This window comes from Amycolatopsis sp. NPDC003861 (genome assembly GCF_053605405.1).
The window spans coordinates 1-42,186 of the sequence record NZ_JBSGJD010000055.1 but is presented as its reverse complement, the minus strand read 5'-3'; the positions used below and the strand labels follow the sequence as shown (position 1 = coordinate 42,186).

39 protein-coding genes are annotated in these 42,186 nt (G+C 71.5%); 19 read left to right on the top strand and 20 right to left on the bottom strand.

Going from position 1 to position 42,186, the window contains the following annotated elements; genetic code table 11:
- Nucleotides 1–129 precede the first annotated feature (129 nt).
- The 6 genes from ACWEVN_RS16575 to ACWEVN_RS16550 are packed head-to-tail and all read right to left on the bottom strand — an operon-like array spanning nt 130 to nt 6,670.
- A complete protein-coding gene (locus ACWEVN_RS16575) occupies nt 130–978 on the bottom strand; it encodes an aldo/keto reductase (protein ID WP_452051815.1) in 849 nt (282 codons plus the stop codon).
- Entirely contained in the window at nt 978–1,997 is a 1,020-nt protein-coding gene (locus ACWEVN_RS16570) for an ABC transporter permease (protein WP_452051814.1), read from the bottom strand. Before ACWEVN_RS16570 ends, ACWEVN_RS16575 begins: the two co-directional genes overlap by 1 nt.
- Complete coding sequence (locus tag ACWEVN_RS16565; RefSeq protein WP_449682417.1) at nt 1,990–3,489, bottom strand: sugar ABC transporter ATP-binding protein; 1,500 nt, start codon at nt 3,487–3,489, stop codon at nt 1,990–1,992. The genes ACWEVN_RS16570 and ACWEVN_RS16565 overlap by 8 nt, the downstream gene beginning before the upstream one ends.
- Nucleotides 3,490–3,513: 24 nt before the next feature.
- Nucleotides 3,514–4,581 carry a sugar ABC transporter substrate-binding protein gene (locus ACWEVN_RS16560; protein ID WP_452051813.1) on the bottom strand — a complete coding sequence of 356 codons (1,068 nt, stop codon included), beginning with the start codon at nt 4,579–4,581 and terminating at the stop codon, nt 3,514–3,516.
- The gene (locus tag ACWEVN_RS16555) at nt 4,578–5,351 is read right to left on the bottom strand and encodes an SDR family NAD(P)-dependent oxidoreductase (RefSeq protein ID WP_452051812.1); all 774 of its coding nucleotides are present in this window, start codon (nt 5,349–5,351) and stop codon (nt 4,578–4,580) included. Before ACWEVN_RS16555 ends, ACWEVN_RS16560 begins: the two co-directional genes overlap by 4 nt.
- Entirely contained in the window at nt 5,348–6,670 is a 1,323-nt protein-coding gene (locus ACWEVN_RS16550; protein WP_452051811.1) for an enolase C-terminal domain-like protein, read from the bottom strand. The genes ACWEVN_RS16555 and ACWEVN_RS16550 overlap by 4 nt, the downstream gene beginning before the upstream one ends.
- A 183-nt stretch (nt 6,671–6,853) precedes the next feature.
- On the opposite strand from ACWEVN_RS16550, the gene ACWEVN_RS16545 reads away from it, so the two are divergent.
- Genes ACWEVN_RS16545 through ACWEVN_RS16515 form a run of 7 tightly spaced genes read left to right on the top strand, consistent with a single transcriptional unit; the run spans nt 6,854 to nt 12,839 of the window.
- Nucleotides 6,854–7,705: a fumarylacetoacetate hydrolase family protein gene (locus tag ACWEVN_RS16545; RefSeq protein WP_452051810.1), complete on the top strand. Its 852-nt coding sequence runs from the start codon at nt 6,854–6,856 to the stop codon at nt 7,703–7,705.
- Complete coding sequence (locus tag ACWEVN_RS16540; protein WP_452051809.1) at nt 7,702–8,544, top strand: amidohydrolase family protein; 843 nt, start codon at nt 7,702–7,704, stop codon at nt 8,542–8,544. Before ACWEVN_RS16545 ends, ACWEVN_RS16540 begins: the two co-directional genes overlap by 4 nt.
- Complete coding sequence (gene larA / locus ACWEVN_RS16535) at nt 8,541–9,809, top strand: nickel-dependent lactate racemase (RefSeq protein ID WP_452051808.1); 1,269 nt, start codon at nt 8,541–8,543, stop codon at nt 9,807–9,809. Before ACWEVN_RS16540 ends, larA begins: the two co-directional genes overlap by 4 nt.
- On the top strand, nt 9,806–10,477 hold the full coding sequence (larB, locus tag ACWEVN_RS16530) for a nickel pincer cofactor biosynthesis protein LarB (protein ID WP_452051807.1): 672 nt from the start codon (nt 9,806–9,808) through the stop codon (nt 10,475–10,477). Before larA ends, larB begins: the two co-directional genes overlap by 4 nt.
- Nucleotides 10,474–11,607 (top strand): nickel pincer cofactor biosynthesis protein LarC, encoded by a 1,134-nt coding sequence (gene larC, locus ACWEVN_RS16525; RefSeq protein WP_452051806.1) that lies wholly within the window; start codon nt 10,474–10,476, stop codon nt 11,605–11,607. The genes larB and larC overlap by 4 nt, the downstream gene beginning before the upstream one ends.
- Entirely contained in the window at nt 11,607–12,410 is an 804-nt protein-coding gene (gene larE / locus ACWEVN_RS16520; protein WP_452051805.1) for an ATP-dependent sacrificial sulfur transferase LarE, read from the top strand. The genes larC and larE overlap by 1 nt, the downstream gene beginning before the upstream one ends.
- Before the next feature lie 3 nt (nt 12,411–12,413).
- Nucleotides 12,414–12,839, top strand: coding sequence for an RbsD/FucU family protein (locus ACWEVN_RS16515; protein WP_449682407.1), 426 nt, complete (start codon nt 12,414–12,416; stop codon nt 12,837–12,839).
- Between the two features lie 7 nt (nt 12,840–12,846).
- Here the strand turns inward: ACWEVN_RS16515 and ACWEVN_RS16510 are convergent, their stop codons facing one another.
- Nucleotides 12,847–13,821 carry a helix-turn-helix transcriptional regulator gene (locus ACWEVN_RS16510; protein WP_449682471.1) on the bottom strand — a complete coding sequence of 325 codons (975 nt, stop codon included), beginning with the start codon at nt 13,819–13,821 and terminating at the stop codon, nt 12,847–12,849.
- A gap of 91 nt (nt 13,822–13,912) precedes the next feature.
- Here ACWEVN_RS16510 and ACWEVN_RS16505 point away from each other — a divergent pair, with 91 nt between their 5' ends.
- On the top strand, nt 13,913–14,374 hold the full coding sequence (locus tag ACWEVN_RS16505) for a VOC family protein (RefSeq protein ID WP_452051804.1): 462 nt from the start codon (nt 13,913–13,915) through the stop codon (nt 14,372–14,374).
- A 34-nt stretch (nt 14,375–14,408) separates the two neighbouring features.
- Here ACWEVN_RS16505 and ACWEVN_RS16500 read toward each other — a convergent pair whose 3' ends face one another.
- Entirely contained in the window at nt 14,409–15,350 is a 942-nt protein-coding gene (locus tag ACWEVN_RS16500; protein WP_452051803.1) for a GlxA family transcriptional regulator, read from the bottom strand.
- A 40-nt stretch (nt 15,351–15,390) separates the two neighbouring features.
- Nucleotides 15,391–16,374, bottom strand: a complete 984-nt coding sequence (locus tag ACWEVN_RS16495) for a YbhB/YbcL family Raf kinase inhibitor-like protein (protein ID WP_452051802.1) — start codon at nt 16,372–16,374, stop codon at nt 15,391–15,393.
- Nucleotides 16,375–16,492: 118 nt separating this feature from the next.
- Here ACWEVN_RS16495 and ACWEVN_RS16490 point away from each other — a divergent pair, with 118 nt between their 5' ends.
- Nucleotides 16,493–17,131: a GntR family transcriptional regulator gene (locus tag ACWEVN_RS16490; RefSeq protein WP_452051816.1), complete on the top strand. Its 639-nt coding sequence runs from the start codon at nt 16,493–16,495 to the stop codon at nt 17,129–17,131.
- A gap of 9 nt (nt 17,132–17,140) precedes the next feature.
- Here ACWEVN_RS16490 and ACWEVN_RS16485 read toward each other — a convergent pair whose 3' ends face one another.
- The gene (locus tag ACWEVN_RS16485) at nt 17,141–18,037 is read right to left on the bottom strand and encodes an aldo/keto reductase (RefSeq protein WP_452051801.1); all 897 of its coding nucleotides are present in this window, start codon (nt 18,035–18,037) and stop codon (nt 17,141–17,143) included.
- A gap of 85 nt (nt 18,038–18,122) precedes the next feature.
- Here ACWEVN_RS16485 and ACWEVN_RS16480 point away from each other — a divergent pair, with 85 nt between their 5' ends.
- On the top strand, nt 18,123–18,692 hold the full coding sequence (locus ACWEVN_RS16480) for a TetR/AcrR family transcriptional regulator (protein WP_449682402.1): 570 nt from the start codon (nt 18,123–18,125) through the stop codon (nt 18,690–18,692).
- Between the two features lie 275 nt (nt 18,693–18,967).
- Here the strand turns inward: ACWEVN_RS16480 and ACWEVN_RS16475 are convergent, their stop codons facing one another.
- Together ACWEVN_RS16475 and ACWEVN_RS16470 are read right to left on the bottom strand one after the other, a co-directional pair.
- A complete protein-coding gene (locus ACWEVN_RS16475; protein WP_452051800.1) occupies nt 18,968–19,690 on the bottom strand; it encodes a pentapeptide repeat-containing protein in 723 nt (240 codons plus the stop codon).
- A gap of 619 nt (nt 19,691–20,309) precedes the next feature.
- Nucleotides 20,310–21,002, bottom strand: a complete 693-nt coding sequence (locus tag ACWEVN_RS16470; RefSeq protein WP_449682400.1) for a glycoside hydrolase family 12 protein — start codon at nt 21,000–21,002, stop codon at nt 20,310–20,312.
- Between the two features lie 374 nt (nt 21,003–21,376).
- Between ACWEVN_RS16470 and ACWEVN_RS16465 the strand changes: the two genes are divergently transcribed.
- Nucleotides 21,377–21,745: a VOC family protein gene (locus tag ACWEVN_RS16465; RefSeq protein ID WP_452051799.1), complete on the top strand. Its 369-nt coding sequence runs from the start codon at nt 21,377–21,379 to the stop codon at nt 21,743–21,745.
- 15 nt (nt 21,746–21,760) lie between these two features.
- On the opposite strand, the gene ACWEVN_RS16460 is transcribed toward ACWEVN_RS16465, so the two are convergent.
- From ACWEVN_RS16460 to ACWEVN_RS16445, 4 genes are read right to left on the bottom strand one after another with little or no spacing between them, the layout of a single operon-like run.
- Nucleotides 21,761–23,461 carry an amylo-alpha-1,6-glucosidase gene (locus ACWEVN_RS16460; protein WP_452051798.1) on the bottom strand — a complete coding sequence of 567 codons (1,701 nt, stop codon included), beginning with the start codon at nt 23,459–23,461 and terminating at the stop codon, nt 21,761–21,763.
- A gap of 25 nt (nt 23,462–23,486) precedes the next feature.
- Nucleotides 23,487–24,296: a carbohydrate ABC transporter permease gene (locus ACWEVN_RS16455; RefSeq protein WP_452051797.1), complete on the bottom strand. Its 810-nt coding sequence runs from the start codon at nt 24,294–24,296 to the stop codon at nt 23,487–23,489.
- Nucleotides 24,293–25,240: a carbohydrate ABC transporter permease gene (locus ACWEVN_RS16450; RefSeq protein ID WP_452051796.1), complete on the bottom strand. Its 948-nt coding sequence runs from the start codon at nt 25,238–25,240 to the stop codon at nt 24,293–24,295. The genes ACWEVN_RS16455 and ACWEVN_RS16450 overlap by 4 nt, the downstream gene beginning before the upstream one ends.
- Nucleotides 25,241–25,248: 8 nt before the next feature.
- Nucleotides 25,249–26,478 carry a sugar ABC transporter substrate-binding protein gene (locus ACWEVN_RS16445; RefSeq protein WP_452051795.1) on the bottom strand — a complete coding sequence of 410 codons (1,230 nt, stop codon included), beginning with the start codon at nt 26,476–26,478 and terminating at the stop codon, nt 25,249–25,251.
- Nucleotides 26,479–26,636: 158 nt separating this feature from the next.
- Here ACWEVN_RS16445 and ACWEVN_RS16440 point away from each other — a divergent pair, with 158 nt between their 5' ends.
- A complete protein-coding gene (locus ACWEVN_RS16440) occupies nt 26,637–27,650 on the top strand; it encodes a LacI family DNA-binding transcriptional regulator (RefSeq protein ID WP_452051794.1) in 1,014 nt (337 codons plus the stop codon).
- Nucleotides 27,651–27,962: 312 nt separating this feature from the next.
- On the opposite strand, the gene ACWEVN_RS16435 is transcribed toward ACWEVN_RS16440, so the two are convergent.
- Nucleotides 27,963–29,201: a GDSL-type esterase/lipase family protein gene (locus ACWEVN_RS16435; protein WP_452051793.1), complete on the bottom strand. Its 1,239-nt coding sequence runs from the start codon at nt 29,199–29,201 to the stop codon at nt 27,963–27,965.
- Nucleotides 29,202–29,364: 163 nt separating this feature from the next.
- Nucleotides 29,365–30,912: an alpha-L-arabinofuranosidase B gene (locus ACWEVN_RS16430; RefSeq protein WP_452051792.1), complete on the bottom strand. Its 1,548-nt coding sequence runs from the start codon at nt 30,910–30,912 to the stop codon at nt 29,365–29,367.
- Nucleotides 30,913–31,183: 271 nt separating this feature from the next.
- Between ACWEVN_RS16430 and ACWEVN_RS16425 the strand changes: the two genes are divergently transcribed.
- Complete coding sequence (locus ACWEVN_RS16425; RefSeq protein WP_452051791.1) at nt 31,184–31,765, top strand: hypothetical protein; 582 nt, start codon at nt 31,184–31,186, stop codon at nt 31,763–31,765.
- A gap of 4 nt (nt 31,766–31,769) precedes the next feature.
- On the opposite strand, the gene ACWEVN_RS16420 is transcribed toward ACWEVN_RS16425, so the two are convergent.
- On the bottom strand, nt 31,770–32,174 hold the full coding sequence (locus ACWEVN_RS16420; RefSeq protein ID WP_452051790.1) for a winged helix-turn-helix transcriptional regulator: 405 nt from the start codon (nt 32,172–32,174) through the stop codon (nt 31,770–31,772).
- A 120-nt stretch (nt 32,175–32,294) separates the two neighbouring features.
- Between ACWEVN_RS16420 and ACWEVN_RS16415 the strand changes: the two genes are divergently transcribed.
- Nucleotides 32,295–33,146 (top strand): SDR family oxidoreductase, encoded by an 852-nt coding sequence (locus tag ACWEVN_RS16415; RefSeq protein WP_452051789.1) that lies wholly within the window; start codon nt 32,295–32,297, stop codon nt 33,144–33,146.
- Nucleotides 33,147–33,186: 40 nt separating this feature from the next.
- Here ACWEVN_RS16415 and ACWEVN_RS16410 read toward each other — a convergent pair whose 3' ends face one another.
- A complete protein-coding gene (locus ACWEVN_RS16410) occupies nt 33,187–33,408 on the bottom strand; it encodes a hypothetical protein (RefSeq protein ID WP_449682387.1) in 222 nt (73 codons plus the stop codon).
- A gap of 166 nt (nt 33,409–33,574) precedes the next feature.
- On the opposite strand from ACWEVN_RS16410, the gene ACWEVN_RS16405 reads away from it, so the two are divergent.
- The 5 genes from ACWEVN_RS16405 to glgX (ACWEVN_RS16385) all read left to right on the top strand — a co-directional run.
- Nucleotides 33,575–34,441 carry a manganese catalase family protein gene (locus ACWEVN_RS16405; RefSeq protein WP_452051788.1) on the top strand — a complete coding sequence of 289 codons (867 nt, stop codon included), beginning with the start codon at nt 33,575–33,577 and terminating at the stop codon, nt 34,439–34,441.
- Nucleotides 34,442–34,568: 127 nt separating this feature from the next.
- On the top strand, nt 34,569–36,704 hold the full coding sequence (gene glgX, locus ACWEVN_RS16400) for a glycogen debranching protein GlgX (protein ID WP_452051787.1): 2,136 nt from the start codon (nt 34,569–34,571) through the stop codon (nt 36,702–36,704).
- A complete protein-coding gene (gene treY, locus ACWEVN_RS16395; protein WP_452051786.1) occupies nt 36,701–38,977 on the top strand; it encodes a malto-oligosyltrehalose synthase in 2,277 nt (758 codons plus the stop codon). Before glgX (ACWEVN_RS16400) ends, treY begins: the two co-directional genes overlap by 4 nt.
- The gene (gene treZ / locus ACWEVN_RS16390; RefSeq protein ID WP_449685440.1) at nt 38,974–40,698 is read left to right on the top strand and encodes a malto-oligosyltrehalose trehalohydrolase; all 1,725 of its coding nucleotides are present in this window, start codon (nt 38,974–38,976) and stop codon (nt 40,696–40,698) included. The genes treY and treZ overlap by 4 nt, the downstream gene beginning before the upstream one ends.
- Before the next feature lie 51 nt (nt 40,699–40,749).
- The coding region (gene glgX, locus ACWEVN_RS16385; RefSeq protein WP_452051785.1) for a glycogen debranching protein GlgX at nt 40,750–42,186 on the top strand (1,437 nt) is incomplete at its 3' end.

Genomic DNA, 42,186 nt, shown 5'->3' with positions numbered 1-42,186 from the left:
GCCGGACCGGCCAGCGCGGGCGGGACGGCGGCCGCGGCGAGCCCGGCGGCCGCGAGGGCACCGAACTGCCGGCGCGACAACGGATTCTGGGCAGGGGGCGTCATGGCACTCTCCAGGGGTGACGGGGAGTTAACAGGAAACCAATCGGGACAACAGCTCCGGCGGGACCTCGCGGCGGAAGGCGGCGAGGTTCGCCCGCACCTGGCCGGCGCTCGTGGCGCCGACCAGGACGGAGGTGACGGCCGGGTGCGCGGCGGCGAACGCGAGCGCGCACGCGGCCAGGTCGTACCCCGCCGACGCGGCGACGTCGCGCATGCGCTGCGCGCGGGCCAGCAGGTCGGCCGGCGCCGGGGCGTAGTCGAACCAGGCACCCGGCCGGGGGTCGATGAGCAGACCGGAGTTGAACACCCCGCCGAGCACGACGTCCACCCCGCGTTCGCCGCAGAGGTCGAGCAGGCGCTCACCACCGCGGTCGAGCAAGGTGTACCGGCCGGCGAGCAGGACGACGTCGACGTCGAGCCGTTCGACGAACCGGGCGGGCATCTGCCACTGGTTCATCCCGACGCCGATCGCGGAGACCACGCCTTCGTCGCGCAGCCGGCACAGCTCCGGCCACGCCTCGGTCGCGGCCTGCTCCTCGTGGTCGTCGGGGTCGTGCAGGTAGACGACGTCGACGCGGTCGCGGCCCAGGCGGTCGAGACTGCCCTCGATCCCCCGGCGGACGGCGTCCGCGGAGAAGTCGAAGCGGCAGCCACCGTCGGTGAGCGTCCGGCCCACCTTCGTCGACACCACGAACGGGCCCGCGGGAAGCGCCCGGCCGAGCCGGCGCTCGGCCAGCCCGAAGCCGTAGTACGGCGCGGTGTCGAAGGAACGCACCCCGGCGCCGGCCGCCGCGGTGACGATCTCCGCGGCGGCTTCGGCGCCGACCTCCCCGAAGACGTTGCCCAGGCCCGCGGTGCCCAGGCCGAGGTCCGCCATCAGGTCTGCCGCTTGCCGCTGGTGATGCGGGACATCACCAGCGCGATGAGGATGATCGCGCCGTTGAGCGCACCGATCCACTGGGCGGGCACGCCGGCCAGGGTCAGCACGTTCTGGATCATGTACAGCAGCAGGATGCCGGTGAACGCGCCGAAGAGCGTGCCGCGGCCGCCGTTCAGGCTCACGCCGCCGATCACCGCGGCGGCGAACACCGTGAAGATGTAGCCGTTGCCCTGCGCCGCGGCCACCGACGCCAGCCGGCCCGAGAGCAGCAGCCCGCCGAGCGCGGCCAGCACGCTGGCGCCGATCAGCACGATCCACACGATCCGGTCGGTCCGGATGCCCGCGGCCTTCGCCGCGTCCTCGTTCCCGCCGATCGCGTAGAGGCTGCGGCCGAACCGGGTGTAGCCGAGCAGGACGATCCCGCCCGCGAACAGCAGGACGCAGATCCAGATCGACGCCGGGATCCCGGCCCACAACGTCGTCCCGAGGTAGAGCATCGAGTCGGACATGCCGAAGAACGTCTGGCCGCCGGAGATCCCGGTGAGCAGGCCGCGCAGCACGATCAGCATGCCGAGGGTGACGACGAACCCGCTCAGCCCGAACCGGACGATCAGCAGGGCGTTGAGGGCGCCGACCACGACCCCGGCGAGGAGCACGATGGGGACCCCGGTCCAGGACGGCAGCAGCCCGAGCGAATGGCCGCCGGTGATCGTCAGCCAGGCCGCCACGCCGGGCGCGAGCCCGAACGTCGATTCCAGCGAGAGGTCCATCTTGCCGACGACCAGGACCATCGTCTGGGCGAGCACCAGCAGGGCGATCTCGGACATCGTCTGCAGGATGTTGATCACGTTGTCGTACTGGAGGAACACCGGGTTCACCAGCTGGCCGACGACGGCGATCGCGATGATCCCGGGCACCAGCGCGAAGTCGCGCAGGCGGGCCAGGGCGATGCGCCGGGGCGCGGCGGCCGGTCCGGTCCGCGGCGGGGCGCCCACCGCGGCGGGGCTTTCAGGCATCGAGGTCGACTCCTTCCATGGCGGCCACGACCTCGCGGTCCTGCCAGCCTGCGGGCATTTCGGTGGTGAGCCGGCCGTGCACCACGACCAGCAGCCGGTCGCACAGGCGCAGGTCGTCGAGTTCGTCCGAGGCGATCAGCACCGCGGTGCCCGCCGCGGCGGCCTCCGCGACCTTGCCCAGGAGGAACTCCTTCGACCGGACGTCGACCCCGGCGGTGGGTGTGATCAGCACCAGCAGCCGGGGGTCGCCCGCGAGGGCGCGGGCCATCACGACCTTCTGCTGGTTGCCGCCGGACAGCGCGGACACCGGCAGCTCGGGGCCCGGCGTCTTCACCGCCAGCCGGTCGATCATCTTCCCGGCGAGCCGGTCACGCAGGCCCGACCGGACGAAGATGCCGGGACCGAGCCGGTCCATGACGCTCATCGTCGTGTTGTCCGCAATGGACATCTCCGGCACGAAACCCTGGTGGTGCCGGTCTTCCGGGACGAATCCGACCCCGGCGGCCAGCGCGGACGGGACGTCGCCGGGCCGCGGCCGCCGGTCGGTGACGAAGACCGTGCCGGACGTGGGTTTGCGCAGCCCGGCCAGTGCCTCGGCCAGCTCGGTCTTGCCGCTGCCCCCCGACCCGGCCAGCCCGACGATCTCGCCCGGGGCGACGTCGAACGACACGTCCTCGAAGAACGGGGCGAGGCTCAGGTCGTCCACGCGGAGGACGGGTTCGTCGCCGTGCCGGACCGAGGACGCGCGTTCCTGCACCGTGACCGCGTTCTCGCCGGTCATCGCCGCGACGAGGTCGGCCTTCGGCAGCTCGGCGACCGGCGCGGTGAGGACGTGCCGGGCGTCCCGGTACACCGTCACCGTGTCGCAGATTTCGTACACCTCCTGCAGGTGGTGGCTGATGAACAGGAAGGTGACGCCTTGCCGCTGCAGCTCGGCGACGTGCCCGAACAGCCGGGTGATGGCGGCCCCGTCGAGCTGCGCGGTCGGCTCGTCGAGGATGACGAACCGGGCGCCGAACGACAGGGCCCGCGCGATCTCCACGAACTGCCGCTGCTCCACGCTCAGCTCCCGGGCCGGCCGGTGCACGTCGACGTCCACCGACCAGCGTTCCAGCAGCTCGGCGGCCGAGCGGCGCAGCGCGGCCCAGCGGACGAACCCGCCGCGGGTCTCCTGCCGGTTGAGGAACAGGTTCTCCGCCACCGACAGCTCGGGGATGATCGTCGACCGCTGGTACACGCAGGCCACCCGGGACCGCCAGGCGTCCCGGTCGGCCAGGGCCGGGGCCGGCTCCCCGTCCAGCCGCACGGTGCCGGCGTCCGGCTCGGTCAGTCCGGTGAGGACGGACACCAGGGTCGACTTGCCGGCTCCGTTGCGGCCGACCAGGGCGTGCGTCTGTCCGGGTAGGACGGTCAGGTCGGCGTGGTCGAGCGCCACGGTGGCGCCGTAGCGCTTGACCACCCCGTGCGCCTCGACGACCGGCACGGTGCTCATGTTCGCTTCCTCTCGCCAACCGGATCAGCTCTTGCTGTTGCCCCACAGGGACTGGTCGTCGACCTTGACGCTGCTCACCGGGCCGAAGGTGGCACCGTCCGCGGTGACCAGCGGCGCGGCCAGCTGGTCCTCCATCAGGCCCTCGCGGACCTGGATGATGGTGCTGTCGTGGTCGGTCTTGCCCGCGGCCGGCGTCTTCCCGTCGATGGCGTCCTTGACGTACTGCAGGGCGTACTTGGCGAACAGGTCCGCGGGCTGGGACACGGTCGCGTCCATTTCGCCGGCCCGGATCTTGGCGAGCTCCTCGGGGATACCGTCGTTGGACACGATGAACACGTGCTTCGGGTCGCTCGCCGGGACCGCCAGGCCACGCTGCTTCAGCAGCTGCAGCGTGCCGGACAGGGCGAAGCTGGACTGCATGTAGACGCCCTTGATGTCCGGGTTCGCGGTCAGCCGGGTCTGCAGCTTCTGGGCGGCGGTGTTGGCGTCCCAGTTGGTCGCCTCGCCGAACACCGTGATGCCCGGGAAGTTCTTCTTCATGCAGTCGTTGAAGGCTTCGGTGCGGTCGCGGCCGTTGATCGAGGCGAGGTCGCCCTGCAGCATCACGACCTTGCCCTGGCCGCCGAGCTTGGTGCCGAGGAACTGGCAGGCCTTCTCGCCGTACGCGCGGTTGTCGGCCCGCACGACCATGTAGACGTTGCCCTGGTCGGGCCGGGTGTCGACGGAGACGACCGGGATCTTCTTGGTCGCGAGCTGCTGCAGGGTCGGGATGATCGCCGCGGTGTCCTGCGGGGCCATCACCACGCCCTTGACGCCCTGGCTGATCATCGTCTGCACGTTGGCCGTCAGGTTGGCGACGTCGTTCTGCGAGTTGGTGGTCTTGAGGTCGAGCCCGAACTGCCCGGCGAACTGGGGCACGTACTTGATGTAGGCGTTCCAGAAGTCGGTGTCCGAGCGGGGGTAGTCGACCCCGACGACGGTCTTGCCGCCCGAAGCGGCGGTCGTGCCGCCGCCGCTGCAGCCGGCCAGTGCGGCCGCGGTCAGGACGCCGGCGGTGACGACGACGGCGGCGCGCAGGTGCGGGAACTTCATGACCTCTCCTCGTTGACAGGTTTCGGGCGGAGACGGAGGCCGGACATCCCGCCGTCCACGGCGAGATCGGTGCCGGTGGTGGCGCCGGACTGCGGGCCGGCCAGGTAGCAGATCGCCGCGGCGACCTCGTCGGCGGTGACGAGCCGGCCGGTGGGCTGGCGCGCGGCGAGCGCCGCCAGCTCGGCCTCGGGATCGTCGGCTTGCGAGAGCAGCCGGTCGATCCACGGGGTGTGCGCGGTGCCGGGGTTGACGCAGCACACGCGGATGCCTTCGGCCAGGTGGTCGGCGGCCATCGCGCGGGTGAGCGCGAGGACCGCGCCTTTCGTGGCGCTGTAGAGCGCTCGTTGCGGCAGCCCGGCGGTGGCCGCGATCGAACAGGTGTTCACGATCGCCGCCGCGGCCGACTCCCGCAGGTGCGGCAGCGCCGCGCGGGTCACTCGCACCATGCCCACGACGTTGACGTCGAAGACGCGGTGCCACTCGGCGTCGTCGTTGTCGGAAACCGTGCCCTGCGCGCCGATCCCGGCGTTGTTGACCAGGACGTCCAGGCCGCCGAGGTGCTCGACCGCGGCGGCGATCGCGGCCCGGACCGAGCCGTCGTCCGAGACGTCGGCCCGCACCCCGGTCAACGGTTCCCCGACCCGGTCGTTCAGGTCGAGGCAGACGACCCGGGCGCCGCGCCCGGCCAGCATCCGCGCGGTGGCGAGCCCGATCCCGGACGCGCCGCCGGTCACAACCGCCCGGACGCCGTCGAACTCCCCGCCGCTCACGCGACCACCACCGCGTCCCGCTGCCAGACCGGGCCGTCGGGGAACCGGTACCGCGCCACGGATTCCGCGTGCAGCCGCGCGCCGAGGCCCGGTTCGCGCGGGGCCAGGTAGCGGCCGCGCTCGATCCGCACCGGGTCGACGAAGTGCTCGTGCAGGTGGTCCACGTACTCGATGACCCGGTCCTGCTGGGTCCCGCTCACCGCGACGAAGTCGAACATCGACAGGTGCTGGACCATTTCGCACAGCCCGACCCCGCCGGCGTGCGGGCACACCGGGACACCGAACTTCGCGGCCAGCAACAGGATCGCGATGTTCTCGGTGACCCCGGCGACCCGGCTGGCGTCGAGCTGGAGGACGTCGATCGCTTCCGCCTGCAGCAGCTGCTTGAACATCACCGCGTTGTGCGTGTGCTCGCCGGTGGCCACCTTGATCGGCGCGACGGCCCGGCGGATGGCCGCGTGGCCGAGCACGTCGTCGGGCGAGGTCGGCTCCTCGATCCAGTACGGGTCGAACTCGGCGAGCGGGCGCAGCCATTCGATGGCCTGCCCGACGCCCCAGGCCTGGTTGGCGTCGATGGCGATCCGGACGTCCGGGCCGACGACGTCCCGCGCGAGCCGCAGCCGGCGGACGTCTTCGTCGAGGTCGGCCCCGACCTTGAGCTTGATCTGGGTGAAGCCGTCCTCGACCGCCTCCTTGGACAGCGCCGCCAGCTTCTCCGGCGAGTACCCGAGCCAGCCGGGAGTCGTGGTGTAGGCGGGAAAACCGGACTCCAGGAGTTCGGCCTGGCGGGCCGCGCGGCCGGGTTCGGCGCGGCGGAGGATGTCGAGGGCTTCGTCGCGGGTCAGGGCGTCCTGCAGGTACCGGAAGTCGACGAGACCGACCAGCTCTTCCGGGGGCATCTCGGCGAGCAGGCGCCAGACCGGCTTGCCTTCGCGGCGGGCGCGCAGATCCCAGGCCGCGTTGACGATCGCGGCGGCGGCCATGTGGATCGCGCCCTTGTCCGGGCCCAGCCACCGCAGCTGGCTGTCCCCGGTGAGCCGGCGGGAGAACGCGCCGAGGTCGGCGAGCGCGTCGGCCACCGGCATCCCGATGACCAGGGGCACGAGCGCCCGGACCGCGGCGACCTCGACGTCGTTGCCGCGGCCGACGGTGAAGGCGAGCCCGTAGCCCTCGTCGCCGTCGCTCGTGCGGATGGTCACGTACGCCGCCGAATAGTCGGGTTCCGGGTTCATCGCGTCGGACCCGTCGAGGCTCAGCGAAGTCGGGAAGCGCACGTCCACGGCGTCGATGGCGCTGATCACTTCGGCCAACGGGGCCACCTCTCCTTCGGGGCAGACAACATATGTATGGCTACGCGTCGGCACGCGGAATGTCCAGAGTCGATCCGTAACACGGCAATAACTTGGACTCTGAGTAGTTACTGACTACTTTCCGCACTTTTACATATGATGACTGGCTGAAGCTTTGAACAAGACATCATATGTCTGCTACCGTCCCCGGCCATGCGCTTCCAACGCCTCGGCGACCCCGGCCGCGAGATCCCCGTCGTCCTCGACGCAACCGGTGCGGCGCGGGACCTGCGTGCGCTGACCCCGGACGTCGACGGCGCCTTCTTCGCCGCCGACGGCGTCGCCCGGGCCCGGATGGCGATGCGCGAAGGCACGCTGCCGCTCCTGGATTCGGCGGGCCTGCGCGTCGGCGCCCCGGTGGCCCGGCCCGGCCTGCTCGTCTGCATCGGGCTGAACTACTCCGACCACGCCGCGGAAACCGGGGCCGAACCACCCGCGGAGCCGGTGGTGTTCCTCAAGGCCACCAACACGATCGTCGGCCCGGACGACACCGTGCTCATCCCGCGCACCAGCACGCGCACCGACTACGAGGTCGAACTCGCCGTCGTGCTCGGCGGGCGCGCGCGGTACCTGTCGTCGCCGGAGGAAGCCGACGCGGTCATCGCCGGGTACGCCGTCTCGAACGACGTCAGCGAACGCGAGTTCCAGCACGAACGCGGCGGCCAGTGGACCAAGGGCAAGTCCTGCGAGACGTTCAACCCGCTCGGCCCGTGGCTGGTCACCCCGGACGAGGCCGGCGACCCGCAGGACCTCGCCCTGCGGCTGGGCGTCAACGGGCAGCCGCGCCAGGACGGCACCACGAAGAACATGCTCTTCGACGTCCGCCACCTCGTCTGGTACCTCAGCCAGTTCATGGTGCTCGAACCGGGCGACGTCGTGAACACCGGCACGCCGGCCGGAGTCGCCTTCGGCGCCAACGACTTCCCCTATCTGTCCGAAGGGGACGAAGTGACCGTGGAGATCGACGGCCTCGGCCGCCAGCACCACCGGATCGGCCGGGCGTGACCGGCCGGCGCGTCGACGCGCACCACCACCTGTGGCAGACCTCCGTCCGCCGGCACGCGTGGCTGGACGGCGACGGCACCGCGGCCCTCCGCCGCGACTTCACCCCGGCGGACCTGCGCGCGGCCGCCGCGGGGATCGACGCGACCGTGCTCGTCCAAGTCCTGCCGGATCTCGAGGAGTCGGTCGAGTTCCTCGCGATCGCGGCCGCGGAGCCGCTCATCGCCGGCGTGGTCGGCTGGCTCGACCTCACCGATTCGCCCGCTCGGGACCTCGAACGGCTGCGGTCGGCCCCGGGCGGCGAGCTGCTGACCGGTATCCGCCACCTCGTCCAGGCCGAGCCCGACCCGCGCTGGCTCGAACGCGACGACGTCCTGGCCGGGCTGGCGGCGGTGCGGGACGCCGGGCTGGCGTACGACCTGCTCGTGCTGCCCCACCAGCTCCCGGCGGCCACTGCGGCGGTCCGGGCCCTGCCGGATCTCACCTTCGTCCTGGACCACCTCGCGAAACCACCGATCGCGAGCGGGGAACTGGAACCCTGGGCGAGCGAGCTGGCCACCCTGGCCCGGGAACCCAACGTCGTCGCCAAGCTATCCGGTCTGGTGACCGAAGCCGGCCGGCCGTGGCGCGTCGAGGATCTGCGGCCGTACACGGACACCGCCCTCACCGCGTTCGGCCCCGACCGGCTGATGCTCGGGTCCGACTGGCCGGTGTGCCTGCTCGCGGGCACGTACGCGGAAGTCATGGACGCCGCCGAAAGCCTCTTGGACGGCCTGACGCCGGCCGAGCAGGACGCCGTCCGCGGCGGGACCGCGACCCGCGTGTACGGGCTGGCGTCATGAGAGTCCGGCTCGCCTACGGGGAAACCGGCCTCGACCTGACCATCGACCCGGCGGTCACCACCGTGGTGACGCCGGTGCACCACCCGGTCACCGAGCCCGCGGACGTGCTGCTGCGCCGCGCGTTGCGCGAACCGGTCGCCGGGCCGCCGTTGCGGGAGCGGGTGCGGCCGGGGCAGACGGTCGCGATCTCGGCGTGCGACGGCACCCGGCCGCAGCCGCGCGAACTGATGATCCCCGCCATCCTCGCCGAACTCGACGGCGTCGTCCGCCTCGAGGACGTCGTCATCCTGGTCGCCACCGGCACCCACCGCGGCAACACCGACACCGAGCTGCGCGCGATGTTCGGCGACGAAGTCGTCGACACCGTCCGGATCGTCAACCACGACGCCCGCGACCGCGCGAGCCTCACCTGGCTCGGGCGTCACGGCGACGACGTCCCGGTGTGGCTGAACAGCGAGTGGGCCGCCGCCGACGTGAAGATCACCACCGGGTTCGTCGAACCGCACTTCTTCGCCGGCTTTTCGGGCGGCCCCAAGCTCGTCGCGCCGGGACTGGCGGCCCTGGAGACCGTGCTGGTGCTGCACGACGCCCGCCGGATCGGGCACGCCAACGCCACCTGGGGCATCACCGAAGGCAACCCCGTGCACGACGACGTCCGCGCGATCGCCGCGGCCACCGGCGTCACCTTCGCCTTCGACGTCATCCTCAACCGCGACAAGGCGGTCATCGGCGCCTTCGGCGGCGACCTCCTCGAAATGCACGCGGCCGCGACCCGCGCCGCCCGCGACGTCGCCATGCGGCCGGTGCCGGCGCCGTTCGACGTCGTGGTGACCACCAACTCCGGCTATCCCCTCGACCAGAACCTCTACCAGGCCGTCAAAGGGATGTCGGCGGCCCACCGGATCACCCGGCCGGGCGGGACGATCGTCTGCGCCGCGGAGTGCCGGGACGGCTTCCCCGACCACGGCTCCTACCGGGAAGTCCTCGCTTCGGCGAGTTCCCCGGCCGCGCTGCTCGCGGAGATCGCGGCCCGCCCGGTGACCGTGCCCGACCAGTGGCAGGTGCAGATCCAGGCGAAGATCCAGGACGACTGCCGGGTCGTGGTGCACACCGGTTTCCTGACCGAGGCCGACCTCGCGACGGCCCACCTGACCCGGACCACCGACATCGCGGCCACCGTGGCCGAGGCGCTCGACCGGGCCGGGCCGGGCGCGCGGGCCTGCGTCCTCCCCGAAGGTCCCCTGACCATCCCGTATCTGGCATGAGTGCCGCCGACCTCGGGTTCGCGCGCGTCGACCTCGACCGCGAACGGCGGCAAGGACTTCCGGAAGTCGTGTACGGGCCGGGGAAAACCCCGGCGCAGATCGCGGCCATCGTGCGGACGCTGCTCGCGCACAACACGGGTCCGGTGCTGGTCACCCGCGTCGAAGCCGAGCCGGCCGGTGCGGTGCTCGCCGAAGTCCCCGGCGGCCGCTACTCCCCCGGCGCACGGCTCCTGGTGTGGCGCCCAGCCGCGGCCACCGCGTTCACCGTCGCGGTGGCCGCGGCCGGGACGTCGGACGGCCCGGTCGCCGAGGAAGCCGCGGAAGTCGCCGCGGCCATCGGCCTCACGGTGCGGACGGTCACCGACGTCGGGGTCGCCGGCATCCACCGCCTGCTCGCCGAGCGCGACCGGCTGCGCGAGGCGGACGCGGTGATCGTCGTCGCGGGCATGGAGGGCGCGCTGGCATCGGCGGTCGGCGGGCTGGTCGCCGGCCCGGTGATCGCCGTTCCGACCTCCACCGGGTACGGCGCCGGCCTCGACGGCGTCACGGCGTTGCTGGCCATGCACGCCTCCTGCGCGGCGGGCATCACCGTCGTCAACATCGACTCCGGGTTCGGCGCGGCGATGGCCGCCTTCCGGCTCGCCCAGGTGCTGCGGAGGCCCCGGTGACGATCTGCGTCATCGCTCCGTTCACCGGCCTGGCCGGGGACATGCTGCTGGCCGCCCTGGTCGACGCCGGCGCCCCGCTCGAGCGCATCCGGTCCGCCGTCGCCTCCAGCGGGCTGACCGGGTGGGACTTGCGCGTCCAGTCCCTGCTCACCCACGGCATGATGGCGGCCCGCGCGCTCGTCGACGTCACCGACGAGGCCACGAGCCGTTCGGCGGCCGAGCTGATCGCCATGGCCGGGCGGGTCGAGCCCGCGCCGGTCGCGGACCGGGCGGTCGCCGCGGTGCGGGCGATCGCCGAGGTCGAAGGCCGGCTGCACGGGGAAGATCCCGGGCGCGTCCACCTCCACGAACTCGGCGGGCACGACACGCTGGTCGACGTCATCGGCGTCTGCGCCGCACTGGACGCCCTGGAAGTGTCCACTGTGTACTGTGGCGCGCTGCCCCTCGGCACCGGCACCGTCCGCACCGCGCACGGGATCCTCCCCTGCCCCGCCCCCGCGACCGCGGCGCTGCTGGAGGGCGCGCGGACGGTCGGGAGCGACCTCGACGGCGAGACGGTCACCCCCACCGCGGCCGCGCTGCTGAAGGCCGTCGAGGCCCGCTTCGAGCCACCGCCGGAGTCCCGGCTGCTGGCCACCGGCTACGGCGCCGGCACCCGGTCACTGCCGGACCGGCCGAACATCGCGGTCGTGCACCTCGGCGAGCCGGTCGGCGCCGGGCCCCGCACGCTGGTGGTGCTGGAGACGAACCTCGACGACGTCACCGGCGAAGTGCTCGGGCACGTCGTCGGCGAGCTGCTGGCGGCCGGCGCGCTCGACGCGTGGATCAGCCCGGTGACCATGAAGAAGGGCCGGCCCGCCCACGTCCTGCACGTGCTCGCCGAGCCGGACCACGCCCCTCGGCTCGCGGACCTGATGCTCGCCGAGACCGGCAGCCTCGGCGTCCGCGAATACCCGGTCCGCCGCACCGCGCTGGCCCGGGAAACCGAAACGGTCGACGTCCTCGGCATACCGGTGCGCCGCAAGCGCGGGCCACACGGCGCGAAGCCCGAGCACGACGACGTCGTGGCCGCCGCCCGCGAACTCGGGCTCCCGGCCCGGGTCGTCGCGACGATCGCCGCGGGACGCTGATGGACGGCACGCGGCTCGTCAGCCACCTGGCCGGGCTCGGCCGGCTCGCGGTCGCCTTCTCCGGCGGCGCCGACTCGGCGCTGGTCCTCGCGGCCGCCGTCCGCGCCCTCGGCCCGGCGGACGTCCTTGCCGTGACGGCGAACTCGGCCAGCCTGGCCGCGGTGGAACTGGCCGCCGCGCGGCGGATCGCGGCCGAGCTCGGGGTCCGGCACCTCACCCCGCCGACCGCCGAACTGGCCGAGCCCGGCTACGCGGCCAACGGGCGACGGCGCTGCTACTTCTGCAAGACCACCGTGCTCACCACGATCGCCGAAGTGGCGTCCGCTCACGGGTTTCCGGCGCTGGTCACCGGCACCAACGCCGACGACGCGGCCGACCCGTTCCGCCCCGGCATCCGCGCGGGCGACGAACTCGGCGTGCACACCCCGCTGCGCACCCTCGGTCTGTCCAAAGAGGACGTCCGGGCGATCGCCCGGCACTGGGGACTGGCCTGGGCGGACAAACCGGCGGCCCCCTGCCTGGCGAGCCGGGTCCGGTACGGCATCCCGATCACCACGGCCACGCTGGCCCGGGTGGAGCAGGCGGAATCGGCGGTGCGTGCGGCCCTGTCCCGGCGTGGCCTGCACTCCCACGACGTCCGGGTCCGCGACCTCGGCGGCACCGCCCGGATCGAACTCGACCCCGCCGTGGCCACCCGGCTCCACGACGACCCGCGGCTGCTCGAGGCCGTGCGGGCGCTGGGGTTCGCCGAGGCCACCGTCGCCCCCTTCCGCTCCGGCGGGCTCAACCACGAACGGGACTGACCGATGCTGCGCTACCCGCTGATCCACCCCCCGCTGCTGCGCGCCGTCGCGGCGACCGGCCACGGTTCCCGCATCCTCATCGCCGACGCCAACTACGCGCACGCGACCAACGTCTCACCCGGCGCCGAGCTGATCCACCTGAACCTGCGGCCCGGGCTGGTCACGGTCGACGACGTCCTCGAGCCGCTGCTGACCGCGATCCCGGTCGAATCGGTGACGGCGATGCTCCCGGACGGCGGCGACGCACCCGCGTGCTGGCGGGGCTACGAACGGCTGCTCGGCCCGGAACTGCCGATGCGGCCGGTGGAAAGGTTCGAGTTCTACCGCACGTGCCGCGAGCCCGAGGTGGCCCTGTGCATCGCCACCGGCGACGACCGCCTCTACGCGAATCTCCTGCTGACCGTGGGTTTCCTGCCCCCGGCGGGGTGAGCCGCGGTCAGCCGGGGTCCGCCGCGCGGGTGGCCCGGCCGGCCAGGTCGGCGAAGGCCGCCCGCAGTTCCGGCGGCCCCACCACCTCGATCTCGCAGTCGAACCGCAGCAGGCCGGCGGCGAGCGCCGCCCACGACCAGGATCCGGTGACGAGCCGGGTCTTCCCGGGCGCGGCTTCCTCGGCCACACCGTCGCCGGCGAACGGCGCCACGCCGGCCACCGGCCGGTCGAGGACCACCTCGCCCCGGCACGGCCAGGCGTCGGTGCCGGAGCCCTTGAACCGGGCGGAAAGGAACCGCGCGACGTCGCCGCCGGGCACCTCCCGCGGGACGAACCGCGGCCCGTTCGGCACCCGCAGCGTCATCCGGTCGACGCGGTAGGTCCGCCAGTCCGCCCGGACGGCGTCCCACCCGAGCAGGTACCACCGTCCACTTCGGACGACGAGGTGGTGCGGCTGCACCCGCCGCGGCGTGCCGTCCGGCGGCCGCGACGGTGTCTCGTAGTCGAACCGGATCTCCTCGGTGGCCCGGATCGCCGAGCTCAGCGCGAGCAGGACGGCCGTGTCCACCTGGACGGTGCCGCCGCCGGCCGCGGCGATCTCCAGCACGTCGACGCGCTGCCGCAGCCGGGACGGCATCACCTGCCGCACCGTCGCCAGCGCCCGCGCGGCGGCTTCCTCGATGCCCGCCCCGGTTTGGACGGCGATCCGCAGCGCCACGGCGAGGGCGACCGCCTGCTCTTCGTCGAACAGCAGCGGCGGCATCCGGCTGCCGGCTTCGAGCCGGTAGCCACCCTCGGGCCCCTTGACCGCCTGGACGGGATAGCCGAGTTCGCGCAGCCGGTCGACGTCCCGGCGCACGGTCCGTTCGCTGACGCCCAGCCGGCCGGCGAGCAGCGCGCCCGGCCAGTCCCGGCGGGCCTGCAGCAGGGACAGCAGCGAGAGCAGGCGACCCGAGGTCGCCGTCGAGGAAGCGACCGGCACGACTTTCATGGTGCCACGAGAGGCGGACGTTCCCTGACCGCTACTGCTGACAGCGTGGCTCTCGACGGATCACCCACGAAAAGGACCAATCATGTCGCTCAGCGCTGTCGCCCACCTCAACTTCACCGGCCAGGCTCGCGAAGCCCTGGAGTTCTACCGGTCGGTCTTCGGCGGCCAGGCCACGATCGTCACCTACGGCGACTTCGGGATGCCCGCCGAGCTGCCCGACGCGGCCAAGGTGGTGTTCGGCCAGGTCACCGCGGACACCGGCTTCAGCGTGATGGCCTACGACGTCCCAGGCACCGACGGCCCGGCGCCGGCCGCACCCGCCACCCACCGCTCGAACGGCACCACGATCACGAAGGAGAAGTTCTTCCTGTCCGTCCGCGGGACGACGGTGGACGAGGTCTCGCCGGTGTGGAAGGGCCTCGCTGAAGGAGCCACGGTGATCGAGGAGTTCGGCCCGGTCCCGTGGGCGCCGGCGTTCGGGATGCTGACCGACCGCTTCGGCGTCACCTGGATCATCGACGTCGCGGCCGAGTACCCGGCCTGATCCCGGCGGGGTGCGGCCGGCCGCACCCCGCCGGTCACCGCGACCGGAACGTCTTCCGGTACGCGCTCGGGCTGACCCGCACCGTCTGCGCGAACTGCACCCGGAAGTTGCTCGGCGAGGGGAACCCCACCTGCCCGGCGATCCGGTCGATCGTGTGGTCGGTCAGCTCCAGCAGCTCCTGGGCGTGCCGGATCCGCACCCCGGTCAGCCACTGGATCGGGCTCTGCCCGGTCTGCGCGTGGAAGTGCCGGGTCAGCGTGCGCGTGCTCATGCCCGCCGCGTCGGCGATGTCGGCCAGCGTGAGCGGGCGGTGGGCGTTCTCCTCGATCCAGCCGAGGGCCTTCTCCAGCGTCGCGGTCCGGGACGTCGGGCGGTTGCGCAGGATGTACTGCCCCTGTCCGCCCGTGCGCTGCAGCGGCGCGACCGCCAGCCGGGCGGCGTCGGCGGCGACCGCGGCGCCGTAGTCGCGCTCGACGATGTGCAGGCACATGTCCAGGCCGGCCGACGCGCCCGCGGACGTCAGGATCTGGCCGTTGTCGACGTAGAGCGCGTCCGGGTCGACCTCGACGGCCGGGTACCGGCGGGCCAGCTCGTCGGTGGCGAGCCAGTGCGTGGTCGCCCGCCGGCCGTCGAGCAGGCCGGCCTCGGCGAGGGTGAACGCGCCGACGCAGATCGAGGCGACCCGCGTGCCGCGCGCCACCGCGGCCCGCAGGAACTCCGCCACACCGTCCGGGACCGGCCGGTCCGGGTCGTTCCGCCCGGGGACGACCACGAGGTCGGCGTGCGCCACCTCGTCGAGCCCGGTCTCGACGGTGAGCCGCAGCGGGCCGGCCCCGACCACCGGGTCCGGCCCGGCGACGACGAGCCGGTAACCGCCCCGGCCGTCCGGCAGCCGGACCCGCCCGAGCGTCTCGATCGGGGTGGCCAGATCGAACGCGATCACGTCGTCGAGGGCCAGCACCGCCACGGTGTACATGTCCCCAACGTACGCCGGGTGGCGTGATCCAGTCGTTCGGCTAGCTTCCGGCCATGCGCCGGCGGACGGTGCGTTCGAGGATGCCGAGGGTGGCCTTGAGAGCGGACGCGGGAACCACCGGGAAGGTGAGCCGCCGCTTCCACTCCTCGCCGATCTCCGACCAGTCGTAGTAGGACGTGACGCGGGTACCGCCCTCGGCCGGCTCCAGCCGGTAGCCGTAGAGGTGGCGGACGTGCGTCCCGGTCCGGCCTTCGACGGTCCAGGCGATCTCCTCGCCCGGGACGAGCTTGGTGATGACCACCTCGACGTCGTACTTGCCGAGGGGCACATCCCCGAGCGCGTCCCGGTCCATGTGCACCAGGAACCGGTCGCCCGCCTGCCGCACCGGTTCCCCCTCGGCGGCCATGAGCATGCCCGACGCGTCGATGTCCACGTGCCCTTGCGGGTCGGTCAGGACCGCGAAGACGGCGCCGGCGGGCGCCGGGACGAACCGGGAAACCTCGAGGCGTTCGGCGCCGGGGGTTTCCGCCGTGGCGGTCAGGACCGCACGGCCGAGGACGTGCCCGGCCATGGTGAAGCCGAGCACGGCCGGGGTGGCGTCGGCCGCGACACCGATCGAGGCGACGTCGAGGGCGTGCACCACGAAGAAATAGCGGTGCGGGCCGTGGCCGGCCGGCGGGGCCGCGCCGACGAAGCGGGCTTCGCGCGTGTCGCCCGGGAGCTGGAAAGCACCTTCCGGGAGACCCGAACCCGCCGCGTCGCCGGCGCCTTCGGGCAGCTCGGTGACCGTGGCGGGGATGTCGGCGACCGCCCAGTGCCAGAACCCCGAGCCGGTCGGTGCGTCGGGGTCGTAGACGGTGACGGCGTAGCTCTTCGTGCCCGCCGGAGCACCGCTCCAGGACAGCTGCGGCGAAACGTCCGGCCCGGACCGGTGCTCGGGCGGTAAGGCGGCGCCGTCGGCGATCGTGGTGCTGGTGACGGTGAAGGAAGCCACTGCGGGCAGGCGGGCGAACGGGTCGTTCATCGGATCACTTGTCTCTCGGTGGGAACGTGGGCACCATCGACCATAGCACCAATAATCGATTATCTGGCCGATCGTCTATGCTGACCGGGTGACCGAGACGGCCCCACCGGGGCGGCAGATGCTGTCCGAGCAGGTCCACGCGCACCTGCGGGACGCGATCATGCGCGGGCGGTACTCCCCCGGCGAAGCCCTCAAACCGCAGGACCTGGCCCAGGACCGCGGCGTGAGCCTGGCCGTCGTGCGCGAGGCGCTCGTGCGGCTGGTCGGCGAAGGCCTCGCCGACCGCCTGCCCAACCGCGGCTTCGCGGTCCCGGCGGTTTCCGACCGCCGCTGGCAGGAAGTCGCCGAGGCCCGCCGGACGGTCGAACCGCTCGTGCTGCGCCTGTCCCTCGAGCGCGGCGACCTCGCCTGGGAAGCCCGGGTCCGGGCCACGCACCACCGGCTGGCCCGCACCTCCCCCGGCGAAGGCCGCCACTACAGCGCCGAATGGGCCGAGGCCCACCGGATCTTCCACCGCACCCTGCTGGAGGGCTGCGGCAACCCGGTGCTCCTGGAGACGTTCGACCGGATGTGGACGGCGAGCGAGCTGGCCCGCCGCTGGTCGGCCCACCACACCCCGGGCCGCGACCACCTGGCCGAGCACGCCCTGCTGGAACAGGCGGCGCTGGCCCGCGACATCGACGCCGCGACCGAGGCCCTCACCCGGCACCTCACCTTGACCGCGACGGCCTTGAGGGGCGCCCCGGCGCGGGAGTGAGACCGGCTCTCAAAGGAGACTGGCGTCCATCGGGCGGACCGGGATCGCGTCGAGCGCGGCCAGTGTCTCGGCGTCGAGGGTGACGTCCGCGGCGGCGAGGTTGGCTTCGAGGTGCGTCGCGCTCGCGGTGCCCGGGATGAGGTGGACGTTCGGGGCGCGGTGCAGCAGCCACGCCAGGCCGACCTGCGCCGGCGTGCGGCCCAGGGCCTGCGCGGCCGCCTGCACCGCGGGCTCGTCGGTCACCTTCGGCAGGCCGGGGAACGCGCCGCCCAGCGGGAAGAACGGCACCCAGGCGATGTTCTCCGCGACGCACAGCTCGAGCATGTCCTCGTCCTCGCGGCCGACCAGGCTGTAGGCGTTCTGCACGCAGGCGATCCCCGCCGGGAGCGCGCGGCGCAGGACGTCCGAGGTCACCGCGCTGAGCCCGAGCGCGCCGATCTTGCCCTCGTCGCGCAGGGCCGTCAGCACGGCGAGCTGGTCGTCGAGGTCGACGAGCTGCTCGCCCTCGGCGACCAGGCCGGGCCGCCGGTCGCCGCGGCGCAGGTTGACCAGCGGGATCCGGTCGAGCCCGAGCGCGCGGAGGTTGTCCTCGACGCTCGCGCGCAGCTCTTCCGGGCGTTGCGCGAGGCGGAGCGGGATCGGGCCGCCGGGGTCCGGGTCGGCGCCGACCTTGGTGGCGATCAGCACGTCGTCACCGGATCCGAGGGCCTCACGGAGGACGTCGTTGACGAAGCCGCTGCCGTAGAACTGGGCCGTGTCGACGTGGTCGACGCCGAGGTCGATGGCGTGGCGCAGCAGGGCGACGGCCGCCGCGCGGTCGTCGTGCAGGCGCTCGAGCTGCATCGCCCCGTAGCCGACGCGGCAGACGGTGCAGCCGGCGAGCGCGCCGCGTTCGGGAGATGGCATGGGTGTCCCCGTCCTTGTGCGATGATGACTAAGCGGAGGAACCTCCGCTAAAGCCGACCGTAGCACAACCGGAGGTGCCTCCGCTTTGCCTTCGCCCGACCCTGCCCGGCCCGTGCGTTCCGACGCGCGCCGCAACCGGGACAAGCTCGTCGCGGTCGCCCGGGCCGCCTTCGCCACCGGGCCCGTCGCCCTCGAAGCCGTCGCCCGGGAGGCCGGCGTCGGGATCGGGACGCTCTACCGGCACTTCCCGACACGCGAGGCGCTCGTCGAAGCCGTTTATGCCGCGGAACTCGACGACGTCACGGGAAGTGCACCGGCGTTGCTCGAAGCGTTCTCACCCGAGCACGCGCTTCGGGCGTGGATGGACCGGTATGCGGCGTTCGTGGCCACCAAACGGGGAATGGGAGATGCGTTCCGGGCCAGTGTCGCGTCGGGGCGGATTGCGACGCCGGCGACCCGGCAGCGGATCACCGCCGCGATCGGCTCCATCCTCGACGCCGGAGCGAAGGAGGGCACACTTCGCGCCGACGCCGATCCGGAGGATGTGACGGTGCTGCTGCTCGGGGCCTTCTTGTCCACAGTGGACGACTCCGACCCGGAGCGGACCGGGCGGCTGCTCGACCTGATCGTCGACGCGCTGCGGGCGGACCGGTGACCAGCTGCAGTGTCCGTCACGTGGATCAGGGCGGCCGACTGCAAGATCCGCCAGATCCTCCGCCTTCAACAGGAACTGCTCCACCTCGAGCACCAGAGTGCCAATCCCGAACACACCCACAGGTCCCCCGGCACACTGCCCAGGCTCCCCGCCATCCGCCCGGACGCGAACAGCCCGACTGCACCGATGAAGTTCCGCACCGCATCAAGCACGCTACCGGCGTGCGAATAAGTTCCCCCACGGCAGCGGCGTTCCAGCTCCGACTCGGCGACACCCTAGCCGATCATTTTTCTCATACTTTCAATCGTCATAGATTTTCCGTCAAGGAAAACCAAGTCGCCGCGCATTCCAGAGCCAAGCTTGCCCAGCGCAAAACTACTCCTGGTAAATCGAGCTCCGTTCACTACGGCCCCGTCCAGCAGCGTATTTTGGAGATACGCACTCGACAGATCGGAACCTGTTAAGATCACTTCTCGGAAGTCAGCGATATTTTGTGCCTCAAAGAGGCCATCACGATCCTTATCGCGCTTGGCAACAGACGGATCTACTTCGCCTCGACGGTTACTTACGCTCGCGAATGACCAGCCTCCACTGAAGTCGATCCCACGAAGGCAGGTATTGCGAAGATCGATTGGATACTGCATCTTCTCAGGCGGCTCACCACGCCGTGCGAGAACCGTTATTGCGGCCTGAATATCGGTGGCCGGCGCCTCGTGCTGCTCACAGCCCGAAACGGGCGCCCGCTCGCGAACATATGCAGATAATACCTGTACGATCGTTGCAAAGTCACGCGGGGAATCCAACACTAATCTCTCGAGTCCGTAGATTCCACCCAGCCTGGTCGGCGCTTCCTTAGCCCCCAGTTGCTCCATCGCGTTCTTGAACCTGTCGGCAACCTGACCTTGTTCCGCCAGCCCCAACTGAGATCGCGTGGCGTCGAGAGATTCAGCAGTGAAAAACAATGCAATTGCTGCAACAAGGCCTGGCAACGCTATCACAAAGCGGTCCCAACTCAGTTTCGAGCGAGCCTTGTCAGCGAACGGTTTTCGCCTCGGCGGCGCCAGTCTAATACTGGCACGACGACCGCTTCGTCCGGATCGACGCACTCTTCCAGTTGCCATGCAAGCCCTCATGAGTAGCTAGAGAATGACCTATCACTTTATGCTGGTACCATACACTACGCCTTTGAGTAAGCCACAGCGGAGATGCGCAAGGGACACCACCCGACGAGCTAGCACACAGAAGAATACACACCGCACACCAAAACCACTCTGCCAGTATTTCGACATATCAATAGCAGGGTTCATCTGCAATAAACGCGAACCGTAGCACCTGGTCCACATTGCCGCACATAAGCGCCCCGCAGGGGATGCCATGCAAATCCACTTCTTGTCGGCAAACTCTGCGTCTTCGCCACGATACCTTCAACATTGACCAAAACGTCGACAATTAGAGAACCAGACCAGACTTTTCGAATGAAGCAGTCCCTCAAAACGGTCGACTGCGCCGCGACGAACGATTCACAGCCAACCACGACACCGGCTGACACCGGGCCGGGCCTCGCGGCCCGGACCCGACACCAGCCGGGATCGACGGAGAAGTCGACGCGCTGCGGCCTCAGGAGGCCGACACGGAATAGCTGTTGGACGCAAAGTTCAAGCCACCCGAGGCCGAGGTGATCTCGAAGCCGAACTGCACCTCGCCCAGGGTCACGTCCCCGAACCAGCCGCGGGCCTTGATCCAGTTCAGCACCGCCAGCACGTCCACCGTTCCGGCGTTCGTGTTCGACGTGCGCAGGAACGAGAACACCGCGTTCGAACCGTTCGATCCCTTGTAGACGTCCCACGTGTGGCCGCCGACGCTCACCGTCGTCTGCTTGGTTCCGATCGGGCCGACGGCGCCCTGCTTGTTGACCCACAACATGATTTCGTACGCGTTGTTGTTCGCCCAGATGTCATACGCGGTCTCGTACGCCCCGCTGCCCGGGCGGCTCACGTTGAAACTGCTGGACACCTGGCGCAGCGAACCGAGCGTCCGGCCGACGTTCTTCGCCGAGTGGGGGTACGACTTGACCCCGCCCGTGTTCGGGTGGTCGGCCCACACCCCCCAGTTGCTGTAGGAGTTCGCCCAGATCGTCTGCGGGCCGGCGCCACCGCCCCAGACGTCGTTGCGGACGGTGTAGCCGCCGTTGGACCAGGTCGCCCACTTGTCCGAAGACGACCAAGTGGCCGCTTCGGCCACGCCGGCGGTGGTGGCCACGACGGCGGCCGCGGTGAATGAGACGAGCAGGGAACGCACCACGTTGTGCATCGATTCGTCCTTTCCCGGTTGACTCTTTGTCGAATCGTTTCGACGACTATTCGCCGCTGCTGCGGCGTGAACGGGAGTGGGACGACTATCGCAGGCGAGTTGCGTACCGGTCAAGATACGGTGGGTGATTCACCGGCATTCGACCAGCATCGATCAAATCACCGGCGACAATACTTCGATGATTTCGACCTGTGCCGATGTTTCGATTCTGTCGAATCGCGGCCCGTTTTCGCACGCCACCAGGAGTCCGCCACGAACACGCCATTGTCGATGCGGTTCGACAAGGTGCACCCGCCCGGCTTGACGCGTGTCAGGTTCCTGACATACCGTGGTCCATGTCAGGAACCTGACACGCAGAGAAGGAGCAGCAACCCATGCCCGTCACCGGCCCCGACTTCGTCTCGCTCCAGGCGCGCGACCTCGCCGCTTCGCAGGCGTTCTACGAGCAGTACCTCGGCCTCGTCCGCTCGCCGGCCGGGCCCCCGCACGCCGTCGTCTTCGAGACGAAGCCGATCGCGTTCGCCCTCCGGGACGTCGTGCCCGGCACCGACCTCGACTCCGCGGCGCGACCCGGCATCGGTGCCGCGATCTGGCTGCACGCCACCGATGTCCAGGCCATCCACGACGCGCTCGCCGCCGACGGGCACCCGATCGTCTCCGCGCCGATCGACGGCCCCTTCGGCCGGACGTTCACCTTCGCCGACCCCGACGGCTACCACGTCACGCTGCACGACCGCACCTGACGTGCGGTGCGCCGCCTACCGCCGCGAACGCTCTTCGGCGTCGCCGGCGAGCACCAGGTAGGCGGCGGCCGTCCACGTGTAGGCGCGGTCGCGCAGGCCGTCTCCGGTCAGCGCGTCGAAGTTCTCGGCGAACCCGGACTTCTCGCACACCGCGCGGAACCGGGCGCTGACGCGGTCGGCGAGCTCCGTGGCGCCGGCGCGGCGGAGGCCGTCCTCGATCAGCACGGTGACCGGCGCCCACACCGGGCCGCGCCAGTAGCCGTCGGCCTCGTAGAACGGGGATTCCGGCCGCTCGGTCGCCAGCCCGATGTCGGTCAGGTGCGGCTCCAGGCCGGCCACGACCCGGTCGCGGACGTCCGGCGGCAGGTGTTCGCCGAGCACGATCGGCATCAGCTCCAGCAGGCTGGCTCCGGCGTGCGCCTCCCCGGTCGCGGCCACCCGGCTGACGAACTTCGTGCCGTCCCACAGCTCGCCCAGCAGGGCCGCCAGCATGCCGTCCGCTTCCGCCTCCCACCGCGCGGCCGCGCCCGGCTCCCCCTGCTCGGTGGCCAGCACGGCCAGTTCCTTCAGCTGCAGCACCAGGAACGCGGCGAGGTCGGGCGTCTGCACGAGCCGCCGCCGCGCGAACGGCGTCGCGTTGTCCCACCCGCTGTCGTTGCCGTGCTCGTAGTGGGCGAACGGCCCGCCGGGCACGCGGCGGTGCTCGAGCCAGAACGTCGTCCACGCCGCCAGCTGCCGGTAGGTGCGCCCCGGCTCGGGCAGGCCACCGGGCAGGCGGCGGCGCAGGCGGCCGAGCGCCCAGCCGTGGATCGGCGGCTTGACGAAGTTGCGCAGCACCTCGGCGTGGGTGATCGAGTCGGGGAGCGCGCCCCGGTCGTCCTGGTGGTCGAACACGACCTGGACCTGGTGCCAGGCCAGCTCGGGCCGCCCGCCGGCCAGCGCGAGCGCGGTGAAGCAGTGGTCCCAGCTCCACACCTTGTCCATCCAGTGCTTCGACATCAGCACGGCCGGACGGCCGACGAACCCGGCGGGCGCCACGATGGCCGACCAGAGCACGTAACAGGCGAGCTCGGCCGCCGGCGTGTGCTCGCCGCGCCACGGTGCCACGGCGTCGGCGAACGCGGCGAACTCCGCCCGGGTGGCGGCGACCACGTCGTCGAACGCGGTCACCGCCGAGTACGGTTCGCGGGCGCCGGGAACTTCCTCGATCGCCACCTCCCAGGTGTCGCCGCTCACGACGACGGCCCGCTCGGCCGTCCCGAGCGCTTCGGCGCCGACGTGGCGCGTGTGTCCGGAAAGGACGGTGACGCGGTAGCGGTGGCCGGTTTCGTAGGAGGTGAAGACGGCCGAGCCGTCGACCGGGTCGGCGAAGAAGTACGTGCCGGTGAACGGGGTCAGCGTGAGCTCCGCCGCGCGGATCCTCAGGTCGAGGCCGCGCCCCGCGATCCGGAGCACGTCCGGCCCCGCGAAGGCCGCGGTGATCCGCCGGTCGCCGGTCCCCCAGGTGAGCTCGGACGGCGTGGCGGCGGCCGGGACGTCCGCCCGCTGCCCGCCGCTTTCGGGGACCAGCGCCAGGACGGCGTGCATGCCGTGGCGGTGGGACACCAGGTGCAGGTCGCCGGCGTAGGTGGCCTGGGCCACCACCGGGGAGACGTCGAACCACGATCCCGGGTGGCTGAACGGGATCTCCCGCAGCGAAAATTCGCCCGTGGGCACAGAAGCGTCCTTTCCGAGAGGGGGTTCAGTCCTTGACGGCGCCCGCGGTGACGCCGGCGGCGACGAACCGCTGCGCCAGCACGAGGAGCACGGCGGCGGGTACCGAGGCGACCACCGCCGTCGCCATGATGGAGTTCCACTCCTGGTTGTTGTTGCCGATGTAGCGGTAGATGCCCAGGGTCAGCGGCCGCAGCGAGCCGCCACCGTCGAGCGTCGCCGCGAAGACGAAGTCCGACCAGGCCCACAGGAACGAGAACAACCCCGCTGTCACCACGCCGTTGCGGCTCGCGGGCAGCACCACCGACCAGAACGTGCGCAGCGCGCCCGCGCCGTCGATGGTGGCCGCCTGGACGAGCTCGTCCGGCACCGAAGCCATGAACGAGGTCAGGATGAGCACGGCGAACGGCACCGCGATCGTCGAGTCGGCGAGGACCAGGCCCCAGGCGGTGTTGGTGATGCCGAGGGAGACGTAGATGCCGTAGAAGCCCAGCGCCATGATGATGCCGGGGATCATCTGCGCGACCAGCAGCACGAACCCGAGCGCCCGGCCCCCGCGCGGGCACAGTTTGGCCAGCGCGTAGGCCGAAGGCGCGGCCAGGGCCAGCGTCAGCGCCACGGTGCCCAGCGCGACGAACAGGCTGGTGGCGAAGTACGGGAGCTGCTCGCGCAGCACCCGTTCGTAGCCTTCGAACGTCGGCGCGGCGGGGAACCAGTCGGGCGGCGACTTGCGCATCCGCCCGGCCGGGGTCAGCGACACGTTGACCATCCAGTAGACGGGGAACAGCATCACGGCGGTGAGGACCAGCCCCACCGCGGTGCGCCAGCGGCGGATCACGCTACCCCCTGCCTGCGCTGGGCGCGGATGTAGAGCAGCCCGGCGACCAGGGCCAGCAGGATGAGCACGTTGCCCACGGCCGCGCTGGGCCCGAAGCGCGGCAGCAGGCTGCCGAAGCCGAGCTGGTAGGACCAGGTGGCCAGGGTGGTCGACGCCCCGCCGGGGCCGCCCTTGGTCATGATCCAGATGACGTCGAACACCTTCAGCGTGTAGACCAGCCCCAGCAGCAGGGTGATCGCCGAAACCGGCCGCAGCAACGGGAAGGTGACGTGCCGGAACCGCTGCCACGCGCCGGCGCCGTCGAGCGATGCCGCCTCGTACACCTCGGCCGGGATGTTCTGCAGGCCGCTGTGCAGCACCACGAGGTTGAACGGCACGCCGATCCAGATGTTGGCGATGATCACCGACACCAGCGCCCAGGACGGCGACGTCAGCCAGTCGATCCGGCCGGCGCCGAACCAGCCCAGCACCGCGTTGACCACGCCGGATTCGCTGTTGAGCAGCCACGCCCACGTCGAGCCCGAGACGATCAGCGGGAGCAGCCAGGGCACGAGGAACAGCGCGCGCAGCGTCGGGCCCAGCCGGAAGTGGCGGGCGAAGAACACCGCCATCGCCAGGCCGATGCCGTACTGGAAGAGCAGCGACGCGGCGGTGAAGACGAACGTGTCGAGCAACGCCGTGCGGAAGGTCGGATCGGTGAAGACGCCCGCGTAGTTGTCGAACCAGACCAGCGGCGCCCCGCCGTGCACGAAGGTGCGGACGGTGTAGTCGCGCAGGCTGAGATCGATGTTCGTGACCAGCGGATAGCCGTAGCACAGGACGAGGTAGGCGACGAGCGGCGTGAGGAACGCCCACGCGAGCAGCTGCGGCCGGCGGCGCCGCCGGGCTCGTCCGGGTGCTCGCGCGGCCGGACGGGCGGTGGCCGTCTGACGGGTGTCCAGCACGGGCGGGCCTACTTCGCCGACGCGGCGGTCGCCTGCGCGGCCGCCAGGGCGACGTCCGGGGCCTTCGCACCGGTCAGCGCGGCCTGCACGGCACCCCAGAGCGGTTCGGAGATCCGCGGGTACCGGGTGCCGAGGTTGTCGCCGGTGCGGCCCTTCGCCACCTTGACCGCGTCGACCCACACCTTCAGCTCCGGCTGGGCGGCGACCTGCTTCTCCTGCACCGACGGCACGGCGGAGACGTAGGTCAGCGCGGTGTCGGAGTCGAGCACGTTGGCCGGGCTGGTCAGGCAGGACGCGATCTTGCCCGCGGTCTTCTCGGCGTCCGGGCTGCTCTGGGCGGGCACGGTGACGAACTCGCCGCCGGTGGGCGCCGGAGCCGCTCCCCCGGTGCGCGCCGGGATCGGGAGGACGCCGTACTCGAAGCCGGCCTTCTTCGCGTTCTGCAGCTGCCAGGTGCCGTTCTCGGCGAAGGCGTACTCGCCGGTCGCGAACTCCTGCCAGCTGGTGGTCTGCGTGTTGCCGACCACCGAGTTGGGGGCGTACTTCTTGTCCAGCCACGACTTCCACTGCGCGAGCGCGGCGACGGCGTCGGCCGAGGCGAGGTCGGTCAGGTTGGCGCCCGAGCCCCAGAACCACGGCAGGAACTGGAAACTGCCCTCTTCGGTGCCGATGGCGGAGAACGTGATGCCCTTCTTGCCCGCGGCCTGCACCTTGGTGAGCGCCGCGTCGAGACTCGCCCAGTCCCGCACCGACGCCGGGTCGACGCCGGCCGCGGTCAGCACGGCCTTGTTGTAGTAGAGGGCAAGGGTGTTGGCCCCGATCGGGACGCCGTAGACCTGGCCCTTGACGTCGCCGGCGGCGAGCAGGTTCGGGGCGACCTGCGCGGTGTCGAGCCCGGTGTCCGCAGTGGACTTGAGCACCCCGCCCTCGGCCAGCGTCGAGACGACCGGGTTGTCGACCACGAGGACGTTCGGCGCGGTGTTCTGCTGGGCGGCGAGCAGCACCTTGTTGGTGAGGTCGGTCGTGTCGAACGCCTGCCGCGCGATCTTGACCCCGGCGTCGGCACCGCACTTGTCGACGACCTTCGCCCACGCGGAGCTCGCGTCGAACTGCGGGTAAGGGTCCCAGACGGTGAAGGTGCCCCCGGCCGAACCGGGCGCCGGGCCGGAGGAGCAGGCGGCCAGTGTCGTCGCGGCGACGGCCACCGACAGCAGCCGGATGAGGGGGTGACGCTTCATGGGAGGTCCTTCCTGTCGGCACCGGCGACGACGGCTTCGCCGCCATCGAACCGGTTCGACGCAGGCGGCGGGCGTCACCGTAAACCGCCAGAGCGCTCCTGCGCAATACTGCTTGTACTACGATCGAACCGGTTCTGGGCACCGGGGTCAGGAGCAGCATGAACATCGGGGAGATCGCGCGGCGCGCGGGGGTTTCGCGCAGCACCGTGTCGTACGCGCTCAGCGGCAAGCGACCGGTGTCGGCGGCCACCGTGCAGCGCATCAACGACGTCATCGCCGAGCTCGACTACCGGCCCAACGCCAGCGCCCGCGCCCTGGCCGAGGGCCGCACGCGCACCCTGGGCCTGGTGGTGCCACCGGCCAGCCGCCGGTTGACCGACGTCCAGCTGGGCTTCGTCGGCAGCGTGGTCGACGCGGCGGCCGCCCACGACCTCGACGTCCTGCTCTCCCCCAGCGGCGGCGACCACGACCGGTCGTTCGAGCGCATCGTCAACGGCCGGCGCGTCGACGGCGTGATCCTGATGGAGATCCTCCTGGAGGACCCCCGGGTCGAGCGGCTGAGCCAGGCGAGCCTGCCGTTCGTGACGATCGGCCACGTCGAGCACCCGGGGGCGTCCTGGTGGGTCGACGTCGACTACGGCGCGCTGATCACGCGCTGCGTCCACCACCTGGCGGATCTCGGCCACGAAGAGGTGGTGCTGATCAACCGGTCGGCCGAACTCGTCGCGGCGGGCTACGGCCCGGCCCTGCGCTCGACGACCGGCTTCCTCGACGCGACGGCGGCCCGCGGCCTGACGGCCCGGACGGTGTGCTGCGCCGACGAAGCGGCGGCGGGCCTGGCCTGCTTCGAGCAGATCCGCACCCAGTGGCCTTCGGTGACGGCGGCGGTGACGATCAACGAAGCGGCCCTGCCGGGCGTCCAGCGCGCGTTGCACCGGGCCGGACTCGAGGTGCCGCGCGACTTCTCGCTGACGGGCGTGATCGCGGAGCGCCTGGCGGAAGACTTCCACCCGCCCCTGACGGCGGCGGACGTCCCCGCGGTGGAGCTCGGCCGGCTGGCGGTGGACCTGCTCCTGGCCCAGATCGCGGACGCGGGCGCGGAACCGCGGCACGCGCTGCTGGAGCCGCCGATCTCGCTGCGGTCGAGCACGGGGGCCCGGCGCCGCCACTGACCGGGCAGCCCTCCGGGTCGAACCGGTTCGACAGGCTCACCGCCGGAGATCGCGCCGCTCAGGGGCGTCACTACGCGGTGCCGGAACGCCGGCCGGGCGGGGACTTCGGACCCCGCCGGCCGGCCTGCTGCGGGGCGGGACGGCGCTCCTCGGCCCGGGCCCGGCGGGCGCCGATGACGGTACGATCAGGTGGTCGATGGGCGACATCGAAGCCTCCCCACGAGAGTCGGGCGAGCCCCCTCCGGCGTGCCAGGTGCCCGCGGTGCGTGCGCCCGAAACCCGGTGGGAGCGCCCCACCGGGTCCCGGATCGCTCAGCGCGCGAACACCTTGAGGTCGATCGAATCCCCGAGCCGCCGGTCGCCGGCCGCGTTCGGGTGGTAGCAGTCGGTGCGCCAGTCCGCGCGGATCACCGTCGGGTCCGCCGGGTCGCGCAGCACGGCGTCGAAGTCGAGCACCGCGTCGAACGTCCCGGACGTGCGGATCCACGCGTTGACCGCGAGCCGTGCCTGTTCCTTCGGGCTGCCGGCCGCGTTGCACATCGGCAGGACCGTCGCGCCGACGATCCGGCGGCCGGTCGCGTGCACCCGCTGGACGATGGTGCGCATGGCGTCGATGACCTGCGCAGCCGGCGCCGGTGCCGCGTTGTCGCCGCCGCCGAGGTCGTTCGTGCCCTCCAGGAGCAGGACGTACCGCACGCCGGGCAGCGACAGCACGTCCCGGTCGAGGCGGACCGGCGCGGGCGGGCCGCAGCACTGGCCGGTGGGGTCGTACGGGTTCGGCTGCACGCTGACGGTGTTGCCACTGATCCCCGCGTTGGCCACCGACAGCCGCCGCGACGGCGGCAGCGTCCCGATGCGCTCGGCGAGCACGTCGGTCCAGCGCGGACCGCCGCCGAACGCGTTGTAGCCGTCGGTGATCGAGTCGCCGAGCGTGACGATCGTGCCGCGAACGGGCGACGCGGCGCTGATCGCGTCGGCCCACCACAGGACGCCGGGCGCGAAGGGCCCGTACGCGCTCCCGGATTCGTCCGCACCGGCGTCCCCAGGCCCGGCCGAGGTGAACGATCCGGGCGTGTAGGTCTCCGGCGGCGGGAAGGTGTGGTCGTTGATCGGGGCACCCGGCGCGTAGATGCTGACCGCGACGTGGTCGCCGCGCCGGACCGAAAGCGGCAGCGGGTCGGTCCACACGCTCTTGCCCGGCGGGATCGTCACCGCGTGCCGGAAGCCGAACGTGGCCCGCCGGTTCGATCCCGGCACGAGCGCGGGTGAGTTCGTCGACGGCTGCTTGCCGACCCACACCGACCGCACGGTCATCGCGGTGCTGCCGAACGGGTTGCTCAGCCGCACCCGCAGCGCCGCCCCGGTGGCGGTCACCGTGAGCACGTTGCGGACGGTGACGTCGGGGGCGGTGCCGTGCACCCCTTGGAGGGCGGACTCGGTGAGCGTCACCCAGCCCGGTGGGGCCCCGCCGGACGGCAAGGCGTCCGCGGTCGCCGGGGTCAGCAGCGACGCGGAAACGGCCAGGACCACAGCGGTTCGGCGGAAACGCATCCGGGAAGTCCTTTCTCCGGGGTACCGGTGGAGCAGGCGGCGAGCACGGCCTGGTGCCCGGCCCGTGGATGCTCCCGTGGCCGGCCGGGACTCCGGTACCGCCGCCGGAGTAGAGGCTGTCACGTGCCCCGCCCGCGGGCAGGGCACGTGACGGCGCTGGGGATCAGGACGCCCACGGTGAGCTGACGAGCCAGCTCACGTCATCGCTGTAGGCGTTGGCGTTGTCGAAGGTGTTCGACCCGCCGTTGGCGGCGATGTAGACGATGTTGTCGTAGTGGCGCACGTACCGGTCGGGGAAGTTGAGCGATCTCAGCGAGGCACCCTGGCCGTTGCGGCCGGCCTCCGGGCAGAAGGTCGCGTCCTGGGCGAACAGCGAGCTGCCGTCGTTGGCCTGCAGGTACAGCCGGTAGTTCTGGTGCCGCAGGTACTGCCCCGCCACGTTCTTCGACTCGAACGACACGCACGAGCTGCTGCCGAGCCCGGCGCGGACGGTCCAGGACGCGTTGCCCTTCTCCGTGGCCGAGCTGCCGCTGCCGATCACCACGCTGTCCACAGTGGACCCGGTGTGGTGGATGTAGCGGTCGGTGTAGCCGGGGGTGGTGGCGCGCAGCGAGACGGACGTGCCCGGGGTCAGGCCGGTGCCCGCGGAAGTCGTGGCGTAGCCGGCCGCGGTGATGTTGGCCTGCACCGCGTTTTCCGTGGCGTCCGAGGGATAACCGGACGTCATCACGCCTTCGTAGAAGGTGCCGCGGGCGCCGACGCTGTTGTCGCCGCCGATGCCCAGGATGATGGCGCCTTCCTTCTTCATCGGGTTGTAGCCCGAGACGTTCGGGCGCACGCCGTCGTAGAAGGTGGACACGCCGCCGGACTGGGCGTTGCCGCCGCGGATGGCCCACTTGTTCGGGCCGCCCTTGACGATGGCGGTCAGGAACCGGTGGCTGATGCTGGGGTCGCCCGCGTTGTAGTGCTGGTTGACGCCGGAGAACAGGCCGTTTTCGAGGTCGGCCATGATCCACGGGCCGTTCCCGGCGCCGTAGCCCCAGATCTTGTTGTTGCCGAAGTAGATGGCTTCCATCGTGCCGTTGCCGTTGTCGCGGCTGTTGCGCTCGGCGTTGCCGTAGTCGAAGCAGCAACCGCCGTTGTAGTGCGTGCCGTCGAAGATCGCGTACATGCCCTCGGGCTGATCGCCGGTCGCGATGCCGTTGGTGTTGTTGTTGCGGTAGCCCGTTCCGGGCGCCACGTAGACGCCGTAGGCCTTGTGGCCGCCGACGCTGATCGGCGCCGCGGTGGCGTTGGCGAGGTTGTCGTAGCCGCCCGCGGCCGGCCCCTGGAACCCGCCGGGCGGCGCCTGCGTGAGGCGGTTGTTCCGGCCGGACTGGTCGTAGATGACCGTGATCAGGCAGGTGGTCCCGGCGCAGAACGAATCCTGCGTCGCGGCGTTGGCGACACCACCCGCGGCCAAGGGGGCGATGTCGCGCGTGGCGTTGTCGGAAGCGCGCCGGACTTGGTACAGCGGCCCGGTGTAGGCGCCGTACAAGGCCCGGGTCGTGGAATGCGCGGCGACGCAAGGAGTTCCGCCGGCCGCGTAGATGTCGCACGGACCTTGGGTGGCCGCCTGGGATGTGCCGCCGGCGGCGAGCAGCCCGGCGACGAGCGTGCCGGCGGCGAGCAGGGCCTTCGCGATGGGGACATATCTCGGCTGTCGTGCCATGGTGATCTCCCGCTGGGGTACGGAAATCGTCGAATCGACAGGTGCGCGGGCCGGCGACGGTGCCAACCTCCTCCTCGATCACCGACACGCAGGAACGGCACAAGCGGAGCGATTGTGAGCGCTAACATAACCCTCGGGCCGACGGAGTGCAATGGCCGGTTTTCCCGCCGCGGCCGGACCCGGGCACCCGGAATCCCTTGGACCCCTTGCCGTCCGGGCGGTAAGAGTTCGGTAATCGCCGGACGGCCACGAGGGCCGATACCGTCGGGCGATGCTTCGCTCACGCTGGACGCGCGCCGCCGGCTACGCCGCGCCCGCACTGGTACTGGCCGGCTTCGGCCTGGCGCACCCACTCGTGCTCGGCCCGGCGAGCGCACCGTGGTGGACCACCCTCCACATCGTCCTCCTGCCGGTGTTCCCGTTGCTCGCGGTGGCCCAGTGGCTGCTGCTCTCGCCGGCCCCCGCGACACTTCGCCGCCCGGGCCGGCTAGCGGCCTTCGGGTTCGCGGCGTTCTACGGCGGACTCGACGCCGTGGCGGGCATCGCGGCAGGGACCGTGGTCCACACCCAGCACGCCGTCACGCCCGTCACCGGAGCGGTGTTCGGCATCGGTGACACACTCGGCCAGGTCGGCGCATTGTGCTTTCTCGCGGCCAATGTCGCCGTGGTCGCGAGCGTCGCGCGGGAAGCGTCGTGGCGTGCCGCACCGGGCGCCGTGGTGCTGCTCGCGGCCAGCGTTTCTTTCTTCGACAGCCACATCTTCTGGCCCCGCGGCGTGCTGACGATGCTCGGCATCGCGACGGGCATGTTCCTGCTGGGCGCGCTCGCGAATCCCGTGCCCGCGGCCCGCTAGCCCGTCACGCGCTCGCGGCTTTCGCGGCGTCGTAGCGGGCCTGCGCCGCCACGACGTCGGGCACGCCGGCCTCGAGGACTTCGATCAGCCCCAGGAGCCGCCGCGCGACCTCCTGTCCCGAGGGCGTGAGGCTGTACTCGACGTGCGGCGGGATCGTCGGGCGCGCTTCCCGGTGCACGAAGCCGTCGCGCTCCAGCGCCTGCAGTGTCTGGGCGAGCATCTTCTCGCTGACGCCCTGCACCCGGCGGCGCAGGGCGTTGAACCGGAACACGCCGTCGTTCAGCGCGACCAGGGCGAGCACGCCCCACCGGCCGGTGACGTGCTCCAGCACGGCGCGGGACGCGCACGCGGCACTGAACACGTCGGCGACCAGCGCTTCGTGCTCGGCGTCAGCTCGTTGTCCGTCCACGCCTCGATACTATCCGAGAGTTTGCACGATGGATGTGACTGCACTAACAATGAGTTGGCACTTTCTAAAAGTTAGTACATCCTTCGGGACACTAGGTACTTGAACCTTCAAGGAGTCCTCATGATCGTCGTCACCGGCGCCACCGGCCACCTCGGCAAGCTCGTCGTCGAAGGCCTGCTCGAGCAGCTCCCCGCCGACCGGGTCGTCGCCGCGGTGCGCACCCCGGAGAAGGCCGCGGACCTGTCCGAACGCGGGGTCGAGGTCCGTCGCGCGGACTACACCGACCCGGACAGCCTGGTCACCGCGCTCAAGGGCGCCGACAAGGTGCTGCTGGTTTCGAGCAGCGAGGTCGGTCAGCGGGTCGCGCAGCACGCGGCGGTCATCGAGGCGGCCAAGCAGGCCGGGGTCCGCCACCTCGTCTACACCAGCGCGCCGCGGGCGACGACGTCGAAGCTGGTGCTGGCCCCGGAGCACAAGGCGACCGAGGAGCTGATCGAGGCCTCCGGCCTGACCGCGACGATCCTGCGCAACAACTGGTACAACGAGAACTTCGCCGACACGATCAAGCAGGCCGTCCAGACGGGCAGCTTCGCCGGCAGCGCGGGCGACGGCCGGGTCGCCAGCGCCACCCGCGCCGACTACGCAGCGGCCGCGGTCGCCGTGCTGACCGGCGAAGGCCACGAAGGCAAGATCTACGAGCTCGCCGGGGACGTCGCCTGGACCTACGCCGACCTCGCGGGCGAGATCGCCAAGGCGACCGGCCGCGAAGTCACCTACGCCGGCCTGCCGGCCGAGCAGCACGCCGAGGTGCTCACCCAGGCGGGCCTGCCCGAGCCGGTCGTCGGCCTCCTCGTGACGCTGGACGCCGACACGAAGGCCGGCCTGCTCGCCGAGACCACGGACGACCTCCGCGCCCTGATCGGCCGGCCCAGCACGCCGATCGGCGCGACCGTGGCCGAGCTCGCCGGCTGAACCGTGGCGGGGAGCCTCCTCGCGGGGCTCCCCACCGGAGTCAGCCCGGCCGGCCGGGCTTCCGCTGCGAAACGCTGTTCTCCCGCAACGGCGGCTGCCACACACGGGGTTCCGGGGACGCGGCGTCGTCACCCGGCTGGTCGAGCGGGTCGGTCCCGTTCTGCCAGCGAGCCCAGTGAGCCGCGCACATCCTCCGCCAGAGGGCCGGCTCTTCGCACTGGTACCGCCGGCAGGCCGGCACCCGCTCCTGGTGATCGCTCACGTATCGCTCCACTCGCCATCGAACGTTCCGCGTTCAACTACCACAGCGACGGTGGCGTTGTCGATCCTCCGCCGTCCGGCCCGAGTCGCCGAGGATCCGGTTGGTTAACCCTCCGCTAACCGGGAAAGCCCCTTCCGACCGCCACCCGGACGACGGAGGGAATGTCGTGTTCCGTCACACGAAGCTGCTTCAGTTCGAAGCCAAGCCCGAAAAGCCCGACCCCGTGTACGCCCACAAGCTCCAGGAACTCATCGGCGGCGCCTACGGCGAAATGACCGTCACCATGCAGTACCTGTTCCAGGGCTGGAACTGCCGCATCGAAGGCAAATACAAAGACCTGATCATGGACACCGCGACCGAAGAAATCGGCCACGTCGAAATGCTCGCCACCATGGTCGCCCGCCTCCTCGAAGGCGCCCCCGCCACCGCCACCGCCGAAGCCGTCAAAGACCCGGTGATGGCCGCGATGATCGGCGGCATGGACGTCCAGCAGGCCATCGTCGCCGGCGGCGGCGCCCTGCCGGCCGACAGCAACGGCTACCCCTGGAACGGCAAGTACATCGTCGCCTCCGGCAACCTGCTCGCCGACTTCCAGGCCAACGCCGCCGCCGAAGCCCAAGGCCGCCTCCAGACCGCACGGCTCTACAACATGACCGACGACCCCGGCGTCAAGGCCATGCTCAAGTTCAACCTCGCCCGCGACACCGTCCACCAGAAGCAATGGCTGGCCGCCATCGAAGAACTCAAGGCCGACGGCCTTGAAGGCGACATCGCCCCCAACGCCCTCTTCGACGAAGAAGACCAGACCCACAACCACACCATCTGGCACCTCTCCGACGGCCCCGACGGCGCCAAGGGCACCAGCTGGACCACCGACGCAAGCATCGAATACCTCATGGACCCCGAACCCCTCGGCGGCCCGGGTACCGCCCCGAAGCCCGACCCCGCCCTCTACGGCACCTACTCGCCGCTGCAGGACGCGAAGGGCACCGCCAAGGGCAAGGCCAAGGAAGTCAAGAACAAGCTCACCTGACGCCGTGGCCGGGGTCGCTGCCGGCGGCCCCGGCCGGGCGTCCGGGTGAGGAGGCGCGCGTCACGGATTCGGCCGCCGTCCGGCCGGGTATCCGGACGGAGTTCCCTCGCGCCCCTGTGGAGGCCCAGTGCAGCCTTGGCCCGGTTCCCCCTACCCGCTCGGCGCCGACTACGACGGTGTCGGCACCAACTTCGCGCTCTTCTCCGAGGTCGCCGACCGCGTCGACCTCTGCCTGTTCGCCCCGGACGGAACCGAGACCCGGATCCGGCTGCCGGAGGTCGACGGCTTCGTCCACCACGGCTACCTGACCGGCATCGGCCCCGGCCAGGAGTACGGCTTCCGCGTCCACGGGCCGCACGACCCCGCCCGCGGGCTGCGGTGCAACCCCGCCAAGCTGCTGCTCGACCCGTACGCCAAGGCCGTCACCGGCCGGGTGGACTGGGACGAATCCGTGTTCGGCTACCGGTTCGGCCGGCCCGAGGAGCGCAACGACGACGACTCGGCGGCGCACACCGTCCGCGCGGTCGTCGTCAACCCGTACTTCGACTGGGCCAACGACCGGCCGCCGAAGGTGCCGTACAACGAGACCGTCGTCTACGAAGCCCACGTCCGCGGGCTGACGAAGCTCCACCCGGACATCCCGGAGGAGCTGCGGGGGACGTACTCCGGGCTGGCGCACCCGGTGATGATCGAGTACCTCAAGACCCTCGGCGTCACCGCCGTCGAGCTGATGCCGGTCCACCAGTTCCTGCACGACCACGCCCTCACCGAGCGCGGCCTGGCCAACTACTGGGGCTACAACACGATCGCCTACTTCGCGCCGCACAACGAGTACGCCGCCTCGATCATGCCGGCGACCCCCGGCAGCGAGGTGCACGAGTTCAAGGCGATGGTGCGGACGCTGCACGAGGCCGGGATCGAAGTCATCCTCGACGTCGTCTACAACCACACGGCCGAGGGCAACCACCTCGGGCCGACGCTGTCCATGCGCGGCATCGACAACCAGGCCTACTACCGGCTGGTCGAAGACGATCCGCAGTACTACATGGACTACACCGGTACCGGGAACTCGCTGAACGTGCGCCAGCCGCACACCCTGCAGCTGATCATGGACTCGCTGCGCTACTGGGTGACGGAGATGCACGTCGACGGCTTCCGGTTCGACCTCGCCGCCACGCTCGCCCGCGAGTTCTACGACGTCGACCGGCTGGCCACCTTCTTCGACCTGGTGCAGCAGGACCCCGTGGTGAGCCAGGTGAAGCTGATCGCCGAGCCCTGGGACGTCGGCCCGGGCGGGTACCAGGTGGGCAACTTCCCGCCGCTGTGGACGGAGTGGAACGGCGCCTACCGCGACACCGTCCGCGACTTCTGGCGCGGCGAGCCCGCCACGCTGGGCGAGTTCGCCTCGCGGATCACGGGGTCGTCGGACCTCTACCAGAGCGACGGCCGCCGCCCGTTCGCGTCGATCAACTTCGTCACCGCGCACGACGGCTTCACGTTGAACGACCTGGTGTCGTACAACGAAAAGCACAACGAGGCCAACGGCGAGGACGGCCGCGACGGCGCCGACGACAACCGCTCGTGGAACTGCGGGGTCGAGGGCGAGACCGACGATCCCGAGGTGCTCGCCCTGCGCGTCCGGCAGCAGCGGAACATGCTCGCGACGCTGCTGCTCTCCCAGGGCGTGCCGATGATCCTGCACGGCGACGAGTTCGGCCGCACCCAGCAGGGCAACAACAACGTCTACTGCCAGGACTCCGAACTGTCCTGGATGGACTGGGAACTGGCCAAGGAGAACGCGGACCTGGTCAAGTTCACCGCCGGGCTGGGCGCGTTCCGGCACCGGCACCCGGTGTTCCGCCGCCGCCGGTTCTTCCAGGGCGGCCCGGTCGGCAAGGGCGACAAGCTCGGCGACATCGCCTGGTTCACCCCGGCCGGCGAGGAGATGACCGAGCAGAACTGGGACGACGGCTTCGGCAAGGCGGTCGTCGTCTTCCTCAACGGCAAGGCGATCCCCGACCTCGACCAGCGCGGGATGCACGTCGAGGACAACTCGTTCCTGCTCGCCTTCAACGCCCACTACGAGGACATCGACACCACGCTCCCGGGCAACGGCTACGGGGAAAGCTGGACCGTCGTCGTCGACACCGCGACCGGCGAGGTGGAACCCGCCGACGCGAAACCGGTCGAAGGCGGCGGCCGGCTCACCCTGCCCGCCCGGTCCCTGATCGTGCTGCAACGGACGGAGACGGAATCCGCATGACCGTGCCGGAGTCGACCTACCGGGTCCAGCTGCGCCCGGAGTTCACCTTCGCCGACGCGGCCGGCATCGCCGGCTATCTGCGCGACCTCGGCATCGGCGCGCTGTACGCGTCGCCGGTGCTGGACGCGGCCCCCGGTTCGACGCACGGTTACGACGTCGTCGACCCGACCCGCGCGCGGCCCGCGCTGGGCGGTGAGGGGGCGCGCCAGGAGCTGTCCGCGCTGCTGAAGGAGCTCGGGCTGGGCCTGGTGGTCGACATCGTGCCGAACCACATGTCGGTCGAGGTGCCGAAGGCGAACCGCTGGTGGTGGGACGTCCTCGAGCACGGCCGCGACTCCGAGTACGCGTCCTTCTTCGACGTCGACTGGGAGCGCGGCCCGCTCCTGCTGCCGGTCCTCGGCGACGACGACGCCGTCGGGGAGCTGACCGTCGAGGGCGACGAGCTGGTCTACTACGACCACCGCTTCCCGATCGCCCCCGGCACCGGAGGCGGGACGCCGCAAGAGGTCCACGAGCGCCAGCACTACCGCCTGATCGGCTGGCGCCGCGGCAACGCCGAGCTGACCTACCGCCGGTTCTTCGACATCACCACGCTGGCCGCGGTCCGCGTCGAAGACCCGAAGGTGTTCGCCGCGACGCACGGCGAGGTGCTGCGCTGGGTCGCCGACGGCGACGTCACCGGCCTGCGCGTCGACCACCCGGACGGCCTCGCCGACCCGGGCGGCTACTTCCGGCGGTTGCGGGAGAACGCGCCGGACGCGTGGATCGTGGCCGAGAAGATCCTGCACCCGGGCGAGCCGCTGCCGCAGAGCTGGCCGGTCGACGGCACCACCGGCTACGACGCCCTGCGCGAGATCGCCGGTGTCTTCGTCGACCCGGCGGGCGAGCCCGGCTTCACCGAGCTGGCCACCGAGCTGGGCGTGAAGACCGGCTACCACCGCGTCGAGGCCGAGGCCCGGCGCCTGGTCACCGACCGCATCCTGGTCGCCGAGGTCCGGCGGATCGCCGCGCTGCTGCCCGGCGTCGACCCCGAGCAAGCCCGGCAGGCGGTGGCCGAGACCATGATCGCCTTCCCGGTCTACCGCTCCTACCTCCCCGAAGGCGCGGCGCACTGGGCGGCGGCGATCGAGGGCGCCCGCCGGGCGCGGCCCGACCTCGCCGACGCGCTGCGCGCCCTCGACACCCACGTGCGCGAGAACCCGGAGAGCGAGCTGGCCACCCGGCTCCAGCAGACGTCCGGCATGGTCGTGGCCAAGGGCACCGAGGACACGACGTTCTACCGCTACACGCGCTTCGCCGCGCTCAACGAGGTCGGCGGCAACCCGGACCGGTTCGGCCTGGACGTCGAGGACTTCCACCGGCTGGCCGCCGAGCGCGAGGCCGGTTACCCGGCGGCGATGACGACGCTGACCACGCACGACACCAAGCGCTCGGAGGACACGCGCGCCCGGATGGCCGTGCTGGCCGAGGTGCCCGGCGAGTTCGCCGAGGCCGTCCGGCGGTGGACCGCGCGCCGCGGCATCGACGAGCCGTCGCTGAACCTGCTGGCCTGGCAGACCCTGGTGTCGACCTGGCCGATCGAGCCGGCGCGGCTGCGGGACTACCTGGACAAGGCGGCCAAGGAAGCCAAGCTCCGGACCAGCTGGACCGACCACGACGAGGCCTTCGAAGCCGACGTGGCCGCCTGGCCCGAGGACGTGATGAACGACCCGGAGCTGGCCGCGGACGTCGAGGCGTTCGTCCGGCGCATCGAAGGGCCCGGGTACGCGAACTCGCTCGGCCAGAAGCTCGTCCAGCTCACCGCGCCCGGCGTCCCGGACGTCTACCAGGGCACCGAGCTGTGGGACTTCTCGCTGGTGGACCCGGACAACCGCCGCTCGGTCGACTACGTCGTCCGGCGGGAGCTCCTGGCGCGGATCGCCGAGGACGAGCTGCCGGAGATCGACGCGTCAGGCGCGGCGAAGCTGCTGGTCGTGCACAAGGCGCTGCGGCTGCGGCGGGAGCACCCGGCGCTGTTCCGCGGCTACCGGCCGCTGCGGGCCGAGGGTGCCGCGGAGAAGCACGTCCTGGCCTACACGCGCAGCTCGGACCTCGCCGTGGCGGTGACCCGGCTCCCGGCCGGGCTCGACGCCGGCGGCGGCTGGCGCGACACCGTCCTGCCGCTGCCGCCCGGGGTCTGGACCGACGTCCTGACCGGCCGGGAAGCGACCGGCGACCTGACCACCCTGTTCGAGCGGTACCCCGTCGCGTTGCTGGTGCGAGGAGACGCATGAAGTTCAGCGTGTGGGCCCCGGCGGCCCGCCGGGTCCGGGTGAGCGTCGACGCGGGCGTGCACGAGATGACCGCGGGTGACGGCGGCTGGTGGCACGCCGACGCCGAGGGGATCAACTACGCCTTCCTGCTCGACGACGACGAGAAACCGCTGCCCGACCCGCGGTCGCGGTGGCAGCCGCACGGCGTCCACGCCGAGTCGCGCGTCTACGACCACGGCGAGTTCGCCTGGACCGACGACGCCTGGACCGGCCGTCAGCTGCCCGGCGCCGTCCTCTACGAACTCCACATCGGCACGTTCACCGAAGGCGGCACCTTCGACGCGGCGATCGACCGGCTCGACCACCTCGTCGACCTCGGCATCACGCACGTCGAACTGCTGCCGGTCAACTCCTTCGACGGCACCGCGGGCTGGGGCTACGACGGCGTCCTCTGGGGCGCGGTCCACGAGCCCTACGGCGGCCCGGACGGGTTCAAGCGGTTCGTCGACGCGGCTCACGCGCGGGGCCTGGCGGTCGTGCTCGACGTCGTCTACAACCACCTCGGCCCGTCGGGGGCCTACCTCGACAAGTTCGGGCCGTACTTCGCCGGCCAGAACGACTGGGGTCCCGGCCTCAACCTCGACGGCGCCGGTTCCGACGAGGTCCGCCGGTACGTGGTCGACAACGCGCTGAGCTGGTTCCGCGACTTCCACGTCGACGCCCTGCGCCTGGACGCCGTGCACGCGCTGCTCGACCGGCGGGCCGTCCACCTGCTCGAACAGCTCGCCACCGAGGCCGACGCGCTGTCGGCGGCGCTCAACCGGCCGCTGACCCTGATCGCCGAGTCCGACCTCAACGACCCGCGGCTGGTCACGCCCCGCGAGCGTGGCGGCTACGGCCTGCACGCCCAGTGGTCGGACGACCTCCACCACGCCCTGCACGTCAAGCTGACCGGCGAGGCGACCGGGTATTACACGGACTTCGCCGCACCGGACGCCCTCGAGCGGGTGCTGCGAGAGGTGTTCTTCCACGCGGGCACCTGGTCGTCGTTCCGGGAGCGGACGCACGGCCGCCCGGTCGACACGCGGACCGTGCCGGGCCACCGCTTCCTCGGCTACCTGCAGAACCACGACCAGATCGGCAACCGCGCGACCGGCGACCGGCTGTCCGCGACGGTCTCGGCCGACCGGCTGGCCTGCGGGGCGGCGATCCTGTTCTGCTCGCCGTACACGCCGATGGTGTTCATGGGGGAGGAGTGGGCGGCGAGCACGCCGTGGCAGTTCTTCGCGTCCTTCCCGGACCCGGAGCTGGCCGAGGCCGTCCGCACCGGCCGCCGTCGCGAGTTCTCGCGGCACGGCTGGGGCGAGTCGGAGGTGCCGGACCCGATGGACCCGGCCACCGTCGAACGCTCGCGGCTGGATTGGACCGAGCCGGAGCGTCCCGGTCACCGGGACATGCTGGCGCTCTACCGCGCGTTGATCCGGTTGCGCCGCGAACGGCCGGAGCTGGCCGACCCGTGGGTCGCGGACCTGCGCGTCGACTCCGCGCCGGACGGGTCGTGGCTGGTGCTGCACCGCGGCGCGCTGCGACTGGCCGTCAACTTCGGCCCCGGCCCGGTCACCCTGCCGCTCGGGGCCGCGGAGTCGCTGCTGACCTGGGGAGAGGCCACCGTGGACGGTGGGGCCGCCCACCTGCCCCCGGACACCTTCGTGATCGCCCGGTCGGCGGTTGCCTCCGGGTAACTCCTCTGCCAGGACGCGCACGGACCGCTGATTGTCTGGGACGATTCAGGAATGGCCACACGACCCTCCGCCGACCACGTCCTCGCCGGCCGCCCCTTCCCGCTCGGAGCCCACCCCGAGGCCGGCGGGGTGCGGTTCGCGATCACGTCCGCCGTCGCGGACGCCGTCGAGCTGTGCCTGATCGACGCGGACGGGTCGGAACGCCGGATCGCGCTCACCGAGCGCACCTTCGGCGTCTGGCACGGCCTGGTGCCCGGGGTGACGCCGGGGCAGCGCTACGGGTACCGGATCCACGGCCCGTACGACCCGGCCCGCGGCCTGCGGTGCAACCCGCACAAGCTGCTCGTCGACCCGTACGCCCGGCAGATCACCGGCGGGCTGACCGACCTCGCCGCGGCCCAGGGCTTCACCGGCGACCCCGAGCGCGGCCCGATGTCCACTGTGGACTCCCTGGGCAGCGTGCCGCTGTCGGTGGTCACCTCGCCGGGCGGGCCGGACACCGGGATCAAGCCGGAGGTGCCGTTCGAGGAGGCGGTGGTCTACGAACTGCACGTCAAGGGCTTCACGCAGCAGCACCCGTTCATCCCGGAGGCGCTGCGCGGCACCTACCTCGGCCTGGCCCACCCGGTGGCGATCGAGTACCTGACCCGCCTCGGCGTCACCTCGGTCGAGCTGCTGCCGGTGCACGCGTTCCTCGACGAGCCGTCGCTGGTCCGGGCCGGACGGCACAACTACTGGGGGTACTCGCCGCTCGGCTTCTTCGCCCCGCACGCCGGCTACGCCAGCGAACCCGGGCACGAGGTCGAAGAGTTCCGGCTGATGGTGGCCGCCCTGCACGCGGCGGGTATCGAAGTGATCCTCGACGTCGTGTTCAACCACACCTGCGAGGGCGGGCCGGACGGGCCGACGCTGAGCTTCCGCGGGCTGAACGCGCCGGTGTACTACCTGCACACCGAGCGCGGGCACATGGCCGACATCACCGGCTGCGGCAACACCCTGGAGGCCGGTTCGCCGACGGTGGTCCGGCTGGTGACCGACTCGCTGCGGTACTGGACGCAGGAGATGGGCGTCGACGGCTTCCGGTTCGACCTCGCCAGCACCCTCGGCCGCCCGCGCGGGGGAGCGTTCGACCCGGCGTCGACGCTGCTCACGGCGATCACCACCGACCCGGTGCTCTCGCGGTGCAAGCTGATCGCCGAGCCGTGGGACGCGACCGGCGAGGGCTACCGCGTCGGCGGCTTCGGGGCCCAGTGGGCCGAGTGGAACGGCCGCTACCGCGACACCGTGCGGGACTTCTGGCGCGGCGCGACCGGCGTCCGCGACCTCGCCTACCGGCTGTCCGGCTCGTCGGACCTGTACGACCACAACCTCCGGCGGCCGTGGCAGTCGATCAACTTCGTCACCGCGCACGACGGCTTCACGCTGCGGGACCTGGTGTCCTACAACGAAAAGCACAACGAGGGCAACGGCGAGGACAACCGCGACGGC

What these genes read in the sequence shown, in the direction of transcription:
- ACWEVN_RS16505 (WP_452051804.1), top strand. Translation starts at nt 13,913, where the DNA reads ATGTCGCTCAGCGCTGTCGCCCACCTCAACTTCACCGGCCAGGCTCGC.
- ACWEVN_RS16570 (WP_452051814.1), bottom strand. Translation starts at nt 1,997, where the DNA reads ATGCCTGAAAGCCCCGCCGCGGTGGGCGCCCCGCCGCGGACCGGACCG.
- ACWEVN_RS16500 (WP_452051803.1), bottom strand. Translation starts at nt 15,350, where the DNA reads ATGTACACCGTGGCGGTGCTGGCCCTCGACGACGTGATCGCGTTCGAT.
- treZ (WP_449685440.1), top strand. Translation starts at nt 38,974, where the DNA reads ATGAAGTTCAGCGTGTGGGCCCCGGCGGCCCGCCGGGTCCGGGTGAGC.
- ACWEVN_RS16445 (WP_452051795.1), bottom strand. Translation starts at nt 26,478, where the DNA reads ATGAAGCGTCACCCCCTCATCCGGCTGCTGTCGGTGGCCGTCGCCGCG.
- ACWEVN_RS16430 (WP_452051792.1), bottom strand. Translation starts at nt 30,912, where the DNA reads ATGGCACGACAGCCGAGATATGTCCCCATCGCGAAGGCCCTGCTCGCC.
- ACWEVN_RS16560 (WP_452051813.1), bottom strand. Translation starts at nt 4,581, where the DNA reads ATGAAGTTCCCGCACCTGCGCGCCGCCGTCGTCGTCACCGCCGGCGTC.
- ACWEVN_RS16435 (WP_452051793.1), bottom strand. Translation starts at nt 29,201, where the DNA reads ATGCGTTTCCGCCGAACCGCTGTGGTCCTGGCCGTTTCCGCGTCGCTG.
- larE (WP_452051805.1), top strand. Translation starts at nt 11,607, where the DNA reads ATGGACGGCACGCGGCTCGTCAGCCACCTGGCCGGGCTCGGCCGGCTC.
- ACWEVN_RS16425 (WP_452051791.1), top strand. Translation starts at nt 31,184, where the DNA reads ATGCTTCGCTCACGCTGGACGCGCGCCGCCGGCTACGCCGCGCCCGCA.
- ACWEVN_RS16515 (WP_449682407.1), top strand. Translation starts at nt 12,414, where the DNA reads ATGCTGCGCTACCCGCTGATCCACCCCCCGCTGCTGCGCGCCGTCGCG.
- ACWEVN_RS16465 (WP_452051799.1), top strand. Translation starts at nt 21,377, where the DNA reads ATGCCCGTCACCGGCCCCGACTTCGTCTCGCTCCAGGCGCGCGACCTC.
- ACWEVN_RS16440 (WP_452051794.1), top strand. Translation starts at nt 26,637, where the DNA reads ATGAACATCGGGGAGATCGCGCGGCGCGCGGGGGTTTCGCGCAGCACC.
- ACWEVN_RS16545 (WP_452051810.1), top strand. Translation starts at nt 6,854, where the DNA reads ATGCGCTTCCAACGCCTCGGCGACCCCGGCCGCGAGATCCCCGTCGTC.
- ACWEVN_RS16575 (WP_452051815.1), bottom strand. Translation starts at nt 978, where the DNA reads ATGGCGGACCTCGGCCTGGGCACCGCGGGCCTGGGCAACGTCTTCGGG.
- treY (WP_452051786.1), top strand. Translation starts at nt 36,701, where the DNA reads ATGACCGTGCCGGAGTCGACCTACCGGGTCCAGCTGCGCCCGGAGTTC.
- ACWEVN_RS16490 (WP_452051816.1), top strand. Translation starts at nt 16,493, where the DNA reads ATGCTGTCCGAGCAGGTCCACGCGCACCTGCGGGACGCGATCATGCGC.
- ACWEVN_RS16495 (WP_452051802.1), bottom strand. Translation starts at nt 16,374, where the DNA reads ATGAACGACCCGTTCGCCCGCCTGCCCGCAGTGGCTTCCTTCACCGTC.
- ACWEVN_RS16415 (WP_452051789.1), top strand. Translation starts at nt 32,295, where the DNA reads ATGATCGTCGTCACCGGCGCCACCGGCCACCTCGGCAAGCTCGTCGTC.
- ACWEVN_RS16470 (WP_449682400.1), bottom strand. Translation starts at nt 21,002, where the DNA reads ATGCACAACGTGGTGCGTTCCCTGCTCGTCTCATTCACCGCGGCCGCC.
- ACWEVN_RS16565 (WP_449682417.1), bottom strand. Translation starts at nt 3,489, where the DNA reads ATGAGCACCGTGCCGGTCGTCGAGGCGCACGGGGTGGTCAAGCGCTAC.
- larA (WP_452051808.1), top strand. Translation starts at nt 8,541, where the DNA reads ATGAGAGTCCGGCTCGCCTACGGGGAAACCGGCCTCGACCTGACCATC.
- ACWEVN_RS16485 (WP_452051801.1), bottom strand. Translation starts at nt 18,037, where the DNA reads ATGCCATCTCCCGAACGCGGCGCGCTCGCCGGCTGCACCGTCTGCCGC.
- larB (WP_452051807.1), top strand. Translation starts at nt 9,806, where the DNA reads ATGAGTGCCGCCGACCTCGGGTTCGCGCGCGTCGACCTCGACCGCGAA.